The sequence below is a fragment of the Niabella sp. ZPM-14 genome (genome assembly GCF_055693045.2).
On the sequence record NZ_CM181148.1, the window covers coordinates 1,090,536 to 1,148,206 of the forward strand.

At 47.5% G+C, this 57,671-nt stretch carries 42 protein-coding genes (2 of these 42 cut by a window edge); 19 read left to right on the plus strand and 23 right to left on the minus strand.

Annotated elements, in window-relative coordinates; all coding sequences use genetic code 11:
• A protein-coding gene (gene uvrA / locus ACU37H_RS04675; protein WP_472703200.1) for an excinuclease ABC subunit UvrA crosses the window boundary here: on the minus strand, positions 1 to 1,338 show its start. The gene continues 1,518 nt to the left of window position 1, outside the view; the window shows 1,338 of its 2,856 coding nt (coding positions 1-1,338); the start codon lies at positions 1,336 to 1,338; the stop codon falls past the left edge of the window.
• A gap of 379 nt (positions 1,339 to 1,717) precedes the next feature.
• Between uvrA and ACU37H_RS04680 the strand changes: the two genes are divergently transcribed.
• The 9 genes from ACU37H_RS04680 (at position 1,718) to ACU37H_RS04720 (ending at position 18,859) form a co-directional block, all read left to right on the plus strand.
• The gene (locus tag ACU37H_RS04680; RefSeq protein ID WP_472703201.1) at positions 1,718 to 2,287 is read left to right on the plus strand and encodes an RNA polymerase sigma factor; all 570 of its coding nucleotides are present in this window, start codon (positions 1,718 to 1,720) and stop codon (positions 2,285 to 2,287) included.
• Between the two features lie 429 nt (positions 2,288 to 2,716).
• Positions 2,717 to 5,902 (plus strand): SusC/RagA family TonB-linked outer membrane protein, encoded by a 3,186-nt coding sequence (locus tag ACU37H_RS04685; RefSeq protein ID WP_472703202.1) that lies wholly within the window; start codon positions 2,717 to 2,719, stop codon positions 5,900 to 5,902.
• Between the two features lie 77 nt (positions 5,903 to 5,979).
• Positions 5,980 to 7,857 carry a RagB/SusD family nutrient uptake outer membrane protein gene (locus tag ACU37H_RS04690; protein WP_472703203.1) on the plus strand — a complete coding sequence of 626 codons (1,878 nt, stop codon included), beginning with the start codon at positions 5,980 to 5,982 and terminating at the stop codon, positions 7,855 to 7,857.
• Positions 7,858 to 8,389: 532 nt separating this feature from the next.
• A complete protein-coding gene (locus tag ACU37H_RS04695; protein WP_472703204.1) occupies positions 8,390 to 11,578 on the plus strand; it encodes a SusC/RagA family TonB-linked outer membrane protein in 3,189 nt (1,062 codons plus the stop codon).
• Between the two features lie 10 nt (positions 11,579 to 11,588).
• Complete coding sequence (locus tag ACU37H_RS04700; RefSeq protein WP_472703205.1) at positions 11,589 to 13,478, plus strand: RagB/SusD family nutrient uptake outer membrane protein; 1,890 nt, start codon at positions 11,589 to 11,591, stop codon at positions 13,476 to 13,478.
• A gap of 224 nt (positions 13,479 to 13,702) precedes the next feature.
• Complete coding sequence (locus ACU37H_RS04705) at positions 13,703 to 15,133, plus strand: Gfo/Idh/MocA family protein (RefSeq protein WP_472703206.1); 1,431 nt, start codon at positions 13,703 to 13,705, stop codon at positions 15,131 to 15,133.
• Positions 15,134 to 15,210: 77 nt separating this feature from the next.
• Positions 15,211 to 16,617, plus strand: a complete 1,407-nt coding sequence (locus tag ACU37H_RS04710) for a putative oxidoreductase C-terminal domain-containing protein (RefSeq protein ID WP_472703207.1) — start codon at positions 15,211 to 15,213, stop codon at positions 16,615 to 16,617.
• Positions 16,618 to 16,619: 2 nt separating this feature from the next.
• A complete protein-coding gene (locus ACU37H_RS04715) occupies positions 16,620 to 17,975 on the plus strand; it encodes a DUF6807 domain-containing protein (RefSeq protein WP_472703208.1) in 1,356 nt (451 codons plus the stop codon).
• Positions 17,976 to 18,022: 47 nt separating this feature from the next.
• Positions 18,023 to 18,859 (plus strand): ThuA domain-containing protein, encoded by an 837-nt coding sequence (locus tag ACU37H_RS04720; RefSeq protein ID WP_472703209.1) that lies wholly within the window; start codon positions 18,023 to 18,025, stop codon positions 18,857 to 18,859.
• A 267-nt stretch (positions 18,860 to 19,126) separates the two neighbouring features.
• On the opposite strand, the gene ACU37H_RS04725 is transcribed toward ACU37H_RS04720, so the two are convergent.
• Complete coding sequence (locus tag ACU37H_RS04725) at positions 19,127 to 21,394, minus strand: aconitate hydratase (RefSeq protein ID WP_472703210.1); 2,268 nt, start codon at positions 21,392 to 21,394, stop codon at positions 19,127 to 19,129.
• 373 nt (positions 21,395 to 21,767) lie between these two features.
• Here ACU37H_RS04725 and ACU37H_RS04730 point away from each other — a divergent pair, with 373 nt between their 5' ends.
• From ACU37H_RS04730 to ACU37H_RS04750, 5 genes are all read left to right on the plus strand, one after another.
• Entirely contained in the window at positions 21,768 to 21,989 is a 222-nt protein-coding gene (locus ACU37H_RS04730) for a PspC family transcriptional regulator (RefSeq protein WP_472703211.1), read from the plus strand.
• Between the two features lie 297 nt (positions 21,990 to 22,286).
• Positions 22,287 to 23,852 carry a hypothetical protein gene (locus ACU37H_RS04735; RefSeq protein WP_472703212.1) on the plus strand — a complete coding sequence of 522 codons (1,566 nt, stop codon included), beginning with the start codon at positions 22,287 to 22,289 and terminating at the stop codon, positions 23,850 to 23,852.
• A gap of 267 nt (positions 23,853 to 24,119) precedes the next feature.
• Complete coding sequence (locus ACU37H_RS04740; RefSeq protein ID WP_472703213.1) at positions 24,120 to 24,662, plus strand: RNA polymerase sigma factor; 543 nt, start codon at positions 24,120 to 24,122, stop codon at positions 24,660 to 24,662.
• On the plus strand, positions 24,659 to 25,360 hold the full coding sequence (locus ACU37H_RS04745) for an anti-sigma factor (RefSeq protein ID WP_472703214.1): 702 nt from the start codon (positions 24,659 to 24,661) through the stop codon (positions 25,358 to 25,360). Before ACU37H_RS04740 ends, ACU37H_RS04745 begins: the two co-directional genes overlap by 4 nt.
• Entirely contained in the window at positions 25,335 to 26,234 is a 900-nt protein-coding gene (locus tag ACU37H_RS04750) for a DUF4097 family beta strand repeat-containing protein (RefSeq protein WP_472703215.1), read from the plus strand. The genes ACU37H_RS04745 and ACU37H_RS04750 overlap by 26 nt, the downstream gene beginning before the upstream one ends.
• Before the next feature lie 359 nt (positions 26,235 to 26,593).
• Here the strand turns inward: ACU37H_RS04750 and ACU37H_RS04755 are convergent, their stop codons facing one another.
• From ACU37H_RS04755 to ACU37H_RS04780, 6 genes are all read right to left on the minus strand, one after another.
• Positions 26,594 to 27,196: a phosphoribosylanthranilate isomerase gene (locus ACU37H_RS04755; RefSeq protein ID WP_472703216.1), complete on the minus strand. Its 603-nt coding sequence runs from the start codon at positions 27,194 to 27,196 to the stop codon at positions 26,594 to 26,596.
• A 26-nt stretch (positions 27,197 to 27,222) separates the two neighbouring features.
• On the minus strand, positions 27,223 to 28,011 hold the full coding sequence (gene trpC, locus ACU37H_RS04760; protein WP_472703217.1) for an indole-3-glycerol phosphate synthase TrpC: 789 nt from the start codon (positions 28,009 to 28,011) through the stop codon (positions 27,223 to 27,225).
• Between the two features lie 31 nt (positions 28,012 to 28,042).
• Positions 28,043 to 29,035 carry an anthranilate phosphoribosyltransferase gene (gene trpD, locus ACU37H_RS04765; RefSeq protein ID WP_472703218.1) on the minus strand — a complete coding sequence of 331 codons (993 nt, stop codon included), beginning with the start codon at positions 29,033 to 29,035 and terminating at the stop codon, positions 28,043 to 28,045.
• A 74-nt stretch (positions 29,036 to 29,109) separates the two neighbouring features.
• A complete protein-coding gene (locus ACU37H_RS04770) occupies positions 29,110 to 29,679 on the minus strand; it encodes an anthranilate synthase component II (RefSeq protein ID WP_472703219.1) in 570 nt (189 codons plus the stop codon).
• A 66-nt stretch (positions 29,680 to 29,745) separates the two neighbouring features.
• The gene (locus tag ACU37H_RS04775) at positions 29,746 to 31,164 is read right to left on the minus strand and encodes an anthranilate synthase component I family protein (protein ID WP_472703220.1); all 1,419 of its coding nucleotides are present in this window, start codon (positions 31,162 to 31,164) and stop codon (positions 29,746 to 29,748) included.
• A gap of 288 nt (positions 31,165 to 31,452) precedes the next feature.
• Positions 31,453 to 32,187, minus strand: a complete 735-nt coding sequence (locus tag ACU37H_RS04780; protein WP_472703221.1) for a murein L,D-transpeptidase catalytic domain family protein — start codon at positions 32,185 to 32,187, stop codon at positions 31,453 to 31,455.
• Between the two features lie 232 nt (positions 32,188 to 32,419).
• On the opposite strand from ACU37H_RS04780, the gene purE reads away from it, so the two are divergent.
• Entirely contained in the window at positions 32,420 to 32,932 is a 513-nt protein-coding gene (gene purE / locus ACU37H_RS04785; RefSeq protein ID WP_472703222.1) for a 5-(carboxyamino)imidazole ribonucleotide mutase, read from the plus strand.
• On the opposite strand, the gene bshC is transcribed toward purE, so the two are convergent.
• The 9 genes from bshC to ACU37H_RS04830 all read right to left on the minus strand — a co-directional run bounded on the left by bshC (position 32,929) and on the right by ACU37H_RS04830 (position 42,900).
• The gene (gene bshC, locus ACU37H_RS04790; protein WP_472703223.1) at positions 32,929 to 34,533 is read right to left on the minus strand and encodes a bacillithiol biosynthesis cysteine-adding enzyme BshC; all 1,605 of its coding nucleotides are present in this window, start codon (positions 34,531 to 34,533) and stop codon (positions 32,929 to 32,931) included. The two genes, purE and bshC, sit on opposite strands and share 4 nt — an antisense overlap.
• A 146-nt stretch (positions 34,534 to 34,679) precedes the next feature.
• Positions 34,680 to 34,937, minus strand: coding sequence for a GlsB/YeaQ/YmgE family stress response membrane protein (locus ACU37H_RS04795; RefSeq protein ID WP_472703224.1), 258 nt, complete (start codon positions 34,935 to 34,937; stop codon positions 34,680 to 34,682).
• 119 nt (positions 34,938 to 35,056) lie between these two features.
• Positions 35,057 to 36,052, minus strand: a complete 996-nt coding sequence (locus tag ACU37H_RS04800; protein WP_472703225.1) for a chorismate synthase — start codon at positions 36,050 to 36,052, stop codon at positions 35,057 to 35,059.
• A gap of 76 nt (positions 36,053 to 36,128) precedes the next feature.
• Positions 36,129 to 37,454: a 3-phosphoshikimate 1-carboxyvinyltransferase gene (gene aroA, locus ACU37H_RS04805; protein WP_472703226.1), complete on the minus strand. Its 1,326-nt coding sequence runs from the start codon at positions 37,452 to 37,454 to the stop codon at positions 36,129 to 36,131.
• A 67-nt stretch (positions 37,455 to 37,521) separates the two neighbouring features.
• Positions 37,522 to 38,535, minus strand: coding sequence for a 3-dehydroquinate synthase (gene aroB, locus ACU37H_RS04810; protein WP_472703227.1), 1,014 nt, complete (start codon positions 38,533 to 38,535; stop codon positions 37,522 to 37,524).
• 197 nt (positions 38,536 to 38,732) lie between these two features.
• A complete protein-coding gene (locus tag ACU37H_RS04815; protein ID WP_472703228.1) occupies positions 38,733 to 39,821 on the minus strand; it encodes a chorismate mutase in 1,089 nt (362 codons plus the stop codon).
• A gap of 86 nt (positions 39,822 to 39,907) precedes the next feature.
• Positions 39,908 to 40,801, minus strand: a complete 894-nt coding sequence (locus ACU37H_RS04820; RefSeq protein WP_472703229.1) for a prephenate dehydrogenase — start codon at positions 40,799 to 40,801, stop codon at positions 39,908 to 39,910.
• Positions 40,802 to 40,825: 24 nt separating this feature from the next.
• Positions 40,826 to 41,986, minus strand: a complete 1,161-nt coding sequence (locus tag ACU37H_RS04825; RefSeq protein WP_472703230.1) for a pyridoxal phosphate-dependent aminotransferase — start codon at positions 41,984 to 41,986, stop codon at positions 40,826 to 40,828.
• On the minus strand, positions 41,977 to 42,900 hold the full coding sequence (locus ACU37H_RS04830; RefSeq protein WP_472703231.1) for a prephenate dehydratase: 924 nt from the start codon (positions 42,898 to 42,900) through the stop codon (positions 41,977 to 41,979). Before ACU37H_RS04830 ends, ACU37H_RS04825 begins: the two co-directional genes overlap by 10 nt.
• Before the next feature lie 623 nt (positions 42,901 to 43,523).
• On the opposite strand from ACU37H_RS04830, the gene ACU37H_RS04835 reads away from it, so the two are divergent.
• Positions 43,524 to 44,186 carry a DUF92 domain-containing protein gene (locus tag ACU37H_RS04835; RefSeq protein WP_472703232.1) on the plus strand — a complete coding sequence of 221 codons (663 nt, stop codon included), beginning with the start codon at positions 43,524 to 43,526 and terminating at the stop codon, positions 44,184 to 44,186.
• A 61-nt stretch (positions 44,187 to 44,247) separates the two neighbouring features.
• Positions 44,248 to 44,784, plus strand: a complete 537-nt coding sequence (cysC, locus tag ACU37H_RS04840) for an adenylyl-sulfate kinase (protein ID WP_472703233.1) — start codon at positions 44,248 to 44,250, stop codon at positions 44,782 to 44,784.
• Here cysC and cysQ read toward each other — a convergent pair.
• The 5 genes from cysQ to ACU37H_RS04865 all read right to left on the minus strand — a co-directional run bounded on the left by cysQ (position 44,781) and on the right by ACU37H_RS04865 (position 52,904).
• Positions 44,781 to 45,545, minus strand: a complete 765-nt coding sequence (cysQ, locus tag ACU37H_RS04845; RefSeq protein WP_472703234.1) for a 3'(2'),5'-bisphosphate nucleotidase CysQ — start codon at positions 45,543 to 45,545, stop codon at positions 44,781 to 44,783. The two genes, cysC and cysQ, sit on opposite strands and share 4 nt — an antisense overlap.
• On the minus strand, positions 45,542 to 46,552 hold the full coding sequence (locus ACU37H_RS04850) for a sulfotransferase family protein (RefSeq protein WP_472703235.1): 1,011 nt from the start codon (positions 46,550 to 46,552) through the stop codon (positions 45,542 to 45,544). The genes cysQ and ACU37H_RS04850 overlap by 4 nt, the downstream gene beginning before the upstream one ends.
• An 87-nt stretch (positions 46,553 to 46,639) precedes the next feature.
• On the minus strand, positions 46,640 to 48,121 hold the full coding sequence (locus ACU37H_RS04855; RefSeq protein WP_472703236.1) for an aryl-sulfate sulfotransferase: 1,482 nt from the start codon (positions 48,119 to 48,121) through the stop codon (positions 46,640 to 46,642).
• Positions 48,122 to 48,257: 136 nt separating this feature from the next.
• Positions 48,258 to 49,784 carry a RagB/SusD family nutrient uptake outer membrane protein gene (locus ACU37H_RS04860; RefSeq protein WP_472703237.1) on the minus strand — a complete coding sequence of 509 codons (1,527 nt, stop codon included), beginning with the start codon at positions 49,782 to 49,784 and terminating at the stop codon, positions 48,258 to 48,260.
• A gap of 33 nt (positions 49,785 to 49,817) precedes the next feature.
• Positions 49,818 to 52,904 carry a SusC/RagA family TonB-linked outer membrane protein gene (locus ACU37H_RS04865; RefSeq protein WP_472703238.1) on the minus strand — a complete coding sequence of 1,029 codons (3,087 nt, stop codon included), beginning with the start codon at positions 52,902 to 52,904 and terminating at the stop codon, positions 49,818 to 49,820.
• 231 nt (positions 52,905 to 53,135) lie between these two features.
• On the opposite strand from ACU37H_RS04865, the gene ACU37H_RS04870 reads away from it, so the two are divergent.
• Together ACU37H_RS04870 and ACU37H_RS04875 are read left to right on the plus strand one after the other, a co-directional pair.
• The gene (locus ACU37H_RS04870; RefSeq protein ID WP_472703239.1) at positions 53,136 to 53,846 is read left to right on the plus strand and encodes a DUF4294 domain-containing protein; all 711 of its coding nucleotides are present in this window, start codon (positions 53,136 to 53,138) and stop codon (positions 53,844 to 53,846) included.
• 101 nt (positions 53,847 to 53,947) lie between these two features.
• The gene (locus ACU37H_RS04875; protein ID WP_472703240.1) at positions 53,948 to 57,478 is read left to right on the plus strand and encodes a DUF2723 domain-containing protein; all 3,531 of its coding nucleotides are present in this window, start codon (positions 53,948 to 53,950) and stop codon (positions 57,476 to 57,478) included.
• 108 nt (positions 57,479 to 57,586) lie between these two features.
• Here ACU37H_RS04875 and ACU37H_RS04880 read toward each other — a convergent pair whose 3' ends face one another.
• Positions 57,587 to 57,671: the end of a single-stranded DNA-binding protein gene (locus tag ACU37H_RS04880; RefSeq protein WP_472703241.1), read on the minus strand. Its footprint extends 260 nt past the window's final position; 85 of the gene's 345 nt are visible here — the last part of the coding sequence; the start codon falls outside the window, past its right edge; the stop codon is at positions 57,587 to 57,589.

Here is a 57,671-nt window from a genome sequence, read left to right on the forward strand (position 1 = left end):
GCGCGCGGGCATTTCGCAAAGCTCGCCAATATGCTTTCCGCCCACTTGTACGTATAAAGCTTCCTTACGAAGCCGGTAGCCATTGCAATCGGGGCAGGTGGTACGCCCGCGATAGCGGCTCAGCAATACACGGTACTGTACCTTATATAAATTTTGTTCGACCTCTTTGAAGAAGTCGTTGATACCTCCATTGGTTTGCCAGAGGTAATTATACTGCTCTTTGGTCAGGTCGGCAACTGCTTTATGAACCGGGAAGCCGGTACCCGAAGCGGCTTTTATGAAACGGTCTTTCCACTTTCCCAGCTTTTCACCTTTCCAGGGAGCGACCGCCCCTTCATATACGCTTAATCTTTTATCGGGTATGACCAGGTCGGCGTCAATACCCAACACGAGACTGAAGCCTTCGCAGGTAGGACAGGCCCCCAGCGGATTATTAAAAGAGAAAAGATTGGGCTGCGGCTCTTCAAACACGATCCCGTCGAGCTCAAAGCGATTGTTAAAATTCAACAAGCGTTTTTTTCCTTTGGCCGGTATCACCTCGATATACACTTCCCCCTCTCCCTCATAAAAGGCCGTTCCGATAGAATCGCCTAAACGATGGATATCATCTTCGTCAAATCCGATGGAGGGGTCTTTCACCACAATCCGGTCGATCAGGATATAGACGTGTTCTTTTTTCCCTTTTCCTGCGGGCAGTTCCTTCTTCAATGCGGCATCATCCAACTCCAGCAGATCTTCGATCCTTTTTACCGCCATCCCTTCATCGGAGCCCGTCACATCTACTGCCAGGCGGCTAAACCCTTTCTGCATCAGGATGTTTAGCTCCTCTTTTACGTCGCGGTTGCGATGCTGTTTGAACTGAACCAATATGAATACCTTGTCCCCTTCTTTCAATTGCGTGATCGCCTCTACCACATCGGCCACATCATCTTTCTTCACTTCTTTTCCGGAAACCGGCGAGATCGTGGTGCCGGCGCGGGCAAACAACAAACGCAGGTAATCATAGATCTCTGTCATCGTACCCACGGTACTGCGCGGCGTGCGGGTGATGACCTTTTGCTCGATGGCAATGGCCGGGCAAAGTCCTTTGATATAATCTACTTCAGGTTTGTTCATCCTGTTCAGGAACTGCCGTGCATAAGCACTCAGGCTTTCAGCGTACCTTCTTTGCCCTTCGGCATAAAGCGTATCAATGGTCAGCGACGACTTTCCCGATCCGGAAACACCGGTCACCACAATGAATTGATTGCGCGGAAAGCCCACGCTCACATTCTTCAGATTGTGTACCCGCGCGCCTTTCACCAATATTTCTTCCTTCGACTTTTTTTGTACGGCCATTATATTTTTTGATTATAAGGTAGCAAAGAGTGTAATAAGTCTTTGTCGCCCGAAAATACATAAAGAAGCGCGCAAATCTTATTTCAAATACACCAACAAGTAAAACGGCTGCAGGTTCGATTTTCGGGGTCGAAAATGTCGTGAAAAAGCAGCCCTTCAACGAATATTTGGCTGCCGTCTCCTATATTTGCGGGCAGTTGGACCCAGATAGCAAATTGTATATTGATTTACAGTGTGTTAAAACGCATTAATTGTAATTTTAACAAAATTTTTAACAGTTTTGGGCAATTTTTTGGGTCATTTGCAAGTGCCGGTACTAAACCCCGTGGTGTGTTGCATGAGATAAGGTACTTGCCGGCCAACTAATTTTCTAAAAGTAATGACAACGGATATAAAAAAGAGCGACAACGAGCTTATACACTTGTTTGCAAGTGGTAACGAATCGGCACTCGATTCATTACTTGAAAGATATAAGGACAAGCTTTTTAATACTATACTTTTTATTGTAAAAGATAAATATCATGCGGAAGATATTTCGCAGGACGTATTTATCAAGATTATTGAAACTTTAAAAAGCGGTAAGTATAAAGAAGAGGGGAAATTTTTGCCCTGGGCGATGCGTATTGCCCACAATCTTTGTGTAGATTATTTCCGCAAACTGAAACGCTTCCCGTTTGCTAAGAGCAGTGCGGATAATGAAGTGTTGGATACCATAAATTGCACCGAGCAAAACGCTGAAGATAAAATCATCAATGTTCAAAGTGTGGGGAAGGCGAAAGATCTGTTGGAGAAATTACCTGAAGAACAAAGAGAGGTGATCATCCTGAGACATTTTGCTAACCTTTCGTTTAAAGAAATCGCAGACATGACGGGTTGCAGTATCAACACCGCTCTTGGAAGAATGAGATATGGTCTGATGAACCTGAGAAAGTTAATGACGGGTAAATAATTTTAACAGGATTTAACCGCTGATCTTTAAAACATTCTTCCGACTGATCCGTTATATAACTAAGCACAACAATTGATTGATAAAGATACTGTCATCTTGTGTTTCCGATAGGACAAAAGAAGTTCGCTAAAGTCTTTATCGAATTATTCTTGCCGAAGCCAACCGGTTTACACAAGATGACGACAAATTGAGCCGCTCTTTCAAAGAGCGGCTTTCTCATGTCCCTAACGATCGCTTTTAGCAGCCGCGAACCTGCCTTTTAAACCTGCCAGAACAATTTCAAACGTTGTAAATTTTTAGCGTCGTTGGTGATTATATAAATCGACTATCTTAGTAAGAAGAATAACGATTTGCTCTTAAACCACATGGTACTTCTATAGGACGATCCGTACGTTCGCCCCAAACCAGTAAACGATTAAAGCCCAATATATGAGAAAGCTTCAACCTGCATTTTCAAAGACAGGCCTGTGCCTGCTGTTATTACTTTTTTTCACAGGGTTACATCCCTCCTCTTTGTTTGCCCAAAATACCCGCACCGTCACCGGCGTTGTCCGCGATGACAAGCAGCAACCCATCAGCGGCGTGAGTGTGGTCGTCAAAGACTCGCGGCTGGGAACGGCGACGGACGACCAGGGCCGCTATACCCTGCAAGCCGTGGCACAGGGAGCCACTATCGTATTCAGCTATACCGGATATCCGAACCAGGAATTCACGGTAGGCGAGCAACAATCGATCGATGTAACCATGACCGCCACATCTACAGACATGAACGAGATCGTGGTGATTGGTTACGGTACTGCCAGACGAAAAGATCTGACCGGCGCCGTAGCATCTGTTCAGGCGACGAAGCTGGAAAAGGAAGCGCCCCGATCGATCCAGGACCTGTTGCGCGGTAATGCCGCCGGTCTGATTATCGGACAAGGAAGCTCTGCAAAAGCTGATGCCAACTTATTAGTAAGAGGTGTCGGCACGCTTAAAGCGGGCAGCGGGCCATTGAACGTAGTAGATGGAGTGATATTTTATGGTGCGCTATCGGATATCAACCCCAATGATATTCAATCTATCGACATCTTGAAAGACGCGAGTGCGACGGCCGTTTACGGAGCCATGGCAGCCAATGGCGTGGTGTTGATTACCACTAAAAAAGGAGTAAGCGGCAAACCGAGGATCACTTTCAACGGTAATATTGGCTTCGCTGAGATCGCAGGTATGCCCCGCGTGATGAACGGCGAAGAGTTTCTTGCATGGCGCTATGACTACGAGGTGGGACGAAGAACACAGGCTTATCTTGATCAATACCCGGAAATGTTTGTTGATCCCCGCAAGCTGAGCAATGTCAGCCAGCTCGATTGGTATAACTATGACCAGGGCACTCCCGTTCCTTCTGTCACAGACGAGCAGCTGATCAGAACCTGGTTGACGAGGCTGGAATTGAAAGCGCCTGAGATCGATAACTATTTTGCCAATAACTTGACGAATTGGCAAGACCTCGTGTTCCAGCGCGGGTTTCAACAGGATTACACCGCAGCTGTTTCTAACAGAACCGATAATTCCAACTATTATTTTTCACTGAACTACGTAGATCGCGAAGGCATTATCGCAGGCGACCGGTTTAATAACTTCCGGACGCGGCTGAATCTTGAATCCAGGGTCACCTCTTTTCTGAAGGTGGGCGCTAACACCAACTTCGCCGTGAGAGACGAAGGCTTCCTGAGAGCCGACTGGGGACAATCCGCCATTATTTCTCCTTATGGCTCGAACAACCTGGATGACCCGAATAGCTTGTACAGGAGGTTTCCTACGGGAGATGTAACGCCTGTAAACCCGTTCCACGACAACTTGTACAGGGACCGCAAGGATGTTTACAGTACGCTCAACTCCAGCATCTATGGTATCGTGACCCTGCCGTTTGGCTTCGAGTTTCAAACAAACTTTACGCCTTCTTTTACCTGGCGCGAATACTATAACCACGAATCTTCTAAAAACCCGCAATGGGCGGCTAATGGCGGAAGCAGTGAACGCACATTTGAAAAAACCTACAACTGGCTCCTGGATAATGTGCTGAGATGGAAAAAACGGTTTGATGACCACAATTTCGAAGTAACGCTGTTGCAAAACGCGGAGAAAGGTCAGTTCTGGAGAACCAAAGCAACCGCATCTCAATATACGCCAAGCGATATCTTAGGCTGGCACCGGTTGCAGGCGGGCTCGGTGCCGCTGAACGAGAGCAATGATACGTATCGCACCGGTGACGCCTTAATGGGCCGTCTGTTCTATTCTTACAAAGAAAAATATATGATCACCGGCTCGATCAGGCGGGATGGTTATTCGGCTTTCGGCGCTCAAAATCCGAGAGCTACTTTTCCGGCACTGGCTTTTGCCTGGGACTTTTCAGAAGAAGCTTTCATGAAAAAGACCTCCGACTGGCTGGACTATGGTAAACTGAGATTGTCCTGGGGTAAAAACGGGAACAGGGACATCGGCCAGTATGAAGCCCTATCTGACATGACTTCCGGCCTGCACCCTTATATTGATCAGAATGGGAATGTATATGTGTCGTCTCAATTGTATGTAAATCGCATGGCGAACCTGGGACTTCGCTGGGAAAGCAAATCATCTTATAATATCGGTCTTGACTTCTCCATCTTTAACAGCAGGTTGAGTGGTGCTATTGATGCCTATACAGCTACTACCATCGATCTGTTGGTCGATCGCGCGCTTCCCGAGATCATCGGCTTCAACAGTGTAGCAGCAAATTTGGGCCAGCTCAATAACAAGGGATTCGAAGTGTCTTTAAACGCCGGCATTATTAAAAAAGAGCAGTTTAACTGGAACTCCGGGTTCATCTTCATGCTGAACAGGAGAAAAATCGTGAGTCTTTATGGAGACATGATTGACATCAAAGATGCTAACGGAAATGTGATTGGTCAGAAAGAGGCGGATGACATTAAAAACAGATGGTTCATCGGCCGCGATCCCGATCAATACTGGGCCTACGAGCGCGTGGGTGTGTGGCAGGTTGGTGAAGAAGCAGCAGCAGCTAAATACGGCAATCAACCAGGGGATTTTAAATATAAAGATCAGAATGCAGACAGCGTGATGACTGACGCGGATCGTGTTTTCCTGGGTTACAAAAGCCCGAGATTCCGCTGGACCTGGAGAAACGACTTCGACTATAAAGATTTCTCGCTATCCTTCTTTATCTATTCTAACTGGGGGCAGCAAGAGCAATTCAACCGCGCGGCCAACAACAACAGTTTTCCCGATCGGGCCAGCGATTACGTTCAACCCAGATGGACCCCGCAAAATCCGATCAATGATTATGGCAGGATCGGGTCTAAAAATATCGGCACTAATTACGTCGAAAGATCTTTTATCAGGTTAGATAATATCTCTCTGTCTTATTCAGTTCCTCAAAGCATCCTGAAAAAAATAAATGCACAATCGCTGCGGATCTCTGCTTCAGTAAGGAACGTGGCTTTCTGGGCACCACACTGGACGTATGGCGATCCAGAATCAGGAGGCTATCGGACTACAGACGGTGACGGCAATGAGCTGACACCCGGACAGCCCACTCCCCGTACTTATAATTTAAGCCTCAATCTAACCCTCTAATTATTCTCCCATACGAGATGAGTTGTTGAGATCGCTTGGCTCAGGCGCTTATCGCTCAGATCGATAAAAACACAGACATGAAACGATATACTTTATATAGCAGATCATCGGTTGTTGCCCTCGCTGCATTGTCCTTAGTGGCCTGTAAGAAAGACTGGTTAACACCGAAACCGCTCTCCTTCTATGAACCCGGCATCGCCTTGTCAGACGCGAATGGCATGTATTCTACGCTTACGGCCTGTGAGAGAAATATGAGACATGAATATTTTGGTGACGCTGCGCCTATTCTTACAGAGATCATTCAATCGGAAGTAGCCGTTGAAGGTACTACGGATAAAGCAGGTCCGCAGATGGACATGGATATTTCCTTGCTGCCCGACGCGCAACTGAACAGCACCGACTTTACAAAGGTCGGCTGGTACTGGTATGAAGGCTACAAGGGCATCAAATATGCCAACTCCGTGATCTCCAGGATCGACGCCGCCACCTTCAAGGATGAGAATGAAAAGAATGCTGTGCTCGGTGCAGCTTACTTTCAACGTGCCTACCGTTACTTTAAATTAACACACCAGTTTGGTGACATACCCTATCTCGACAGAGAGATCGACGAGCCCAAATACGACTTCTATTCTTATGATCGCTGGAGCATATTGGAACGCATGAAAAGCGATCTTGAATTTGCCTATCAATGGGTACCGGAAAAAGTGGACCGGGGCCGCACTTCGAAAGCTGCGTGTGGCGTGTTACTTATGAAAGTGTGTATGGCTTTAACCGATTTCGACCGGGCTATTGAAGTGGGTAAAGAGATCGTTGCCGCACATCCCCTCATGAAAACAAGGTTTACTGCAAACAGGAACAAACCCAACACCAACCTGATGTTTGACCTTCACAGTGTGGAGGCCAAACTGGATATATCTAATACCGAAGGCCTGATGTATGTAGTCTCTTATCCTGAGGTAGACGGATCTGACCGCATCCAGACCATGCGCAATGCCGTTCCTTTCTGGAACAGCGGGAACATTAAGACCCCTGACGGCAAAGCCGGCACCAGTGTGCCTTTGGCAGCCGGCGAAACCGACCCGGCCATGGATCTGAATAAAAGTTATGGCCGGGGGATCGGCAGGTTAAGACCCACCTGGTACTTTACCAACGAGATCTGGCGCGCAGACAAGGAAGCAACAGACATGCGCGGCATTTTAAATAAGGATAGCTGGCGCAGGATGGAAGATCTAAGGTATAATCACCCCGACCTGAAAAAGAACAACAATCCCTGGTATGGCAAGAACCTGGTGAAGCCTGCAGCAATGAGTGTGGAAGACACCATCCGTCTCTGGTTCTCCTGGCCACACTACAAAGTATTTGTACCCGACCCCCTGCAGGCGCAATGGGCGGGAGGTGAAACGCCCTGGTACATCTATCGCTCGGCAGAGGTATTCCTGATGATGGCAGAGTGCTACTATTGGAAAAATGATCTGGCTATGGCTGCTGTCAATCTCAACGAAGTGCGCACCCGCGCAGGCGCCACGCCCTTAGGTGCGGGAGATGTCAATATCGGCGAGATACTTGACGAAAGGGCCCGCGAATTATACTATGAAGAGAACCGGCATATCGAACTGGTGAGAATAGCTTATACGTATGCCAAAACAAAAAAGCCGTGTGAAATATTCGGAGGCCGCGTTTATAGCCTGGAAAATATCAGCGGCCCTGGTGGCATCAACTCCAACATAAAGCAGACGGGCGTCAACTTCTGGTATGACCGCGTGGTAAGCAGAAGCAACTTTTACAATAAGGGTGTGAAACACAAATGGGCAGAATATAAGGTGAGCGTGCATCATATTCTGTGGCCTGTGCCTGCCAATGCTATTAATACAAACATCAAAGGTGTCATCAACCAGAACATCGGGTATCCCGGTGCAGAAAAGAATATACCACCGCTTATGGTCGGCAGCGAATAAAAACACAGTTCAAAAAGTACACGGCTGTTTCATCTATTTGAAACAGCCGTTTTTATTTAAGTCATTACACTATTAACAGTTTGCAGGGCCTTGGAATTACTTCAAACGTTGTAACTCGTCAAAGGTCAAAACATATTGCAAAAAGCTGTACCTTACCATCACTGTTTTACCAAAGCTATAAGATTAACTGTAGCGATAACTTAGTAACAAACTTGCTTGATTATGATAAAACGATTCTATAAGACATTTCCTGAATAGTTCAATTACCCGGGTCACCGATTAGCTTTCATTTCAGCTATCTGCCTTAAACAATGTGACGGCACCTGGTATCCGGTTCGGTTAACCATACGCCTCTCTTTTCCTCCATTACAGCAGCCCGCGCCAGGCGGATATATATTGACCTGACATTTTTGCCCCTGAACCACTTGAATGTATACGCAGTCAGCGATGATGCTTTACACGCTCTCACTGCTGATTGTATTTTCTTAACCTTCAATTGGCAACCAAGGGCCGGTTGAAACAAAGCAGTTGTATGAAAAAATCAACCCTTGTTTCTTTGGGAGCAGCGCGTTGGCTGTTCGCCATTCTTTTCACCGCATTACTACCGCTGGGTTTGTATGCGCAAACGCAGACCATAACGGGTGTCGTCAAAAATGACAAAGGCCAGCCGCTCAGCGGTGTAAGTGTCGTTGTCAGAGGCACCTCAACAGGAACTGCTACCGGCGACGACGGTAGCTACACTTTACAAGACGTGGCCCCGGACGCGATCCTTTTGTTTAGCTACACCGGCTACCCGGATGAAGAGCATAACGTTCAAAACCGAACCGTCATCAATGTAACGATGACCTTAACCGCCACAGACCTGAACGAAGTGGTCGTTATTGGTTATGGCACCGCCAAGAGAAAAGACGTCACCGGCGCAGTAGCTTCCGTTCAGGCTACAAAGCTGGAGAAGGAAGCACCTCAATCTGTGCAGGATCTTTTGCGCGGTAATGCTGCGGGCCTTATTATTGGCCGTAGTAATCCCGCAAACACGGCAAGAGGTGACGCAGATATACTCGTAAGAGGATCGGGAACGCTGAAAGCGGGAAGCGATCCGCTCATTGTCATTGACGGCGTTATCTTTTACGGAACGCTTGCCGATATCAATCCGAACGACATTCAATCCATTGATATCCTTAAAGATGCCAGCTCAACCGCGGTGTATGGAGCCAAGGCCGCTAACGGCGTGGTGCTGATCACTACAAAAAAAGGCGCCAGAGGCAAACCGCGCATCACCTTCAATGCAAACATTGGAGTGGTAGAAATAGCGGGCATGCCGCGCGTTATGACCGGTGAAGAATTTTTAGCGTGGCGGCAGGATTATGAAATTGGCAGAAATAATGACGCGTACCTTTCAAAATATCCTGAAATATTTACCGATCCCAGAAAGCTAACAACAGTGAATCAACTGGACTGGTTTAACTACGATCAGAAAACGCCGGTGACTTCCGTAACTGATCAGGAGTTGATCAAAGCATGGCTGACCCGGCTGGAATTAAAAACACCGGAAATAGAAAACTATCTCGCCAATAAAGTTACGAACTGGCAGGACCTGGTCTTCCAAAAGGGGTTTCAGCAGGATTACACCGCGAGCGTGTCTAACCGGAATGATCATTCGAACTATTACTTTTCGCTCAACTACGTTGACCGGGAAGGTATTATTAAAGGCAACCGTTTTACAAATTTCCGCACCAGGCTCAACCTCGAGTCCAAAATCGCATCTTTCCTGAAGGTAGGCGCCAACACAAATTTTGCCGTAAGGAATGAAGGTTTTCTCCAGGCCGACTGGACGCAATCGGCGGTAATATCTCCCTACGGATCAAACAATCTCGATGATCCTAATAGTCTTTTTCGCCGGCTTCCAACCGGAGACATCACTCCGGTAAACCCTTTCCACGATAATCTTTATCGCGATCGTAAGGATGTGTACAACACATTAAATTCTAATATCTACGGCGTCATCACCCTCCCGCTTGGTATTGAGTTACAATCCACTTTTACGCCTTCCTTCATCTGGCGCGAATACTACAACCATGAATCAGCGGATAATCCCGAATGGAAAGCCCGCGGAGGCACGAGCACAAGACGGTTTGAAAAAACCTACAACTGGCAGATAGATAATATCCTGAGGTGGAAGAAGCGCTTCGACCACCACAATTTCGAGATCACCCTGCTTCAGAATGCCGAAAAAGGACAATACTGGAAGACTGAGGCTGGTGCGTCAAATTATAGCCCAAGTGATATTCTCGGCTATCATAATATTGAAGCCGGAACCGTGCAACGGGTTAACAGTGACGATACCTACCGGACAGGCGACGCGTTAATGGGGCGTTTGTTCTACTCGTACAAAGACAGATATATGATCACCGGGTCTATTCGTCGGGACGGTTATTCAGCCTTTGGTACACAAAATCCTAGAGCCACTTTTCCGGCACTTGCTTTTGCCTGGGATTTTTCCGACGAATCCTTCATGAAAGGCGCTGCCAGTTGGCTGGACAACGCCAAGTTGCGGCTGTCCTGGGGTAAAAATGGTAACCGGGATATCGGCCAATACGAGGCATTGGCTCAAATGAAATCCGGACTGCATTCCTATATCAACCGAAACGGCACGGTTTATCTTTCTTCACAATTGTTTGTGGACAAGATGGCCAACCTTGGCCTGAAATGGGAAAGCAAATCATCTTACAATGTGGGGTTAGACTTTTCGCTCTTTAAAGGCAAATTGAGCGGCAGCATCAACGCTTACACAGCAACGACGATTGACCTTTTGGTGGATCGCGCCCTACCGCCTGTAATTGCATTTGAAAGCGTATCCGCCAATTTAGGCCAAATGAATAACAAAGGTTTTGAGGTGTCGCTGAACGGGAAAGTGTTGCAACGAGAACGATTTGATTGGACTTCAGGCTTCATCTTCATGCTTAACCGAAGAGAAATTGTAAGCCTGTACGGCGACAAGATCGACATTACGGATGCCAATGGAAATATAACAGGTCAAAAGGAAGCGGACGATATTAAGAACAGGTGGTTTATAGGCCAGGATCCCGACAGGTTCTGGGACTACGAGCGCGTTGGTGTATGGCAAACACATGAGGCCGGGGAGGCGGCAAAATATGGTAATCAACCCGGGGACTTTAAGTATAAAGATCAGAACGGAGATGGTGCCATGACCGACAAAGACAGGATATTTTTAGGTTATAAAAGCCCGCGCTTCCGGTGGAGTTGGCGAAACGACTTTAACTATAACCGGCTCACACTGTCCGTTTTTGTATACTCAAATTGGGGCCAGCGGGAACAGTTCAACCGCGCGGCAAATAATAACAGTTTTCCCGACAGGGCAACCGATTATATCCAACCCCGGTGGACACCTGATAATCCCATCAACGACTATGCCCGTATCGGCTCGCGGAATATAGGCACCAACTATGTTGAAAGGTCATTCATACGGCTCGACAATATTGCCCTTTCCTATGCTTTGCCACAAGCGCTCCTTGAAAAGGTAAGCATAGAGAACGCAACAATTGCCACATCAGTCAGGAATGTTGCCTTCTGGGCGCCTCATTGGAAATTTGGTGATCCCGAATCAGGAGGCTACCGCACCAGGGATGGTAATGGAAACGAATACAATCCGGGTCAGCCAACACCGCGCACTTACAATATAAGTCTCAACGTAACTCTTTAATTTCTTTGCCATGAATGATAAAATAATATACCCAAGAATACTGATCTGTTTTTTAATACCACTCTCTTTATGGAGTTGTAAAAAAGAGTGGTTAAAACCGCAGCCACTTTCCTTTTATGAACCTGATGCGGTGTTGATAGATGCTCCTGCCATGTATTCAGCCCTGGCAGCAGCTGAGCGGAATATGCGGCACGAGTATTTCGGTGATGGCGCACCCCTGCTCACCGAGATCATACAGTCCGAAGTAGCCGTGGAAGGCACTACCGACAAAGCAGGCCCACAAATGAACATGGACATCGCCTTATTGCCCGACGCTAATCTGAACAGTCCCAACACAACCAAAGTCGGATGGTATTGGGAAGAGGGATACAAAGGCATTAAATATGCTAACACGGTAATATCGGGGATTAACAAGGTTACATTTGAGAACGAGGCTGAAAAAAATGCGGTGTTGGGCGCTGCTTATTTTCAAAGAGCTTACCGGTATTTTAAGCTCACGCACCAATTCGGGAACGTCCCGTTTTTAGACGAACTATACAATCAACCTAAGCTTGACTTTTACTCCCATGATCGTTGGAGCATCCTGGAAAAAATCAAGGAAGACCTGGAGTTTGCCTACCGGTGGGTACCTGAAAAAGTGGACCGCGGCCGCACCTCAAAAGCGGCTTGTGGTGTGTTGCTGATGAAAGTGTGCATGGCCCTGACAGATTTTGATCGTGCTATACAGGTAGGAAAAGAAATCGTGGCCGCTCATCCATTGATGAAAAACCGCTTTACCAGCAACAGCAGCAAGCCTAACACCAATCTTATGTTTGACTTGCATAGTGTTGAAGCGAAGCTGGACATGTCCAATACAGAAGGCCTGATGTACATTGTCGCTTATCCTAACAGCGAGCCCACTGACAATAGTCCCAACAATCGTATCTTCCTGATGCGCAACGCCGTTCCCTTCTGGAACAGCAGCAATGTCAAGACGCCCGACGGCAATCAGGGCACCAATATTAACCTGGCTGCCAACGAAACTGATTTATCCCTCGATTTAAACAAAACTTACGGAAGAGGGATTGGGAGGCTGCGTTCCACCTGGTATTTCACCAACGAGATATGGCGTGCCGACAAAGAAGCCAATGATCTTCGGGGCATTTTAAATACAGATAGCTGGCGCCGAATGGAGGACCTCAGGTACAACCATCCGGCTTTGAAAGAAAAAAATAACCCCTGGTACGGAAAAAATCTGATAAGGCCCGCTTCCATGAGTGTAGAAGATACCATTCGCACCTGGTACTCCTGGCCTCATTATAAAGTATTTGTTCCTGATCCGCTAAACACGCGATGGGACGGAGGTGAAACGCCGTGGTATATCTATCGCTCTGCAGAAGTTTATCTGATGCTGGCTGAATGTTACTATTGGAAGAATGATCCGGCCCAGGCCGCCCTGAATTTAAACGAAGTGCGTACGCGAGCCGGAGCCACACCGCTGACAGCCGGTGAAATCAATATCGGCGAGATACTGGATGAGAGAGCCCGTGAATTATATTACGAGGAAAACAGGCATATAGAGTTAGTCAGGATCGCCTATACATACGCTAAAACAAAAAAGCCTTGTGAAATATTCGGAGGTCGTGTGTATAGCCTGGACAACATCAGCGGACCGGACGGTGCTAACGCCAATGTAAAACAGATGGGTATAAACTTTTGGTACGATCGCGTATTCAGTAAGAACAGCTTTTACAGAAACAACGTTACTCATAAGTGGGCTACCTATAAAATAAGCGTGCACCATATTTTGTGGCCGGTTCCCGCAAGTTCTATCAACGCTAACGTCCAGGGAGTCATCAACCAGAACGTCGGTTATCCCGGTGCGGAAAGAAACGTACCGCCCAAAAAAGTGGGTGAATAATAGCCTTGGCTTTTCATATCCAATTACAATAAGGCTCGTGGAGAGGGCCTTATTGTTTAAAATCTATTTCAAACGTTGTAATTTAAAGTTCTGAACAGGCTTGCCTCAAAACGTTTATCTTAGTAGCATACGAAACCGCAATGATTGTGATCATTGCTTGCCCCCAACCATTATCGACGAATCAGGAACAATCATGATTTCTTAAGTGAAAAAACTTTTAAAAAATGTCATCACAGTCAACCAGAAGCAGGAGAAAATTTATCAAAAACTCTTTTAAGCTCACCGCCGGAGGCATACTGTTGCAGGGAGCTCCGACCATTGTACCATCCACCGTTTTCGGAAAAAATGCACCGAGCAATAAGATCAACATCGGACAGATCGGCTTTGGTCGTATTGCTATGACACATGACCTGCCCGAGACCATGAAGAACGAAGTGGCGCGCGTGATCGCTGTGGCTGACGTTGATAAAAACCGCCTGAAACAAGGCAAAACCTTTATCGATAGCTACTACGAAAAGAAAACAGGAAAAGCGAATTATATCGATGCAAAAATGTACGACGATTATAAGGACCTGATCGCCAGCAAAGATATAGACGCCGTTATTATCAGTACGCCCGACCATTGGCATGCACAACCGGCTATGGAAGCAGCGCTTGCAGGCAAACACATTTACCTGCAAAAACCTACTTCGCTCACCATCGAAGAAGGAAGAACCATGAGCGATATCGTGAGAAAAATGGGTGTCACGTTTCAGCTGGGCAGTCAGCAAAGATCCAGAGGTGGCGGCGTTCAGTTCAGAAAAGCCTGTGAATTGGTACGCAACGGGCGTATTGGAAAATTAAGAGAAGTGCACGTAGGGCTGCCGGCTGATCCATCAGGCGGTGTTACAACAGAAATGCCCATTCCGGAAGGCCTCAATTATGACATGTGGCTTGGCTCTACCCCTTATATTTATTATACCCAGGACCGCGTGCATGATCAGAAAGAGATCAATGGTCCGAGACCAGGATGGTTGCGCCTTGAGCAATTTGGTGCAGGCATGATCACCGGTTGGGGGGTGCATCATATCGATATCGCGCACTGGGGCATGAATACAGAACTTACCGGTCCAATAGAAGTGACCGGCTCAGCGGAATTTCCCACTACCGGCTTATGGAACGTCCATGGAGATTATAAAGTGGAAGCCAAATATGCGAACGGTGTGACCATGTTTGTCAATAGCGACAATCCTAATGGTGTTAAGTTTGTGGGCGAAGACGGATGGATCTTTGTAACGCGGGGCGCAGTATCCGTAACCGGATCTGATCCCGGAAGCAGCGACAAGCCTGCGAAAGCCTTTAACGCGAGCGATCCAGCGATCCTGACTTCCGTCATCAAACCGAACGAAGTGCATTTGTACGACAGCCCGGAACAGCACCAGAACTGGCTTGAATGTATTCAGAATAAAAAGGAAACAATCAGCCCGGCCGAAGTGGCACACCGGTCATGCAGCGCCTGCCTCGTTTCCTTTGCGGCGATGAAGATGGGTACCAAACTGTATTGGGACCCGAAGAAGGAAGTGTTCAAAGACAATATCGAAGCCAACAAGCTGCTGAGCCGTCCGCAACGCTTTCCCTACGGAACCAATTATGTATTAAACAATTTAAAAAAATAAAAACCATCGCATTGATGCAACTGGCTTTTCGTCCGGATCTTCCAGCATGAGCAACCAGGAGCACTAAAAAAATCTACATGAAATTTATTTACCCTGCCTTATTGATGTCATTAGCATTAGGATGCCAAAGCAATCCTGATACCGATAAAAAAGATGCCGCTGTAACGATCATCACACTCGACCCGGGACACTTCCATGCCGCACTGGTTCAAAAGACCTCGCTGCCCGGCGTAGATAGCAACGTTTACGTATATGCGCCTGAAGGCGAAGACCTGCAATTGCATTTAAAACGCATTGACGGTTTTAATACGAGGGCCGAAGATCCTACGCATTGGAACGAGCACGTATACACAGGGCCGGACTTTTTTCAAAAGATGATCGAAGAACAAAAATCCGGTTCAAACGGATCATCCGCGAAAAACAATGTAGTAGTGATGGCCGGCAACAATCAGAAAAAGACCGAATATATCTTTAAGACGGTGGATGCCGGAATGAACGTACTGGCCGACAAACCCATGGTGATCAATAAAGATGGATTTGAGTTATTGAAAAATGCTTTTGCAAAAGCCAAAGAAAAAAACGTATTGTTATACGATATCATGACCGAGCGTTTTGAGATCAATACGATATTGCAGAAAGAGTTTTCTCAGCTATCATCTGTGTTTGGCGAGCTTGAAAAAGGCACCCCGGACAATCCGGCCGTTACAAAAGAAAGCGTTCACTACTTCTACAAATTCGTTTCAGGCAATGTGTTGCAGCGCCCTTCGTGGTTTATGGACGTGAGCCAGCAAGGCGAGGGAATCGTGGATGTTACCACCCACCTGGTGGACCTGGTGCAATGGGAATGCTTCCCTGGTCAGGCATTAGATTATACGAAAGATGTAACATTGTTGTCGGCAAGACGTTGGTTCACACCCATGAATCTAAGCCAGTTCACCGCTATCACCAAACAGAGAGCGTTTCCGGATTACCTGAAAAAGGACGTTAGCAACGATACCACATTAAATGTATATAGCAATGGAGAGATCAATTATAAGCTACGCGGCGTACATGCAAAAGTTTCTGTAACCTGGGGATATAAAGCACCCGAAGGTACCGGTGATACGCACTACTCCATCATGCGCGGCACACGGGCAAACCTTGTTATCAGGCAGGGAAAAGAAGAGAACTATAAACCGGTATTGTATATCGAACCCGTAAAGAAAGACGACGCCGCTTTTGAAAAAGATCTGACAACAGCGCTGGCATCTATCCAATCGAAATATCCCGGAGTTGAAATCAAAAAATCGGCCAATGGCTGGCAGGCAGTTATTCCTGAAAAATATAACACCGGGCATGAAGCGCATTTTGGCCAGGTGACGGAAGCTTACCTTTTCTATCTTAAAGAAGGCAAATTACCGGATTGGGAAGTGCCGAACATGATCACGAAATATTATATCACCACTTCTGCTTTGGAACTTGCCAAAAAATCAGGCAATCAATAAACATGAAGAAGCATCTTTTTACCCGTTATGTCGGCGCTGTCGTTCCTGATTGCAGTGCTCCGGCTTTGAAGCAGCGCGCGGCATCTGCTGCACTTAATGGTCTCCAAAAGCGCTTACCGCGCATGCTCGGAGTTTCCTTTTTTTCCTTACTTGCGGTAGTGGGGTTGCAGGGGCAGCCCATTGCTACACTTGAAGCGACAACGACCGGTAAAGAGCGATTTAATATTCCGATGAAGATCAACCTGGATGCAATCACCAACATAGCGGACAGCAGTTTGCAATTGCTCGAAGTTCAAAACGGCAAAAGAACCAACATCGCATTCCAGGTAGCGGGCGCCGGAGATAACCGGAGCCTGCATTGGCTGATCACGCCGTCGGCAAAAACGAAAAGGGTTTTCGAGCTGGTGGCAGCTCCCTCCCGGGCTGCATTGCCGGGTATACAGATCGATGAAAGCAAGGGCGCTTACACGATCACCGATAACTCAAAAAAATTACTGCAATACCATTCTGAAACCGTGTATCCGCCTCAGGGTGTTGACACGGCTTATAAAAGAAGCGGCTTCATTCATCCGCTAAACACGCCAGCGGGTCATGCACTAACGCGGATCAACGCTAAGGATCATTACCATCATTGGGGCATGTGGAATCCGTGGACGCATGTGTTGTTTGAAAAGGATACGGTCGACTTCTGGAACCTGCGCGACCGAAAAGGAACCGTACGCTTTGAGGGTTTCGCCGCTATCGAAAAAGGGCCTGTTTATGCGGGTTTCAGCGCCTTGCACGAGCATATCGCCTTTAAAAAAAACGGTGCTGAGCGACCGGCCATCAATGAGATACAAACGATCAGGATCTATAAGCAACAACCTTCAGATGCCTATTATATCCTGGATATCACATCTCAACTGAGCTGTGCGGGTTCCAGTCCGGTGCGCCTGCTGGAGTATCGCTACGGCGGATTGGGCATCAGGGCCACCGAAGCCTGGGATAAAGACAACAGCATGACGCTCACCTCTGAAGGTAAGAACCGGAAAGAGGCAGATGGCAGCACAGCCCGTTGGTGCCTCACCCAGGGAAGCCTGGGCAACGATTATGGTGGCCTGGTCATGATGAGTTATCCATCCAACTACAACCACCCCGAGCCTTTGCGCGTATGGCCGGAAAACATGAATGGCCGTGGGGATGTATTCCTTAATTTCTCACCCACGAAAAATAAAGACTGGCTGCTGGAACCAGGCAAAACCTACCTGCTGAAATACAGGTTCCTGGTTTTTGACAATCAAATATCCAAAACTGAAGCAGAAGAAGTATGGCAATCGTTTGCCCATCCCCCAAAGCTCACCATTAAAAAAGGACAGTAAAACAGGCGGACCTTCTTCAAATATTAACAACAATAAAACTAAAACAGATGAAAAAGATAATAGCCATATGGGCCATGGTAACTTTGATAATCACCGTTCCGGAGGCATCGGTATTTGCACAGACGAACTGGAAGAATATACGTGTCCTGGTGTATAAGAAAAATGGAGTGGGCTTTATTCATGACAACGTTCCGTTTGCGGCACAGGCCATTATAGATCTCGGGAAAAAACACGGCTTTAAAGTAGACACGTCATCCCATCCATCAGTAATGACCGAAGACAATCTGAAACAATACCGGATGCTCATTTTTACCAGCACCAATAACGATGTATTTGATACAGATGCGCAACGCCTGGCCTTTAGAAGATATATCGAAGCGGGCGGAGGCTTTGTCGGTATTCATTCTGTGACCGGAACAGAGCGCCACTGGGAATGGTTTAAAATGTTGCTGGGCGGCACTTTCCTATGGCACGCCAAGAGCCAGGAGTTTACCATCAAAGTGATCGATCGCCAACATCCGTCGATGAAGTACACACCGGCTGTCTGGACACGATACGATGAATGTTACTTTGCCAAAGAAATCTATCCGGGTCCGCGTACGGTAATGGTCAACGACTTTTCTACGCTGGACACAAGCCAGACGAGCATGATCAATAAAAGTGTCGGTTTTCTTCATAAATACGTCCCCAGCGCCTGGTATCATGATTTCGATGGTGGCACCACCTGGTGCACGACCCTGGGTCATTCCAAAGAAAGCTATTCAGATCCTACCTACCTGAAGCTGATCATGGGCGGAATCGAATATGTGGCCAACACAGCTGTCAAAAAACTTGACTTCTCGAAAGCCTATGCTCAGTCACCGAATGATCCTGTAAGGTTTTAGAGGCGGTTTACCAGGGATGCCTCGATTTGGAGTATTGACGGAGCATCTTTAGTTTACTGATTAGACCACCCCAACCTCATTCTCGTCCGAACGGCGCAGCCGGGTCGGCCCGATAGCACGAGTCTTTCTGAAAAGATGGCGGCTCTGACAGCCCCATCATTCGTCTTTATGTATATCCTTGCGAAGCGGGTACGGCAGATTGTCAGTATCCAAAAAAATAGCCAACCCTTACGGATTGGCTATTTGTATTTATCTGATGCGTAATGCTTAGTTACCTGCAAATTCTCTGCGGATGATGTTCAAAGCCGCACCGGCTTTAAACCACTCGATCTGTTGCGCATTGTAAGTGTGGTTCACCTCAATGTTTTCGCTGGTTCCATCGGCGTGATGCAAGACCAGGGTCAAAGGTTTGCCCGGAGCGAATTCCGTCAAACCTAAAATATCGATGATATCATCTTCCTGAATTTTATCGTAATCGTCTTTGTTAGCAAATGTAAGTGCCAACATACCCTGCTTTTTCAGGTTGGTTTCGTGGATCCGGGCAAAAGATTTCACCAGTACGGCACGAACACCCAAATGACGAGGCTCCATCGCAGCATGCTCGCGGCTGCTACCTTCTCCATAGTTCTCATCACCCACCACGATGCTTCCGATTCCTGCTGCCTTATATTCTCTTTGCGTGGCCGGAACAGGTCCATAAGCTCCGGTCAGCTGATTCTTGATATTGTCCGTCTTATCATTAAAATAATTGACAGCGCCGATCAGCATGTTGTTAGAGATATTGTCCAGGTGACCACGGAATTTCAACCAGGGACCTGCCATAGAAATGTGGTCGGTAGTACATTTCCCTTTCGCTTTGATCAACAGCTTCAATCCTTTCAGATCAGTCCCTTCCCATGGAGTAAAAGGATCTAATAATTGCAGACGCTTGCTTTCAGGCGACACGATCACTTCAACACCGCTACCGTCAGCCGCCGGTGCCTGGTAGCCCGGATCGTCTACCGCAAAACCTCTTGAAGGCAGTTCATCTCCAGTTGGAGGATCCAATTTTACAGTCTCCCCTTTTTCATTGATCAGGGTATCCGTAAGGGGATTGAAAGTAAGGTCTCCCGCAATAGCCAATGCAGTCACCAGTTCAGGAGAAGCTACAAAGGCGTAAGTATTCGGGTTTCCGTCCGCCCTTTTCGCGAAGTTGCGGTTGAAGGAGTGAACGATCGTATTTTTTTCTTTTTTCTCTGCTCCCACGCGGTTCCACATCCCGATACAGGGACCGCAGGCATTCGCAAATACGGTAGCTCCGATTTTGTCGAAAGTGTCCAGGAAGCCATCGCGCTCGATGGTGTAGCGCACCTGCTCTGACCCCGGCGTAATGGTAAATTCGGCTTTGGTTTTCAAACCTTTTTCGCTTACTTGTTTTGCCAGAGACACAGCGCGGCTGATATCTTCGTAAGAGGAGTTGGTACAGCTACCGATCAATCCCACTTCCACTTTGGTGGGCCACTCATTGGCAGCCGCTGCTTCTTTCATCTTAGAAATAGGAGTAGCCAAATCCGGCGTAAATGGTCCGTTCAAATGTGGTTCCAGCTCATCCAGGTTGATCTCTATCAGCTGATCAAAGTATTGTTGCGGATCAGCATATACTTCAGGGTCTGCAGTCAAATGCTCAGCGATATCGTCTGCCAACGCAGCAATATCTTCACGGCCGGTCGCTTTCAGGTAGCGGCTCATGCTTTCGTCGTATCCAAAAGTTGAAGTGGTAGCTCCGATTTCAGCCCCCATGTTACAAATGGTTCCTTTACCGGTACAGCTCATGGATTTAGCACCTTCGCCGAAATATTCTACAATACAGCCTGTTCCGCCTTTCACGGTAAGGATGCCGGCCACTTTCAGAATCACATCTTTGGGTGCGGTCCAGCCATTTAATTTACCGGTTAGTTTCACGCCGATCAGTTTCGGCATTTTGAGTTCCCACGGTAAACCCGCCATTACATCGCAGGCATCAGCTCCGCCTACACCTATCGCTACCATGCCTAAACCACCGGCATTCACGGTGTGGCTATCAGTACCGATCATCATGCCGCCGGGAAACGCATAGTTTTCCAATACTACCTGGTGAATAATACCCGCACCTGGCTTCCAGAACCCGATGCCATATTTATTGGATACAGAAGCCAGAAAATCATATACTTCCTTGCTTTCTGTGTTGGCTTGCTTCAAATCAGCTTCAGCACCGGTTTCGGCCATGATCAGGTGATCACAGTGAACGGTAGAAGGTACTGCCACCTTATCGCGGCCCGCCTGCATGAACTGCAATAACGCCATTTGCGCTGTTGCATCCTGCATCGCCACGCGATCCGGTGCAAAATCTACATAATCTACACCGCGCTCGTACGCCCGTGTGGCCGGGTTGGTCAGATGCGCATATAATATTTTTTCGGTAAAAGTCAAAGGACGGCCAAGCAACTGGCGCGCATCGTTCACTTTTTGTTCAAATTCCTTGTAAGTTTTCTTAATCAGATCGAGATCGAATGCCATTTTATAATAATTTATCTAAATTAAATACCTCCATAAGCAATGGCGCGAATTTACAAAAAACAGCGCTATTAACTCAATATATTTTAATGTAATGCGCGGGATTCATCGTCAAACGACGGCCAATTGCCCGGTTCCGGGCCGATCACGAACTTGCGCCGGATCGATATGAAATGAGCGCCTGTATCGGTGTTCAGGAAATAACCGGTAAAATTCATGCCACGAATCCGGTGATGAATCCACTTTCGCAACCCCGGATGGCGTCAAATGCTATTATTGGCACAAAACTTTATGTGTTTATCCAGGGACGGTCGCAATAATTTTTGAATTTCCTAATTTCTTATAAATTTGTCTTATTAAACCATTTTTAGAACGTATGAACCGCCTTAAAAGTTTTGTGGAGTGGAATGCTTTTGGTGTCTGCTCTTCTATTGGTGATAAACTCGATATTTCTACCTGTCGCATCCGGCAATATTTCATTTATTCGTCGGTACTGACCATGGGTTCTCCCATCATTATTTATATGGTGCTCGCTTTCTGGAAAAACATGAAAAATTATATTTCATCTTCCAAGCGAAATCCCTGGTATTATTTGTAAGTGTTTTTTAAAACATCGCCCGCTTCCTGGCTCCAGTATTTTTGCGCCAGATTTCAAACCTGCGGGCGTTGGCTCAACGTTTTCTTTAAGCCACCGATGCATCTCTTTATTTTTCCAGAAATTTTCGGATGGCGCGCCGTCATTCAACATTTTTACCAACCTAGTTTTTCCCATCGCTTTTTAAAATCCATTCGGCGACGCTTTAAGGGCATTCATCGAATGTTGCACAGACCGGGCTGACCGCCACTCTAGTTTTGCAGGACACAATCCGAATATCTGTCTCTGTAAAACTTCTTTATGCCAAATAAACTTTATGCTGCGGCCTGCCTGATGATCGCAATGGTGGCTGTCGCCGCCGTAAAAGCACAAACTCCGTTCCCTTATAATACATACATCGTACTGGCTAAACCCGGTAGCAATACTGCTGAACGCCGGTACACCTTGTACACCACCAGTACACCGGAAAACGCCACCTCTTTTGTCGCCGGCCCGGTCATCGACCTGCCCGTCAATGTTAACGGAGTGGGACTCAATCGCATCGACCGGTTGTTGTATGGCACCGCGTTTAATAATCCCAGCACGCCTAATTCCGTCTCGGACGACGTGAGCCTGTATCGGCTTGATGCAGCGGGCAACTATACCAATGTGGGCATTTTGCCGGTTACCAGACAGGGAGCGCCCGTTCCGGGTAGCAATGACGTGGCGGAGTTCGTAAACTTTTCCGCCGGCACCCTATCTGCCGACGGCTCGTACGTCTACATGACGATCGCCCTGAAGCAAAGCGGGATGAACAAGGTTGCCGCTTCGCAAACCACCGGTGCGCCCCTCAATCTGAATGCAGACGATATCAGGACTTTTGTTGTCCGGCTCAGTAACGTGGCGACACTTCCACCTACACCCAACGTGCGGATCCCGCAAAGTGCGATCACCTATTATGAACTGACGACCACAGACTCCAGGATCATCACCGGTATGAATGGCTTCCTTGAGGATGTAAATGAAAATTATCCCGATGTAAGCTATAGCAACGGCGGTATACAGGATATTGATATCGACCCGGTAACCGGAAAGCTGTATGCTTACCTGAACTACCAGGACCCGTCGCCTACGCCGGGTCAATCAGTAGATGTAGTGGGATTCCCGATCATGGCCTCCCTTCCTGAAAATGGTGTTGCCACGCTCTCGTCCGTAGGCTCTATCACCAACCAAACGCCTGACCAGGAAGTGGCGGGCATTAGCTTCACCCCTTCCGGCGCATTGTTCGCCTTGTTCACTTCCGGTCAATATGGACAGATCAATCTGACCAGCGGTCATGTGGACAATCTCGCTATGAGTAATATCGCGACCGTAGTCTATAATAATCAAAATCATTTACGGGGAGATTTTGCATCAGCGATACCCGGTCCAACGAGTTTACCCGTGGTCTTTGGACCGATTGAAGCACAGCTTCGCGAAGGAAAACTGCAGCTCACCTGGTCGACCTATTCGGAAAAAGCTAACGATCATTTCGAGATCGAAATCTCCAACGATGGCAGAAATTTTAAAAAGATCGGAACGATCAACAGCAAGGCTGCGGACGGCAACAGCGAAACCACCCTGCATTATGCTTTCTTAGGTAATATGACCGGCCCGGCAGCGATGTCGGCGCTGGGCCTGGGCTTGCTGTTGTTCGGTTTTAGAAGACGGCAGCGGTTGATTGCGGGAGCCATCATGGGGATCGGATTGATCGCGGGCATGAGCGCCTGTTCAAAATCAGATAGCAGCGTTGATATCCAACCCGACAAGGTTTTTGTCAGGATCGTTCAGATTGACAAAGACGGGAATTCCCATGCATCCGATATTGTCAAAGCTGTCTCCAGGTAAAATTTATTCAACTCAGCTCCGGTATCAGCGCAGTGAAAATGTTTCCTGCGCTGATCTTTTATTTAGCCCCAAAAGCCGACCGAAGGCCTGGAAATGATGCCGCTCATCACAGTTCCGGCCTGATTCTTCATAGCCCGCAAAGGCCCTTAGAAGCACAAAAAGCTCACTTTCAAACATTTAAATTTTATCTGTCAGGATTTGTTTTGAAAGTGTAACATTCTGCTGATTTTTGCTATTACTATATATAAGCAAACAAATATATAAAGCTTGGAGTTGGAGATAGCACTGGACGAACAGGTGGAATTATGCCGGGAGGGCGATAGGAAGGCCTATTACGAGGTATACCATCGCTATGCAAAGGGTATGATCAACAGCAGCATGCGGGTGTTGAACAACCTGGCAGATGCGGAGGATGTCGTGCAGGAGTCTTTTATGGACGCCTTCAACAGTCTGGACAAGTTCACTTATAAAAGCTCTTTTGAGGGCTGGCTGCGGCGGATAGTGATCAACAAGTCGATCAGCCTGCTCCGGAAAAAGAAGATCCAGTGGGTGGACCCGGAAATCGGGAACCTGGAATCTGTCGATGCCAGCTTCATTGACGAAGAAGACTTCGTGGCAGACCTTAACAAAATTAAAAAGGCTATAGCGCAACTCCCGGAAAACTATCGCGTCATCTTCAACCTTTTTGTAGTTGACGAACTGAAGCAGGAAGAAATTGCCGCGATGTTACGTATCTCTCATAATAATGTCAGAACTATTTATCACCGCGCGCGGAAAAAAGTGATAGACATTGTAAACTCGATGACATGAGCAAAAAATTAGAAGATTTTATCAGGAAGAACAAAGAAGCAATGGATGATTATACGCCATCCGACGCACTTTGGCAGCGCATTGAGAAAAAATTGGATCAAAAGAACTCAAAGCGCCAGGGGAAAGTATTTGCCATGAAGGCCTGGATGAAAATTGCAGCAGCTGTTGTATTGCTGTTCGGGGTTGCCTCTATTTTTCACCTCCTGAATCGAACTGAAAACAATGCACCTGAGGTGGCGTCGCAAAGCTACGACAGCCTTCCGGCAGCAGACAGCAGTCCGTTTGTGGAAGAAAATAGTGCAGACGAGCAGCTGGCGATCCAAACGGATACGCCGGCTACCCGCCTCGCTCCGGCCGAAGCCGACCGCCCGAAAGCAGGAATGGCCGCTGCTGATATCAGCGAAGAAGAATTATATCATTATACCCGCCTGATCGAGATCAAGCAGGGACAAATGAAAGAGCTGAAAAAAACAGAGCCTGAATTGTATAAAGCTTTCTCTAAGGATATGGAAATGTTAGAGACTTCTTACGACGCATTGAAAGCCCAGTTTAAGAACGGCGTCAATAGCGAGAAGCTCCTCGAAGCCATGATTGGCAATTTGAAAATGCAGTCAGACTTATTGAATAAGCAACTGACTATTTTAAAAGAAGTTCATAACAAAAAGAAGAAAAATGAAAAAAGCTATAAAAATTTGTAGTGTGCTGTTGTGCCTTCTTACGGTAGCAACACTCACTATTCACGCAGACAACGGAGAGAAAAGAAAGACCTACAGCAAAACCTACGCGCTGCGTAGCAATCAAAAGGTGAAGATCTCCAATAAATTCGGCCAAGTAGAGGTGAAGAACTGGAACAGGAACGAAGTGAAGGTGGACGTGACGGTCATCGCTTCATCGAGAGACGACAGGGCCACACAAGCGATACTGGACAATATCCAAATCGAAAGCAGCGATGGCAACCCGATTGTTTTCAATACCAGGCTTTCCAACTCGAACAACAAATCGAGAAACAGCAAGATGGAGGTGAATTATGTGGTGCATATGCCTTCTAAGAATCCCATCGATATCAGGAATGAATTCGGCAACACCACCCTGCCCGATTGGGAAGGCGCCGTGAATGTGTCCCAATCCTTTGGATCATTGACTACCGGAAAACTGAGCAATGCCAAAGAGCTGGATGTGGAATTCGGGTCCCTTACTTCGACAGCTGTGAATGATGCGCGCATTAAGATTTCCTATTCGAAGTTGAAGATAGACCGGTTATCCGGCGATATCACCAGCAAGATAGATTTCTGCAAGGGGTCTACGCTGGGACTGCTACAGACCCTGAGCAACCTCGATATGAAGATCTCTTATTCCGACGTAGCCATTGATGTGCCCTCTAACCTGGATGCCAGCTTCAAGATCCAGACCAGCTTTGGCAATCTTAAAAACAACAGCAGTGTAGACATCGTGAACGAAACAAAGGAAAAGAAATACGGCCCTACGTTTGATAAAACCTATTCCGGCCGAACCGGCTCTGGCAAAGCATCTGTGACCATCAGCAGCAGCTTTGGAGATGTGATTTTGAAATAAGTAGTGCCGTGACATTGGTAGAGATCGCCGGGTTACGCTGCTTTTCACTGGCCATGATTGCGCTGCAAGCTACTGCCTGGTGCGTCGTTTCGACCGGGCGTAACAAAGTGGAGCAAGCGGAGAAATCTCGCCGTTACTTGAAAGAGATGGTTCGGCTCCCCCTCCGAATGGATTCATCCGGCGGGCACTTCGTTTCCCGTCCCTTCTGGCCGGGCAGGCGCTCACCATGACGATATACCAATGGCCGTCGTTCCGAGCGCAGTGAAACGGAGCCGAGGAATCTCGTTCGATGACCCGAGAAGGTTCCCTGTTCTTGCCAGAATGATCTTTCGGGCTGGGACGGGGAGAAATCTCGTTGTTCAAGGCCTGATCTCATTTACAAATTTTCTCACGAGGTCCATGTCTTTGATACCCGGCTCTGTCTCGAACTTACTGTTGAGATCTAACGCAAATACATCTTCAGATTTGACAAAAGAACGCACCTGCTGCACATCATCCGGACCGATGCCACCGCTCAAAAAATAAGGCTTATTAATAGCCGCATTTTCCAGCACAGACCAATCAAATTTTTTGCCGGTGCCGCCATATTCCCTGGCCCTGGTGTCAAACAAAAAATTAGATACAGCCTCCTGGTAGGGCGCCAGCAACCCGGTGAGGGCTTCATCTCCCTGAAGACGGAACACTTTGATGACCGTCACTTTGTCCTGCAGCATTTTGCACAACTCCGGTGTTTCATCGCCGTGCAGCTGCACCGCCTGCAGGCCGTACCGGTCCACCATTTCCGTAATGACCTCCGCTGACTCGTTGACAAATACACCTGTTTTCTGTATGCTGGTTATGGCTTTGAGATCTTCGGGTTGAATGCGATCGCCTACAAAACGTGGCGAACGGTCATAAAAAATAAACCCGGCATAATCGACACCCATGTCCACCAGGTCCTTCACCTGCTGAACAGAAGTCATGCCGCATACTTTTAGTTGAAGCCGTGTCATTGAGCTGCTTTCAGTTGTTGAACGAAGGTTTCAAAAGCGGCAGGTGTGTTTTCCTGTTTCATAAAATACTCACCGATCAGGAACCCTTTAAAGCCGTTCTGTTTGAATAGTAATATATCATCGATCTTATCAATTCCGCTTTCCGCCACTTTTATTTTTTCTTTCGGTAAGCGTTCCGCCATGCGCAGACTGCGTTCAATATCTACAGCAAAAGTTTTAAGATCACGGTTATTGATGCCTACAATAGGTGTGGCATCGCAGATATGATCCAGCTCCTCTTCTGCATGCAGCTCAAGTATCGTCTGCAGCCCCAGAGACTGTGCAAAGGTCGCCAGGTGCTTCACTTCAGCAGGGGTCAGGCAGGCGGCAATCAGCAAAATGACATCCGCGCCAATGGACTTCGCCTCTACGATCTGGTATTCGTCCACTATAAAATCTTTTCTCAAAATGGGAATCTCATTGCTTCGTGCTTGTTTCAGGTCGTCGTCGCTGCCGCCAAAAAAAGACTCGTCGGTCAATACCGACAGGCATGCCGCACCATATCGCTTGTAAGCGGTGGTAATCTCCATCACGTCCGCATGTTCCTTAATAAAACCTTTCGACGGAGATTTTCTCTTAAATTCAGCAATGATCCCGGTGGATCCCTCCTGCGTTAGTGCAGTGGAAAGTGCATATACAGGGCGCATGAAAGCTGCACGCGTTTCAAGTTCTTTCACAGGCGTGGCTGCTTTACGGGCGGCCACTTCTGTCTTTTTATGAGCGATGATAGTATCTAATATATTCATACGAAATTCAGGGCTTTAACAATCCTGCAAATTATTGTAATGAGATCAACTTTTGTAAACATTGATGTGCTTGACCACTTTTAAGACTGTCGGTAGCCGCTTCGAAGGCATGGTCATAGCTCTTGAAAGCCCCGGTTACATGGAGCGCAACAGCAGCATTGGCCAACACAACCGCTTCCTGTGCAGCCGTTCCCTTCCCTTCTATAATGGTCTTGAAAATATCAGCAGCTTCTGCAACGGTGTTACCGCCGGTTATCGCTTCCGGCTGCACTTCCATTCCTGCTAATTGCGTCGCTGATAATATTTTTTCACCGGTACGGGTGAACAGTTTGCTGTCTCCGGTCAGGGAGATCTCATCATAACCATCCAGGCCGTGCACGATCGCGAATTCACGCGATTGCTGCTGCAACAGATAATTATAAAGCCTTGCCATCTCCAGGTTATACACACCGATGATACTGAAGGATGGTGCAGCCGGGTTCACGAGCGGCCCCAGCATATTGAAGAAAGTACGCATGCCCAGGTTTTTCCGGATCGGTCCCACGTTCTTTAAAGCGGGGTGGAAAAGCGGTGCATGTAAGAAGCAGATATTGGCCGCTTCCAGCTCCTGCTGCAGACGGGCGTTGTCATTTTTAAACTGGTACCCCATCGATTCGATCACATTGGATGACCCACTGATCGCTGATGCGCCGTAGTTGCCATGTTTAGCGACTTTATATCCCGCACCAGCCACGATAAAGCAGGAAAGCGTTGAAATATTAAATGTATTTTTTCCATCGCCGCCGGTGCCCACAATATCAATGGTCTGCATCCCGCCAAAGTCAATAGGCACACAAAGCTCCAGCAGCGCATCCTGGAAGCCTTGTAGTTCCTGAAGGGTAATGCTTCTCATCAGGAACACCGTCATGAATGCAGTCACCTCATGCTCGTTATAAACGCCCTTGCCGATGTTGACCAGCACTTCCCGGGCTGTCGATCTGTCTAATGTCTTATGTTCAAACAGTAAGCTCAGTATCTTTTTCATCCTTGTTCTAATTTTTTTAATTTCCGGCGTAATCACATCAATGGTTGTTCACTGATGGTGTATCATTGTTCAGATCAGGCCGCTAACCAGTTTCTTAACATCTGTTCGCCCGTGGGTGTTAACACGCTTTCCGGGTGAAATTGCACGCCGCGCACATCGAAGGTCTTGTGTTGCAAAGCCATCACCATGTTGTTTTCGTCGACCGCAGTAATTTCAAGATCTTCCGGAAAACCCTCTTTGTCTACAACCCATGAATGATACCGTCCCACTTCGATCTGTTGGGGCAACCCTTTGAACAATTTATCGTCTGCTTTGACCAGCTGACAATTGGTTGCGACACCATGATAAACCGCAGACAAGTTGGAGAGCTTGCCTCCAAATACCTGCCCGATCGCTTGTTGCCCTAAACACACGCCCAGTATGGATTTGGAAGGCGCATACTCTTTGATCAAAGGCAACAGCAGGCCTGCTTCTTCCGGTATCCCCGGACCCGGCGAAAGGATGATCTTATCATATTGCTGCACCTGTTCGAGGGGAATACGGTCGTTGCGGTACACATCTACTTTCTGGTGCAAGATCTTCTCTACAAGATGTACCAGGTTATAGGTGAAAGAATCGTAATTATCAAAAACGAGCAGTTTCATATTTTTTTTATTTGTCCATGCTTGGTGGTTACTTACTGATCAATGCGAATCGGCAACCCACTATTTTTACTGAATGTGCTGCGCTACTTCAAGAGCTTTTTTCAGCGCACCTAATTTATTATTGACTTCCTGCAGTTCACTTTCGGGCACACTGGCTGCAACTACACCTGCGCCTGCCTGGTAATACAATGTATTATTACGGCTCAGGAACGTGCGGATCATAATGGCCTGGTTGCAGCTGCCGTTAAATCCTATAAACCCTACCGCTCCGCCATAATAGCTGCGCGCCGTAGGTTCATACTTGCTGATCAGCTCCATCGCTTTGATCTTGGGGGCACCGCTAAGGGTGCCGGCAGGAAAGGTTTTACCGAGCAGATCAAACGGGTTCGTGTCTTTGTTTACATCCCCTACCACTTCGCTTACCAGGTGAATCACATGAGAGTAAAAATGCGTTTCCCTGAAATGGGCCACTTTTACATGCTCACAACCACGGCTGAGATCGTTGCGCGCCAGGTCAACGAGCATCACGTGCTCGGCGTTTTCCTTCGGATCATTTTCTAAACGCAATGTTTCTGCCGCATCAAGCTTGTCATCTCCGGTCCGCTTCACAGTGCCTGCGATAGGATGCACGACGGCTTTCCCGTTGTTGATAATGAGCTGCGACTCCGGCGAAGAACCCAGTATTTTGTAATCACCATAATCGAAGAAAAACAAATAAGGAGATGGATTGATGTTGCGCAAAGCGCGGTAAACATTGAATTCGTCACCGTTAAAGGACTGCTGAAACCTGCGGCTCAATACGATCTGAAATACATCGCCGCGATAGCAATGGGCAATACCCTTCTGGACCATGTTCCGGTAGTCATCATCAGTCATGTTAGAGCTTTCTGCCCCCTGGATGCTGAACGGGTATACCGGCACATCTCTTCCCCGGATCAGGGAAGTCAAAGCCGCTTTATCACTTTCCAGTCCTTCGATTTCATTCTCACAAATGAACAGTTCGTCTTTGAAATGATTGATGGCAATAACGTATTGGTACAAACGGTAGCGCATCAGCGGGATCGCATCCTCGTCCACCGTAAAACTAGCGCCGGGTATGGTTTCGAAAAACCGGATGGCATCATAAGAAGTATATCCGTAAAGTCCTTGCGCATAAGCTGCGACCTTGTCTGAAGTAGCTTCTATCTCAAACTGCTGCATGAATCCGTTAAGGATATCAGCAATGGCAACCGTTTGATCAAAAGGAATGACTTCCGCCGTTTTACCGGGTAATTTCTGCTCGATCTTTTCACCGGATGATATTTCAATTCCCCCGATGGCATTGACGCCGATAAAAGACCAGCTGTTTTCAGTGACGTGGTTGTCGGTGCTTTCTAAAAGAACGGTGTCGCGGAACCGGTCACGAAGCCTGAGATAAATCCCCACCGGCGTGAACACGTCTGCCAGCATGGAAGCTACTGTCGTTTTAATTTTGATCTTTTGCATATTGTTATCGAAGCAATTAAGGTTTGACCAATAAAAAACCCCGGCTTAACCGGGGTTCTTTTGTATCATTCATCTTTCTTGGATGTATGGCGTTACAATACCCCTGTAGAGTTTGTATGCCACCACCAAAAAAGAGTTATTTCCTTGTTCATGGACGCAAATATAAAAGTAAATTTATTGCAGACCAATTTTTAGTTGTATAACATTTTCTTTTTATTGATTTTCCGCTCGAAAGAAGTCCTGTTATGATTATGGTCACGCGGTTCGCTTCGGTGACTAATGCTTTCACTAGCTCATCGCAAAACGGCCGGACGGCTTGTAGCTTTTGTTATAGATGAACAAGCAGCTGCCATTCTTGATCGTTGAGATGATCGGCTTGGTAAGCGACACGGGTATCGCGGGACAACCGTGGCTGCGCCCGATATAACCTTGCGCATCAATGAAAGACTGGCTCACATAAGGCGCGCCGTGAATCACGATCGCACGTCGCATCGCGTTGTCATTCCACTTATCTTCCAATCCCTTTAACTTTAAAGAGTATCCTTTGCTGCCTGTATAAGTTACATCCGTCATGTAAAAACCCAGGCTGCTTTTGTAGGAAGAATTGGTATTACTAAACGATTCTGCCCTTTCTCTGCCTGTGTTCTTTCCGTGCGCCACCCAGGTATTGAATAACATTTTATAATTCTTCACGTCCAGAATATATAATCTTTTCTGGGAACTAGGTTGATCAAAGTCAATGATCGTAAGGATCGAATCGTTTTCCAGTACTCCTTCCTGCTCCAGCTTAGTGAATCCCTGTACGGCATATTCAAAAGCATCATGAGAAAGTCCTTTGTGATCCAATCCAAGACTATCGTATACTACCTCGATGGCTTCTAATGGGCTCGCTGGTGCTTTGGCAGGCGCCACGGCAACTGAGCGGGTCTCATTTTTGGCCTCAATTTTGTTTATTGTCCATGATATAAAGGCTACCGGTATCACAAAAAGACTTAGTAGCCGCAAATTGTTTTTTAATCGCATGCTTAAATAAGTTATATTAAATAAAAATAATATTATTCCGACCAGGATGTATAGGTTTTTAATAGGCAAGTAGATATAACGCCTGTTAAAAGCCTTTTATTGTATGACCAATGCTGCTATAAGAAAATTTTAACAGTTAACCTCTCTTTCCGCACGTTTTCATTGATTTTTCAACTGTTGACCGGCCAATATTATTTGCCGGCGATCCTATTTTGTGTTTCCTTTGCAGTCTATGGCAGTAACAGTAGGAATTATTATGGGCAGCGACAGCGATCTGAATGTGATGCAGGCTGCAGCGGATATTCTAAAGGAGTTAGGCGTTGATTATGAGCTAACAGTGGTCTCCGCTCACCGAACGCCCGTACGCATGATGGAGTATGCTCAAAAAGCTAAATCGAGAGGATTAAAAGTGATCATTGCCGGAGCCGGGGGAGCAGCCCACCTGCCGGGCATGGTGGCCTCCCTGACGCCGTTACCTGTGATCGGCGTACCGGTTAAATCGAGCAATTCCATTGATGGCTGGGACAGCGTGCTGTCGATCCTGCAAATGCCTAACGGCGTGCCGGTAGCGACCGTTGCCTTAAACGCCGCTAAGAACGCGGGCATTCTTGCCGCACAAATAATTGGAACACACGATGAAATGGTGGGAAAAAATATTGAAAATTATAAAGCAGGCCTTCAGGAAGAAGTGCTGCGAAAAGTAACGACCCTGAAAGAAAAAGGATACGACAATCATTTCGATTAATTCACTTCGAGGATCGTGAATTGCTGGTCCAGGACGCCGGAATGCTCATATAATAAATCGATCAGATCTGGCCCGTAAGTCGCATAATAGACCAGCACGTTATCCATCCGCTCCTGGAGATTATTGAAAGGGAACAGTTGCTGTTTCAGCGCATCGATCTGCCGCATGGCATCCGTATGGTTTCTTTTTTCAGCCCTCAGGAATTTCTTTCCTAAGGTCACCAGTTTCTTTTCTTCCTGTTTTTGCAGCGCATACACATGACCTTTAAGCGTGGTGTCAATCTGTGCCGCCTGACGCGACAATTGGTCAAATACTTCCTGCACGGTGGCCAGGGCCTCCATGGTCGATACATTGTTTTCGGAATGCTGGGTGACCCATTTGCTTTTGAGATGCAAACTATTCTTAAACAGATCGCCAGCCGTCAAGCCCAGCTTAGCCGCCTTTTCCATCTGTCGCTGGTTGATCAGCAAAAAGGAATTCCTTAATACCAACATCGGATACGGCACTTCATAGTGGTCAAAGATGTCTTTCAGCTCCAGCCAGTAAGCCAGCTCTCCCCCACCCCCGATAAACGCAATGTTGGGCAGGATCATCTCCTGAAAAAGGCCCCGAAGGATCACATTGGGGCTGAACCTTTCGGGACAGGCATCCACTTCTTGCATCAGTGCCGGTTCGTCGAAGCTGATATCGGTATCCAGCACCTTCCAGCGGTCGCCGCTCTTTTCGATCCTTAACCGCTGTCCATCCTCTTTCAGATAAAACAGGTTGATGTCCCGACCGGAAGCCTGGGCTTTGTAACCGTTCTCGGTAAGCTGCCCGGCCGCTTGCGCCACGATGGCGGCGGAACGTTGATGCAACAACTCATCTTTAAACAATTCTTTGCCTGCTGATTTCAACCACCGCTGATCAGGGACTACGACCAACAAGCCAAAGCGTCCGAATAAATGATTGACAAAATGCAGCGTAGCATCTTGTATCAGCGTATCCTTAGTGTAAAAGGTTTTAACGGCAGCCATAATGGATGCGCCATGCGGCAATACACCGATTTCTTTTTCTATCCTGTTAACCAGTTCCAACAACCGGTCATCAACCTTCATGCGGCCCACGGCGCCTGTCTGCGTGGTCTGCCATTCGAGTTTTTCCTGGTTCAGATAGATATGGCCCAATTCATCCAGGTCGGCATCCTCGCTACCCATATAATAAACCGGAACAAAATGGTGTTGGGGAAATTGCTGCCTGCAATATTCGGCCAGCCGGATCGCATGCAGAATTTTATAAATAAAGTAAAGCGGCCCTGTGAAGATATTGGGCTGATGGGCAGTTGTAATGGTGAACGTGTTACTTTCCTTGAGCAGTGCCAGGTGCTGGGCCACTTCATCTGTGATGGTTACCCCGTTGTACTGTTCCAGCAAGGCCTGATGCAGCAGTTCGCGATCTACTGTCTTTTTGCCCCTTTCATCGATCACTTGCTGAAGTGCTTCTGGCTGCGGCGCATGTTTATAAAAGGCCCGCAGCGCCTCGCTTCCATCAAGATAATCCAACACGAGCTTGGAAAAGAAATGAGTTTGTGCATACGGGATGCCGGTTGCTTTTGCATTCATATTCGCGAAGTGGCTTATGAAAATGAAAATACTATAACATTTTTGTTTTGAAATAGTTTTTTGAAGGAAGGGTATCGCAAAAATAAAAGAGCTTGCCTCCAGGTGTGGTTTCACCCCGAGACAAGCTCTTTATAAAAAAAGGTTTGTTAACTGCGTCTTCGTGTGGCCATCGCATAGATCCAAAGCAGCAGGACGGCACCCACCACGGCAAATAAGAAGCCTTTGATGCTCCAGTTGTCCGTCACCGGCGTTCCCAACAACGTACTGATCCAACCGCCTAACAAGGCTCCCACAATACCGATAATAATAGTGATGATCCAGCCACCGGGATCTTTGCCAGGGTGTAAAGCTTTAGCGATAGCACCAGCGATTAAACCGAAAATGATCCATGATAGTATGCTCATAGTTTTTTACTTTTTAGGGTTTGGTAATATTAGTTACCAAATTAATATTAAAAAACATGCCAAAGAACTATGAACCGGTGTTTTAATGCTGATTGAGAGGCGTATCTGATAAAAAATGTTTAGCTGATGACACGGGGAATCTGCTGCTCCTGCATCATCAGGTCGGCCAGCACGATGGCAGTCGCCGCCTCCACGATAACGGGTGCCCGCAAGGCTACGCATAGATCGTGGCGGCCTTTTACGGAAAAATCTTCCATGTTGCCTGTATCCCAGTTCAGACTGTGTTGTTCCTTGGGTGTAGAAGCCGTGGGTTTTACTGCTATGCGGAATACCAGTTCGTTACCATTGGTAATACCGCCTACAATGCCGCCTGCGTGGTTGGTTTTGGTTTTCCCATCCATATTTTCGATCGCGTCGTTGTGCTGGCTTCCAAACATTTCAGCGGCCGCGAAGCCACTTCCGAATTCCACACCTTTAACAGCCGGTATAGAGAACATGGCATGGGCGATCAGCGATTCTACCGAATCGAAATGAGGCTCACCCAATCCGAGGGGCAAACCATTGACACGGCATTCAATGACACCTCCGACAGAATCTTTGGCGTCGATACCTTTTTGCAATCCTTTTTCGAGGTCGGTTTCGCCGGCGATCCTGATCACTTTTGCTTCAACAGAAATATTTTTCAACAATTTTTTAGCGATGACGCCCGCACCCACCAGGCCCGTGGTCAGTCTTGCGCTGAAATGGCCGCCGCCTCTGAAGTCTTCAAACCCACCAAATTTTTTATGCGCTACAAAATCGGCATGCCCGGGGCGCGGAAAGCTGCGCTGCTTTTCATAATCACCGCTGCGCGTATTCTTATTCTCAAAGAATATCATGATGGGAAAACCGGTCGTCTTGCCGTTGAAAATCCCACTTCTGAAAATAGGAATATCGTCTTCTTTCCGGGGTGTAGCGCCCTTTTGTGTTCCGCCTTTGCGGCGTTCCATATCGGGCAGAAAGTCTTCCACCGGAACATTCAGTCCGGCCGGACACCCGTCGATCACAATACCCACGCCATCGCCGTGGGATTCACCAAAAATTTGCACTTTGAAAAGTCGGCCAAAAGAGTTCATAGAAATATTTTATTGTATCAGCTTGTGAATTTATCGAAAAACTGGTCAGACCGGGACGGTCAGACCAGGTGCAGGCTTACATCACAATCTGCAATCCCCCGCTCACCTGCGCACCCAGGGATTTAATATGATCGTAAAAATCAGGATAGGACTTATTTACCGCCTGCGCTTCCTCAATGGTGGTGTCGCCTTCAGCCGCCAATGCGGCTACCGCACAAGCCATCGCAATGCGATGATCATGCCGGGAATGCACCGCCGCTCCTTTCAACCCTTGTCCGCCATGTACCTGCATGATATCTCCGTCCAGGTCGATCCTCAATCCCATTTTGCCAAACTCTTCCTGCAAGGTGACACCGCGATCACTTTCTTTATGCGCCAGCCTGCTAACCCCTTTTATCTTGGTGGTTCCTTTGCAATAGGCCGCCAGTGCCACTAAAGGAGGAAACAGGTCGGGACAGTCGGTAGCATCAAATTCAAAGGCCTGCATATCCGTTTTATGAAGTTTGATTCCTTTAGCTTCCATGGCAATGCCTGCGTTGGCACTCATCAATGCTTCTGTAATTTTTTTGTCTGCCTGGGTACTGGACATGCTCAGACCGCGAACAGTTATGTTGCCGGCAATAGCGCCAGCCACCAAAAGAAAGGCCCCTCCGCTCCAATCGCCTTCGACGGTGTAACGTGTATCGGTCTTTTCGCGCACTGCTTCCTGTTTATGAAAAACGAATTCCTCGTAATTTTTATTTTCGGGAACATTTAAACCAAACTGGTTCATAACGTCCAGCGTCAGGTCAATATAGGGTTTGCTTTTTAAGTTGTTTACTTTAATCGAAACCGTATCGCTTTCAAACGGAGCCACCGCATAAGCCAGCAGCAAGCCTGTTAAAAACTGGGAGCTCAGCGATCCGTCGATCGTGATATTGGCCGGCCTCAAAGGTCCCTGTATCACAAGGGGAAGCTTACCGTCGTTGGACTGGATCGTAACGCCAACCTGCGGTAATATTTCATCAAAAAAATCCATGGGCCTTGTAACCAGGCTTCCCTCGCCATTGATGGTGATCTTATTGCTGGTCAACGCCGCCAAAGGCGTAAACATGCGAATGCTTAATCCGCTTTCTCCACAATTGATGGCACCGCCCTGGTCTCCGTTCATATGAGACACGGACGAGGCCACAGAAAAGCCGGTACTATCTACTACCATATCTTCGCGTCCTTTTTCGATAACAGCGCCCAGAGCCTCAATAATACCCATTGCGGCTTTGTCATCATTACTATGTCCGGGATTATAAATAACGGATCTTTTAGCTGCCACCAGGGCCGCCGCGCAAGCGCGCTGCATGGAACTTTTGGAAGCTGCCGCGAGTATATTGCCTTCCAGTGTGGATGGTGAAACGGTTATTTTCATTACTGATTGAGGATTTTATATCTAAAAGAACCTGACACACTTAACAAACTGTGAGGTCCTTTTATACTTATAATTTATTAATGATCTTTTCTAGTTGCTTTAACGGAATGGGATGCACCACAGCTTTGCCTATTTTTTCGAGCAAGACAAAGTTCATCTCTTTTTGCACTCTTTTTTTGTCCATCGCCAACACCTCGAAAACTTTCTTTGCGTCAAACTCAATAGCAGTGGGCAATTGATACTTTTCAATCAGCGACTGCACCCGCTCTGAACTATCAAAGCCTTTTAACTGGCGCGATATGTCACAGGCGTATACCATGCCGATGGCAACGGCCTCGCCATGCATCAGGTTATATTGTGTCTCGATCGCATGCCCGATGGTATGTCCGAAATTGAGCAATCGCCTGTCTCCTTTTTCAAATTCATCTTTCTGCACCACTTTGGTTTTGATCAAAGCATTTCTCTTTACCAGGTCTGCGAGTAAGGCGGGAACCTTCTGGTAATCAGCTAAGGAATGCTGTTCCAGCTGCCTGAACAGCGGGGCATCTTTGATGGAAGCATGTTTGATGATCTCTGCAAAGCCGTTCTGCCATTCTTTTTGAGGCAAAGACTTCAGCAAAGAAAGATCATGCAGTAAAAAAGACGGCTGACGGATGATCCCAACCATGTTTTTGTATACGCCTACATCAATGCCGTTTTTTCCACCAATGGAAGCATCTACCAATCCAAGAATGGTAGTGGGCACAAACCCAAACCGGATACCGCGCATGTACACAGAAGCCACATACCCCGTAAGGTCTGTTACTACGCCCCCGCCAACGCCTACCAGTACAGATTTACGGTCTGCTTTGTTCTGGATCAGCTTTAAGATAATATCATCAACAGTGGATTGCCTTTTGTGCTCTTCCCCCGCAGGGATCACAATCGTGTTGAGACCTTTGAACTTTCCAGAATGAGCATCAAAAACGTTTTGATCGGTAAGCACGATCATGCTGCGTTTGTCAACGATCTTGCCCAACTGTTGAAGCGAGCTGTCAAAATAGAAATCGGTGGAAGCGTTAGAGAATTTTATGGTCTGCATCAGGATGATGAGATTTATTGGCGTTGATAACGTTATAATGAGATCTCACAGATTTTTAAAAACCTGTGAGATCTGTTTTTCCTGCATAACTACAAGGGAGGCGATCAACCAGACATGTAGGATCCGAGGATTACCCCAAAGGTTCCAACACATCGCCTCATCACAAAACCCTTCCCTCATCGCCGCGCCAGGATCTATTAAGCGTCCATCACTTTTTTCTGATGGTTGATGCTTTCGAGGTGAACAGCATCTAAGTATTTGTTCAGGAAGTCGCGGCTCAGGCCCAGCTTCTCACCACGGGCAGCTGTTTTCTCGATAATTTCCTGCCAGCGACCCGGCTGTAAAATCGTGATATTGTTGTCTTTTTTATATTGTCCGATCTGATCGGCAATTTTCATACGCTGACAAAGGATTTGCAGCATTTCGTCATCCAGGTGGTTGATCTGCTGGCGAAGTTTCTCCAGCGCCTGGTGATAATCCTGGTTGTCTACGTCTTCTTTTCTCCAGATGATCTCGTCCATCATTTCTTTCAGACGGGCGGGCGTTACCTGTTGTTTGGCATCGCTCCACGCATTGTCCGGATCGATATGGCTTTCGATCATTAACCCGTCGTAATCAAGGTCAATCGCTTTTTGGGCCACTTCCATCAGGGTATCGCGCTTGCCGCAAATGTGGGATGGATCGTTGAATATCGGTAATTCAGGATATTTTAGTTTCATCTCAATGGCCAGGTGCCACATGGGTGCATTGCGGTATTGGGTATTCCCGTAAGAAGAGAAACCGCGGTGTATCAGACCTAAATTCTTGATACCTGCGCGGGCAATCCTTTCTACGCCGCCGCTCCACAATTCCAGATCGGGGTTGATCGGGTTCTTTACCAGAACGGGTACATCTACACCTCTTAGAGCGTCGGCTACTTCCTGCACGCTGAAAGGGTTTACTGTGGTGCGCGCACCGATCCAAAGTACATCAACATCAAAAGTCAGAGCATCCTGCACCTGCTTAGCCGTTGCTACTTCAATAGCGGTAGGCAGGCCGGTAATTTGTTTGGCTTTTTGTAACCAGGGCAACCCTTTTGCGCCGATTCCTTCAAACATGCCCGGTTTGGTACGGGGCTTCCAGATGCCAGCGCGTAGCATGTCTACTTTACCGGTTGCTGCCAGTTGTTGCGCTGTTTCCAATACCTGTTCTTCAGTCTCTGCGCTGCATGGACCGCTGACAATGATTGGCCTTTTAGCCCATAATTCTTTGATTTTTTCTTTTGATGAAACCTGCTGAGTGCTCATGAGATATAATTATTGATGTTGTTGAATAACTGGTCTCACCCCAAACCTTCGCTGAAGGGAAGGTGCAAGACCCGCAAATTTAATTTTTATTTTATGATTCTGTTGATTTTATTGGCATCTGTTATCAGCGATTGTAAGTTTTCCTTATCGCTGTTGGCGATGTAATCTTTAAACCGGTTGAGCTGATCGATATGCTCTGTCAATACATCAAGTATATTGTCCTTGTTTTGCAGAAAGATCGGTACCCACATGGCCGGGTTACTTTTTGCGAGGCGCACCGTACTTTCAAAACCCGCTGATGCGATCTGGAAAATGGCGCTTTCTACCTTTTCTTTTTCCAATACCGTATTGGCGAGCGCAAAAGACGTGATATGCGAAATATGACTGACGTAGGCGACGTGCAGATCATGTGCTTTGGCATCCATATCAACGATCCGCATCCCGATCTTCCGGTACATTTTTTCTACCCACGCCACGGCGTCGGCATCACTGTCTTTGCGATTGCAAAGGATCACCGCCTTCCCCTCGAAGGCCCCACGCACAGCGGCTTTGGGGCCACTATATTCCGTACCCCACATGGGATGCGTGGCTACATAGCGTCCACGCCGGGGATGATGTTGCACTGCGGCAATAACGTCAGACTTGGTGGAACCCATATCGACCACGATCTGGCTGTCATTGATCAGGTCTAAAACCTGTGGTAACAAAGAAACCTGCACATTGACCGGCACCGTCATGACAATCACTTCGGCCTGTGCTACCGCTTGTTCCAGCGGCAATATTTCGTCCACCAGCTCATATTCCAGCGCCTGCTCCGCATGTTGGTTGCTGGCTTCCACACCGATCAGTCTGGAAGACAACTTCTTTTCGTGCAGCTGCAAGGCCATCGAACCGCCGATCAGGCCCACGCCTACAATGGCGATCTTCCTGCGCGCATTTCCCGGCCGCTCTGTATTCCGATTTTCTTTGATCAAGCTCATAACGATGATTGAACTGTTACGCAATTATTTTCCGAAGCTTTTCTGTATCCTGGCGATCGCATCGGTGAATCGCTCTACCGCACCGCAAAGGCTGATCCTGATATATTGTTCGCCCGCACTTCCAAAGATCCCGCCCGGCGTAATAAATACGTTCGCTTCGTATAACACTTTGTCGGCGATCTCATAGCAGTCTTTATATTGAGCCGGGATCCTGGCCCACACAAACATACCTACCTGGTTTTTTGCATAGCTGCATCCCAACAGGTCGAGAAGCTCGAATACCTTCTCGCGACGCCCGGCATAGACGCGGTTCACTTCATCGTGCCACTCTTTGCCCAGCGAAAGTGCCCTGGCAGCTGCAAGCTGCAGTGGTAAAAACATGCCACTGTCCATATTGCTTTTGAATCGCAACACTTCATTGATCCTGTCTGCTGCGCCACAAAGCACGCCCACACGCCATCCGGCCATATTGTGCGATTTGCTTAACGAGTTCAACTCGATCACTACCTCTCTGGCCCCCTCAACACTTAGCAAACTCGCAGGGTTATCGTTCAGGATGAAACTATAAGGGTTATCATGAACGATCAGTATATGATGCTTTTTTGCAAAAGCGATCAGCTCGCTAAACACTTCCTGATCGGCCTGCTGACCGGTAGGCATTTGCGGATAGTTGACAAACATCAGCTTAACACGGCTCAGGTCCTGCTGCCCGATCGCTTCAAAATCAGGCTGGTAGTGATTTTCCTCTTTTAATTCATAATTGATACAAACACCACCGGCGATGGTCACGTTGCTGCGGTAGGTGGGATAGCCCGGATTGGGCACCAGTACTGCATCTCCTTCATTCAGGTAGGTCATGCAGATATGCATGATCCCTTCTTTGCTCCCGATCAGCGGTAACACTTCTGTATCCGGGTTGAGCTGCACGCCATACCACTGCTGATACCAGTCGGCAAAGGCCTTCCGCAGGACAGGACTACCTTTGTAATTCTGGTATCCATGCACGTTAGGCTTTTGCGCCTCTTCAAATAATACTTTGACCACATCCGGATGGGGCGGCAGATCGGGACTTCCGATTCCGAGATTGATAATATTTTTTCCCTGCTTGTTGAGGTCATCGATCTCACGCAGCTTCTGAGAAAAATAATACTCTCCTACTCCCTGCAATCTTTTTGCTACTTCCATATGCCTTTATTATAAATACCGTAAATTTTGATCGCTTCTGTCAATGGCCGCAGTTTTTCTATCACCCGTTCGAACGTCTTGATGTTGTCGAACTCCAGATCCGCATGAAACTGATACTTGAACTCTGATCCGGGGATCGGGAAGCTTTGAAGTTTGGAAAGATTGACTTTGTGAATGGCCAACACGCCCAGCACTCTTGCCAGCGCCCCTTCTTTGTGAATTGTTTGAAAATTGATGGACGCCTTGTTTCCTGTCTGAACCTCCGGAATATCTTCAGGCCTTTTTAAAACGAGGAACCTGGTATAGTTTTTTTTCAGGGTCTGAATTTTGGGCGCCAGAACATCAAGGTCATAAATCTCTGCAGCCAGGCTGCTCGCGATGGCCGCTATGTGCTTGCTTTTGTACTGCGAGATATGTTTCGCGCTCAGCGCCGTGTCATCCGTTTCTACCAACTTCCATTTGTACTGATCCAGGAATTCATAACACTGCTGCAGCGCCATGGTATGCGAATGCACTTCCCTGATGTCTTCGAGGGTAACACCCCGGTTGACAAGCAGGTTCTGATGGATCTGCATGTAGACCTCGCCCACGATCTTGAGGTTGCTGCTTTGTATCAGGTTATAATTGGGAAGAATGCTGCCGGCGATAGAATTTTCTATGGCCATAATACATCCGTCCGTGCGGCTGCTGTCTTTGGCAGCGATCATTACGTCCTTAAACGTAGTGCAGCATTCGACGGTCACTTTCTTATCGAAAAAATGGTTAGCAGCCTGCTGGTGAAAACATCCTTCAAAACCCTGGATCGCCATATGATGAACGGCACCTCCGGACTTCCCCCAGGATGAGGCGTTGCCTGTTTCGGCGTGGGCGGCTTTACTGCCTCCCGATGTACTTCCTACCAGCTTTTGCTCCATATGTTTTCTTTTCCGATGCGCTGCTTGGACAGGCGCGTTATAAAAAAAATCCCGGCTTTCTTTGCCGGGATTTTTTTTATGTTGAGTATTTTAATTCGTTTTGTTTCATTTCAACTAAAGCATTCCCGGCTTCATTTTAAAAAAGAAGCTAAAATAGAAACCGGTAAAAAATCGTGTTGTTGCCACTGTATACTTTTAATTGCGGAGCAAATTTAACGGATTAATTGTAATAAACAAATATTTTTTAAGGGTGCACGCGGACAGATCCAAAATGGTAACATTCCGAGACGGACCGGTTATGCAATGAGAACCTCAGTTTCGTTTTTATTCAATAACGCGCGATTCGGTAGGGTTAAATGGTCCCGTCGTCATTGAGCGCCGCAGGCACGATCCATTCATATTAAGAAGCCTATCGAGCTTTAATCCGGTTCCAGGCTTTTAGGAAGTTATTCCACAACAAGCAGGACGCCCTTTCGTCAGATGCAGTTGCCCCGTGACAGGGTAACACCGGAAAAGCTTTTAAAAATACTGCATCGGCTTAGCTTAAATGACGGCCGCAACCTATCTTGCACACTGCTATGTATCATTTCAACTGGATAATCGTTTTCGTTATTGCCACAGGCATGATACTTAGCATTGCGCTAAAAAAACTGACTGTCACCGGAGCATTGGTTGGAGGCATTTTGGCTACCTGCATTTACGTGGGTGCCGGATTCTCCGGGATAGCCGCTATGGCAGCCTTCTTTATAGCAGGTGTGATCGCTACGGGCTGGCGATGGGAGGTCAAGGTTCGCGACAATCTTCACGAAGCGCAGAAGGGGCGGCGCAACGCAGCCCAGGTGTTTGCTAACGCGGGTATGGCGGCCGTTGCAGGCGTCACGACTTACGCCTTTCCGGATAATGACTTTGCAGCACCGGTTTTGATTGCCTCCTGTTTTGCGTCCGCAACAGCAGATACCGTTTCGTCTGAACTGGGAAATGTATACGGCAAGCGCTTTTATAATGTGCGAACCTTTCAAAGAGGTATCCACGGCGCAAACGGTGTGGTGAGCGCAGAAGGAACCTCGCTCGGACTTGCCGGGAGCAGCGTCATCGCCATTATTTACGCGCTTTTCTTTGGATGGACCACCGATTGCTGGATCATTATAATAGCCGGCACAATAGGCAATTTAATGGATTCGCTCATCGGCGCCACGCTGGAAGAAAATGGCTATCTGAGTAATAATGCGGTAAACTTTTTGAATACATTTGTTGCTGCTCTGGTGGCCCTGTTATTTACCATCTGAAATAAATCTTTATAAATACAGGTTGCCGCTTTGTTTATCAAATGAATTTTTGAGATCACTCATGACAAAGCAAGATCAAAAGACGAAGGCTGTATTATGGCTGCTGGGACTTTCCGGTGCGGGCAAGACCACGATTGCCCGGCATTTACAGCAGCTGTTGATCGAAAAGGGCCATTCGTGCCTGATCCTCGATGGCGACGAACTGCGGTCGGGCATCAATAAAGATCTTGGTTTCAGCGTTGCTGATCGTGCGGAGAACATCAGGCGAACCGCAGAGTTGGCGCGTATCGTAAGCGATAATGGAATCATTTGTGTCTGTTCATTGATCACTCCGCTAGAGGAATACAGGAATATGACCGCTGCAATTCTCGGCCAGCGTTACCATGAGATCTTCATTGACTGTCCCTTGCAGATCTGCGAGGAAAGGGATGCAAAGGGACTTTACGAAAAAGCGAGAACGGGGATATTAAAAGGCTTCACGGGCGTAAGCGCTTCTTTTGAACCACCTGCCACACCAACATTTACCGTGCTGAGCCATATAGATGATCCGGAAAACTGTGCCCTGAAAATTTATACGGCGTTGGCTGACCGGCTTTAGACGTTACTCAGTATACCGGACGTGCAAAGAAACCCGGGGTTCAGTAAACCCTGCTTCCCATAAAGAAATGGTGTACCATCCAGGTTTCGGACACTACCACCGGCACTCATCACTACTGCCTGACCGGCTGCTGTGTCCCACTCCATCGTCGGCCCGTGACGATAATAGATATCTGCCGCTCCTTCGGCTACCAGGCAAAGCTTCAATGAACTTCCGATGGAAATTACTTTTGCCACACCCAGCGTCGACAACAACTGTTCCTCGTGCTCATGTCGATGAGACCTGCTGCCGACAGCGATCCAATCAGCTGTACGCTCACTTACGCCGATTGGTGCTGCCGGCGTTTCATGCATTTTTTTAAAGCTTCCATAAGCCTTCGCTCCAAAATAAAACGTAGATAATGCCGGTGCATACACAACCCCGAGAATGGGCATGTTATCTTCCACCAAAGCTACATTGACAGTGAACTCACCATTTTTTTTGATGAACTCCTTGGTACCATCCAGCGGATCCACACACCAGAAGGTTGGAGCTTCCGCCGGATTGATCTGGTTCTTTTCTTCTTCAGACACAACAGGAATATGCGGGGCTATTTGTTGCAGACCGGCCACCAAAATATCGTGGGCGGCACTATCAGCAGCGGTCAGCGGTGAATAATCATCCTTGTAAGCAACCTCGATTGCTTCGCTATTGTAAATCTCCATAATGGCATCGCCGGCTTGCTTGACCAACGGCAGTAAATATTCCAGATATGGTATCATGTATATTGTTGTTTGATACGATTCAAAATAGACAGTTGCGGCTTTCTTTTCCCGATATCATGTTCATCGGCCTGCTGATAGAAGGCTTTCTTTAATGCTTCATTTTCCTTATCGTAAGCGCGGATCGCTTCGTCGCTAACCAGCGCCTGATGCTGGCGGCTGGTGTATAAGGGATATCCCAGCTGCAGCAGGACATCGCCAGCGATCAGCTCAAAAATTTCCAGATCATCGCCGGCGAATACTTTTTGAAAAGTGCCGGTGTTTTGCTTCATGATCGGCTTTTGCAGGTTATTCCACATCGCACCGGCTTCGGCAGTGACTGCGGCTTCCCGCGATTCATGAAAATGTAACATATCCGGCACGTAACGGATATTGAGAAAGGCACAGAGCTGCCTGATCGTTTCTTCCGGTCGGCTGATCAGTTGCTCATAGCTGAGGGCATAGAATCTTTCAGCCGGGATCTTCTTTGCCAGCTGAAGGCAAGCCTCCTGATCTTGCGTCCACTGTTGCGCGATCGGATAAATATGCTTCTCCCCTACAATAGCTTTTTTAAAGGAAGCGGCCACATCCCGCCCGTCCCTATAGAGATACAAATATTTCAAATTCTCATTACCCGCTTCCAGCGCGTCGGCATAGTGGACGTTGGCCATGCTTTTGCAACACCAGTAACGCGCGCCTGCGGCTTCGGCTACACGCTCATAAATGATCCTGTTTAACTCGATCAGATCGTGCTTGCGCAAACGGTCGGTAATATCCTGCTTATCTAACACTACACCACTCCAGGGCACAGGGTTGGCATTGATATAATCCACTACATCGCTGACCAGCCGGGTATAGTGTTCCTTCACGTCGAGGTTGCCATATAAATGCAATAGAGGCATAAAAGTGACCAGCACATGCGCCGGATGGGGAGATGCTACTTCCGTTGATTGGTCGAGCATCACCCTCAACAAGTTGGAACCTGATCTTTGGGTTCCGATCATCTGGATGCCGGATATAAGGCTCATGTAATTTTGAGTTGAGATCGTTTGAAAAAAGGCAGAACACTTGTACGCTCCCGCTTTTGCCCGGATGATTGATGCTCAGCAGGACGGCTACTTCTTAACAAAGAAGGCATCCCAGGTGCCGGGCGGTATGTATTCTGCACGGTAAGGCACAAAATAAGCATTCAATTCCCAAAGGATCTTTCCGCCGAGGTCGGTCACAAGAACGCTGCCGGTCTTGGCACTGCATTGTAACAGCCGGTCATTGGGCAGCAGGTAGGCACTTCCCATCCGGGACGTGTATTTTTCTTTGGGCAACATTGCCTGGATGGAAGGTGTGGCTGTCCAGTTGACCGTGTCGAGCTTAAACGACAAAGCGCCGGAACGATGCTTCCACAAGGAGTTGTCGAATATCATCAGTTCGCCGCGCGGATTGATCTGTACTGTATGTTGAAAGGAGAAATAATGGGCACTGTCCATTTTGAAGCTGCCATTCTTTCCCAGCTTCCACATGATGTTTCCCGTTGTTGCGTTGACCTTCCATACCTGGTCTTCGATAGCGACGGATACAAGATAATTGCCGTCGGTATCGAAATTCAACGAGTTGGCATGAAAGCGATCGTAGGCAAACTCTTTGATGAACGGATCTTTCAGTACATCCCAATGATCCCAGATATTCCATTCCCACACTTTTTGTCCCTTGTTATTGATCACGAGAATTCCTTCCCCGCCCAGGGTATCAATCCCGGAGCCGCCGATCTTTGACATATCAAAAGGGAGCTGGTTTCGTACGAGCGTTGCAATATTGCCGTTCTCGTCCATCCGCACATCATGGTGTATCACTTTATACTTCCCATTGAGCACGGTATCCATATTGATACGCCACAGCATTTTTCCGGAGAGGTCGATTTCGGCAATGGCAGTGCCGCCGGCAAAGCCGATAGCTCCCCGCCTGATCGATTCCTTCATCTTGTTCAAGCTATCCGCTTCTTCCTTGGGAGTATCGTCGATGATATCAGCAACGGGTGGACGCAACATCGCTAAAATAGTTCCCCTGGGCGTAAGTGTGGCGGCTCTTACGCCAATGTCATCGACCTGCCAATACCATCTTATTTTCCCTTCGCCATCAACCATGGTGATATACCCCGGCAACCGGGCGTTGCAAAGCATTACCAGGCCACCTGCCAATTCTTTTGCATTTTTATGATCTTCCTGCTTCACCCAGTTGCGTACCAACCAGGGAGATTGCTGGCGAGTCTGAAAACCCATGTCTTTAGAGGTCACTTTGATCAGCCGGTCTATAACGACCCTGAAATGATAGCGTGTTCCGGCTTCGAGCAATAATAACTTTACTGAATGTTGTTTCGCTGATCCGGAGCGGACGGTTCGGTATACTTCAGAAGAGCCGTCTTCCCAGTATTCTACCACAACCGGGGCAGCCTTATTTAACACCACTTCTACCACTTCTGCGTTGGCCGAATTATTCAAAGACGTCAGTTGGACACTTTCTATTTCGAATGCCTTATAGCTGTAAAGTACAGAGCCTGCTCCCGCGGCTATTAAGCAAAGTATAAGAATCCACCTTTTCTTCATGCGTTACGTTTTATTGCTGATCAATAAAGGTATTAATTATAAGATAGTTCAGACTATTATCAATTGACAATGTCCTATCATGAAAAAACCACCGGGGGTAAATTCCTCCGGCGGTTTTGCATGTTGTTTTATTGAATTAAGGCATCCTGTTCTTGTTCTCAGCCGCCATGGCGCTGTTGAGCTGCGCATCTAACAGCGGGTAAGGGAAATAGCGCATGTTGGGTTTGGCCCTGGCCGGCAAACCACGTTGCTGCAGGTATGCATTCGTAGTTGACTCATACTTTCCGAAACGGATTAAATCGGGGCGACGCTTATATTCAAACACCAGCTCAAACCCGCGCTCATCGAGGATCTTCTGAGCCATTTCTTCTTTGGAGCCCGGCACGGGAAACCCGGTGCTGCCATATATTGGCGCTCCTGCACGTGCCCTGATCTCGTTGATATAAGGCAGCGCGGCGGCGGGACCGCTTAACTCGTTTTCGATCTCGGCTTTGTAAAGAATAATATCTTCAATTCTGAATATGGATATGGTACGTCCGTCATAATAAGAATTGGACACCATTTCGTAAGAATATTTTTTCGTTGCAACATTCTTCAGGAACTTAACGGTATCAGCGGGTGGCGTGGTCTGACCCGGAGCGGGGATCATGTAAAAGAAACCGTTCTTGGTAGAACCATCACGGGCTGCGGCACCTTCATAGTTGTAGTAGAAGAATTGCTTTCGGGGATCCTGGTCGCTGTATTTTCTCCAAAACTCGAGGGACACACCGTAATACTGCCATCTGTCGGGCACTTCCTTGCTGTCAAGCGGACCAAAATGGTTGGCGATTTCGCCCCCGTTTAACGCAGGTTCGTGAAGGATGCAGAATATAAAACCTTTGTCGAACTTATTGCTTTCTGACCAAACATTCTTGAAGTCAGGATTTAAACGATACACCCCTTTTGCTCTCAATGCCAGTATCTGATCTACATAGGTTCTGGCGTTCTGATAATCATGCGCACGAAGGTATACATTGGCCAGAAGGGCTGCTGCCGCGCCTTTGGTAGCTCTGGAGAGTCCGTCTGAAGCCGCCCAGGTTTCGGGCAGATTTTCAACGCCGAATTTACAATCCTCAATGATCACCTTATCAATATCAGCTACCGGTGTCAGCGGCATGCCTGCGGTCTGACCGGGAGGAATCACTTCCGTGAGCAAAGGCACAGGCCCCCAGGCGTCCGTAAGATCTCTGTAAGCTAATGCACGCAGAAAACGGGCTTGCGCGATAACACCTCGTTTTTTGGCATCATCCATCGGCACCGCATCGATTTTTGACAGCAGAATATTGGCGTTGCTAATCACTTCGTACATGTATTGCCAGTTATACCGGAAATAGCGGTTGTTGTCGTCGTACGTCAAGTCGCTGAGTTTGGTAGGGTCTCCGGCAGCGGTTGAGTAACCCATATCCGTGGTATAATCGGTGGTCATTACCAGGTATCCATTGTAATACATCCAGCCGTCACCGGGATAAGGACCCAGATCTGCATACACCCCCGTTAATGCAGCATCAATGTCACTTTCCGTTTGATACGCGTTTTTGCTGGTCAGGTCACTATATAATTTGGGCTCCAGCTTGGTACAGCTAAGCGCCACAGCGGGTAACAGTGCCAGTAGTATATATTTCATTCGTATATTTTTCATCCGTAATTTTTTTAAAACTTAGAAATTCAGATTGATCCCGATTGAAGCTGTTCGCAGGGCCGGATAAGAGTTAAAGTCCAGACCACTACCTCCGCTGGCAGTCTGACCACCTTTCGGAGTGCCTGCTGCATTGGATTGCAGCGGATTCGATTCGTAAGCTTTGGTGTCCACTTCAGGATCCCAGCCGGAGTATTTTGTGATGGTAAACAAATTCTCCAATGTTAGATAGAGTCGTGCTGAATTGATGACCCTGGACCTGGAATGCAGTGTGTAACCTAATGTTACGTTTTTCATCCTCAGGAAACTGGCCCGCTCTATGAAATGAGAATTGATATAACCACCATGCTTCATGTAATAAAAGCCATTGCGCGGAATATCCGTGTTGGTGTTGGTCGGCGTCCAGCGGTTTAAAGCGTCTGTCGTCCGGTTCCATTCCAGGTTCATTCTCGACATGTTCAAAAGATCATTTCCCACCGAACCGTGGAAGAACACGTTTAGATCAAAGTCGCCATAGTTGAACGTATTGGTAACACCATAAATAAATTTCGGCATTGCCGAACCGATAATCGTACGGTCGCTGCTATTGATAATACCGTCTCCGTTAATGTCAACGAATTTAGGATCGCCCGCTTTGGAATTAGGTTGTGGCGCATATGTTTCATTTTGCTGTAACACGCCGTCATACACATATCCAAACAAAGACCCTAAAGATTCGCCTTCACGAATCACAGCGAATTGTTCTTCTGACACGTTCCCCACGGGCTTGGAAGAAGACAGGAAAATATCCTTGCCTCCGATGTCCAGCACTTTATTGCGGTTGATCGCTACGTTCACGCGGCTATCCCATGAAAATTTTGCACCGTTGATATTGTGAGAAGTTACGTCTACTTCAAAACCACGGTTTTCAAGCGATCCCACATTGGCTTGCTGGGTGGTGAATCCGGAATAAAGCGGCAGATTTCTCGCCAACAGCAGATCGGTAGTTTTCTTGTAATAGGCATCGAGTGAAACCGAAATACGGTTCTTCAGGAAGCCCATATCCAGACCCACGTTGTATTGCGCGGTAGTTTCCCATTTAAGATCAACATTCTCCGGAGCCGTAGGGCTTGGATGGGTTCCCGCGGAGTTGGTAGAGCCGTCGTAAGTGACACGCGTAGGAACGATGAGGTCATAAGACGGATAAGAGCCAGGGATCTGATCGTTCCCGGTTTTACCGTAACCCAGTCTTAATTTTAAGGAGGAAAACGTGTTCAGGTTCTGTATAAAATCTTCTTTATCCATTCTCCATGCGAAAGCTCCTGAAGGAAAATATCCCCAGCGGTGGTTGGCACCAAACTTCGATGAGCCATCACGTCTCATAGTGAAAGTAACCAGATATTTATCAAGATAAGAATAATTCAACCTGCCAAACATAGAGATCAACAGATATTCAGATTTAGCCGAGCGCACACCCGTAATGGTGGAAGCTGCACCCAGGTTATTAAATCCGAACGCATCGGTTGAAAACCCTTTCACACTGATGCCGCGGCTTTCAGTAGTAGTTTTTTCATAAGCGTACCCGGCCAGTGCGCCAAAGCTATGTGCAGTGCCAAACTCCTTGTTATAGTTCAGGGCCGCATCAAATAACTGGCGGTTGGACTTAACATCGGCCGTGGTAGCCACTCCGTTGTCGATACCGCCCTGGTAAGTGCTTCGGGGCAGATAAGTTCCGGTGAATGAGTGATTGATCTCTGTACCGGCGTTCATGCGCCCGGTCAATTCTTTTATCGGTTTTACTTCCAGGTAGGCAACCCCATTTAAGCGGTCCTGCGTTAATTCGTTCTGACGACCCAACAGGTTGGCCAACGGGTTGTCACCTCTTCCTCCGGGCGGGCGGCCAAAACTGCCATCAGCATTATACACCGGCACCGTGGGATCGTAGGTCAATATGCCCAACAATACATTGCTCTGCAAAATATTGCCTCCATAGTCCTGGATGTTCGACTTGCTTCTTTGCCCGTAAACAGACAATCCGGTTTTGATATAATCGTTTATTTTCTGATCCACGTTGACGCGGCCCGAAATCCGGTTAAAGTTGGTATTCTTGAGCACCCCTTGCTGTCCGAAGTAGCCGAGGCTTCCTAATACTTTGGTGTATTCGTTACCGCTTTGGTATTGCACATTGTGGTTGTTTACCGCGCCTCTGCGGGTGGTCTCCTCGATCCAATCGGTGTTGACACCAGACCTCAGTTGAGATTCTGTATAAACGCCATACTGCTGGTTTTCCTGCCCTTCTATTTCGCGATACAAGTCATTTGCCAGCAGCATGTACTGTTGTCCGTTCAACATCTTGCCTTCATAATGATCGGTAATCTGCTGAACGCCATAATAGCCGTTATAGGAAATGGACGGCTTGCCGGTCTTTCCACGCTTTGTGGTGATGATCACAACACCGTTGGCACCGCGCGCTCCGTAAATCGCAGCGGCAGACGCATCCTTCAAAATGTCCATCGATTCGATGTCGGCCGGGTTGATATCAATACCGTTAGTCGTCGGCATTCCATCGATCACATAAAGTGGCTCGTTAGAACTGTTGATCGAGTTAGGTCCACGAACTTTCACAGAAATACTTCCACCAGGGGCTTTAGAATTTTGAGTCACCAGGACACCTGCAGCCCTCCCCTGTAAGGCTTGGGCAGCGTTAGCCACCGTACCACCCTGAGTCAGGTCGGACGCTTTGATTGTAGTAATGGCACCGGTAAGATCACTTCTCTTCTGCGTTCCGTATCCGACCACAACGACATCCGATAATTGGTTACCCAGTGATGAAGACATGGCAATGGTAACAGAGTCCTCGCTGCCGGTAAGCGCAACGGTCTTGCTTTCATAGCCAACGAAAGAGGCTATGAGCGATACATCGCCTGATGGCAGCTGGATCGTAAAATAACCATTAGCGTCGGCAACGGTGGTGGTGGTGCTTCCTTTGATGGTGATGGTCGCTCCCGGAAGTGGACTTCCGCTGGTCGCGTCTGAAACTTTTCCGTTGAGCGGACGCGTTTGCGCCTGAGCGCCAATTGTTAAAAAAGTGCAAAAAAGCACCATGAGATACGGCGAAAGTCTTGTCATTTAAGATAATTTATTGTGAACATTGGGGTCAGAAAGAAAATCGACCAGCAAATTTTAATAATTTACATAATAGATAATGATGCAACCGTTTGCGCAAAATTCCGGATATTGAAAAAGACATGAAACCATATATAACATATTTATTACCTGTTATGTAACGCTTGGATCAACTCGTTTCAAGCCGTAAAAAACATCGCTAACAAATGCCGTTTGCTTTTAATTTTGTATACCTTGACTAAGTACTCCAGATACCAGCTTTTGATCCCGTTGTTGCTTGCAGCAACCGTTTATTGCAGCGGTCAGACCGCAGACACCACACGGGTCCCTCCTATGCCCAGTATGCAGGAGATCAGCAAAGACTGGGGACCGAATGACCATCTGAAAGTTGGCGCCATCTGGTATGGCACAGATTACAATTCCTTTAAAGTATTACCCTACACAGAAGAAGAGCATGTTTGGATCTCCAAGCTGCCACCGGCCAAGCTGGAACAGGTGAAACGCGAATACAACCGCCTGCGGAACGCTGTGTACGTTTGTTATCCCTACGCCAGGCTGGCGGGCCACACGATCAACCAGATCAACGAACAGGTAGCCAAGGCAAAAAGCAAGAAAGAAAAAAAAGCCATCATTAAAGCGAAAGAAAAAGAACTGAAAAAACAGTTTGCGGATCCGCTGACCAACCTGTCTGTCTACCAGGGCAAGGTGCTGATGAAGCTGATCAACCGGCAGACCGGTAACAATTGCTATGACATTTTGAAAGAGTATAAAGGCGGACTCAACGCGCGCCTGTACCAAACTGTAGCCTTTTTTTACGGGGGCAGCCTGAAGCAGGATTACAACCTGAAGGAAAGTTTCGACCGGGATATTGAAAATTTTGTACAGGAGATCGATGCCACCTGGTACAACAACCCCTACAGGAACCCGACAGTGATCAAAAAATGATGGCCCTGAACAATTTCACAAATTTCCAACAAGGCCTTTAAATTATAGGGTGGTGGGAGCATTATCCCTATTTTTGCGAGCGTTATAAATTAAATTTTCACATGAATTTCAAAAAAGTAAACAACATTACCGGCTGGGTAGTTTTTGCGATAGCCGCACTTACCTACACGCTAACTAAAGAAGCCAGGGGCTCCTTGTGGGACTGTGGAGAATTTGTCGCCTGTGCTTTCAAATTAGGAATGCCTCACCCTCCGGGTGCACCGTTATTTACTTTATTAGGTAGATTCTTTATTATACTGTTTGGGGATAATCCCATGACCGCTGCTACTGCCGTAAACTTCATGAGCTCGCTGGCCAGTGCTGCAACGATTCTTTTCCTGTTTTGGACCATCACGCATTTTGCGCGTAAGATGTTTGTAAAAGCGGGTGAAGTCCTCACCAATCCTCAACTGATCACCGTTATGGGTGCCGGCGCCGTAGGCGCTTTAGCTTACACCTTTACAGATTCTTTCTGGTATAGCGCTGTTGAAGGTGAAGTATACGCCCTGTCCTCTTTCTTTACCGCATTGGTGTTCTGGATCATCTTAAAATGGGAACATGCGGATGAGCGTGCAGGTACTGATGAAGTAGCACGCGTTCACGGTGACCGCTGGATCATTTTCCTGTTCTTCATGATGGGACTGTCTATCGGTGTCCATCTGCTGAACCTGCTGACGATCCCCGCCATTGTAATGATCTATTATTACCGACGCTATAAACCAACGACAAAAGGCGCGATCTGGGCATTTGTCATTGGCTGTATCATCACCGGGATCGTACAGGTCGCGGTTATTCAATACAGCATGAAAGCGGCCGGTCTTTTTGATGTATTCTTCGTTAACAACCTCGGAATGCCGTTCTTCTCCGGCTTCGCGGCCTATTTTATTTTCGTCGCCGGACTGATCGCCTGGGCACTGATGTTCAAGGCCAATGTATCCAAAACAAAAATAATTGTATGGACGGCGCTCTTCTTTACGCTGGCATTTTTACCATTTGCGTTTTCCGGAACAGCAGCCATATTCAAAATTTTATTGCTGCTCATCGTGGGCGGCGTATTGGGTTACTTTATTAAGCCGACAGCATTGAAAGTGCTGAAGTTAACCCTTTGGTGTTTTGCCTTCATGATGGTAGGCTATTTCATGTATTTCACTTCCATGATCCGCAGTAATGCCAACCCGGGCATTGACATGAACAATGTCGACAACCCGATCAACCTGGTGTATTATCTCGGACGTGAACAGTATGGAAGCGCGCCATTGATTTACGGACCTCATTTTGCGGCCGAATACAGAGACGAAGATGGCGATGGTATGATCGACATGAAGACCGGTGAAATGAGATATGTAAAAGGAAAAGATCGTTATATAGCTACCGGAAGGGATCGTGAGCCTCTTTATCAGAGCAGCGATATGCAGCTGTTTCCCCGTATCTGGGATCGCAGTAACGATCAGAACCACGCACAATTTTATGCCGACTGGCTGAACCTGGAACAGAACCGGGATCCGAATACCGGTCAGACCACTTACGGCGCTCCTTCTTATGCTGATAATATTAACTGGTTCTTTACCTACCAGACCGACTTTCTTTTCATGCGTTACTTCATGTGGAACTTTGCAGGAAGACAAAATGACCTCCAGGGAAGAGGGAACAAACGCGATGGTAACTGGATCTCGGGAATCGGCCTGATCGATACACCGAGACTCGGCGATCAGAGCAAGATGCCTGAAAGCCTTCGCGAGAATAAGGCACACAATACGCTGTTCATGCTGCCCATTATTTTGGGTGTGCTCGGACTAGTGTTTCAGCTGTTCCGCAACCGCAACGATTTTATTGTAACATTGATCCTCTTCTTCTTCATGGGAGAAGCGCTGGTGATCTATCTGAACGCGCCCGGCCCGATGCCGAGAGAGCGCGACTATGTATTTGTCGGCGCCTGCTATGTGTTTGCAATCTGGATCGGCTTGTCTGTACTGGCTTTTGTAAAACTCGCGCTTGAAAAGAACGATAAAGAGCTTTTCAAAAAAGTGCTGATCTATGGCGCTACTTTCACATTCTTAGTTACCATCATCAGCAGCCTTACCGGTTCGGGTAGTGGCGCGTTGATGAGCAGCATTGTTGCCGCCGCCTTATTTGTGGCAGTTGTGGCTTTGATCACGTTTATCATCAAAGCCGTTTCAGGCAACGGCACCAACTTCCGGATGGCGGGCATCACCGCTACCCTGGTCTGCCTGCTGGTCCCCGCCTTGATGGCACAGCAGGAATGGGATGACCACGACCGTAGCCAAAAAACGCTGGCACCCGACCTGGCCAAGGACTACCTGGAAAGTTGCGCGCCGAATGCCATCCTGTTCACCTTTGGCGACAACGACACTTATCCGCTCTGGTATGCGCAGGAGGTGGAAGGCGTACGTCCCGATATCCGGATCATCAACACGAGCCTGTTGGGAATCGACTGGTACATTAACCAGTTAAGATATAAGATCAACCAGGCTCCCGGTGTTGATGTGATCTGGACGCCTGAACAAATCGAAGGGCACAACCGTGAATACATCCGTTTGGGTCAACCACAGCAGGGGCAAAATCTGGATCCGAACGCGTTCTATCCGTTATACGATATCATGAAGGATTACCTGGGTCAAAAAGTTACAGATGAAGATGGTAATGATGTAGGCCCTAACACAATGCCTTTCCGGAAGTTTTTTGTTCCAGTTGACAAGCAGCTGGTGACTAAGAATGGCACGGTGAATCGCGGAGACAGTGTATTAGCACAAATGGCGTTCGAAGTACCGCAGGGTGCGCTCCAGCGCAGCGACCTGATGATGCTGAATATCATCGCTACTAATAAATGGCAACGCCCGATCTATTTCACTGCGCCTTATGGCCAGCTGGGCTTTGGACAGCACCTGAGAAAAGACGGGTTGACCTACCGTCTGGTTCCTGTAATCACTGCCAGCCCTGAACAGAATTGGGTAACTGACCAGGCTATGAGGGCGATGAGAGCCGGCGGATCTTCAGTGAGAGCCAATAACCAGGCAGCCATCTTTGACAATCTGAAAAAGTTTGAATTCGGTGGTGCTGCTAAGAAAGGTGTATACTTTGACGAAACCAACCGGCAGTACCTCCTGAACATCCGCGGCATCTTTGCAGAAGCGGCAGGTAACCTGGCCGATGCAGGCAAGACGGATGAAGCTGTTAAATTGCTGAACATGGAAGCACAGGGCATCGATCCTGAGAACCTCCCCTATGGAATGGCCAGCTACTTCAGTCAGCACAATCAAACCGGTATCCTGCTGTCAGAAGCTTATTACAAAGCAGGCCAGCTGGATAAAGCAAGAAAAGTAGCTGAAGGCGTGCGCAAGGATATCAACAGCCAGAAAGCTTATTATAATTCGCTCAAAGCAGAAAAACCCGATTACTTTGCATCGATGGAAAATGAAGCCATTGTCAATGAAATCATGGGTGAAGTGTTGAACGCGGTCGAGCAACAATACGATCCGCTCAAAAAAGCATCCAAAAATCCCTCCCAGGAATTGACACCCGAGCAGTTATTAAAAGCGGCCGATAGTGCAGGCGCCGCAGCTCCGGGACAATAAAACATATCTCGTTATCATATCAAGGTGGTCGGCTAATGCCGACCACCTTTTTTTGTAGAAGCCTGCGCGGCCTGATCAGGAAAATGTTCACACTGTTCTCCTGAAAGATCAACCGGCATTCTTTTGTCCCAACATCAACAGCTCTGATGCCTGTACTTCTGTAATATATTTTTTTTCACCTGACTTGTCCGTA

Bases quoted from the DNA above. Each gene is read 5' to 3' on its own strand.
- ACU37H_RS04680 (WP_472703201.1), top strand. From the start codon at position 1,718: ATGACAACGGATATAAAAAAGAGCGACAACGAGCTTATACACTTGTTT.
- ACU37H_RS04685 (WP_472703202.1), top strand. From the start codon at position 2,717: ATGAGAAAGCTTCAACCTGCATTTTCAAAGACAGGCCTGTGCCTGCTG.
- ACU37H_RS04690 (WP_472703203.1), top strand. From the start codon at position 5,980: ATGAAACGATATACTTTATATAGCAGATCATCGGTTGTTGCCCTCGCT.
- ACU37H_RS04695 (WP_472703204.1), top strand. From the start codon at position 8,390: ATGAAAAAATCAACCCTTGTTTCTTTGGGAGCAGCGCGTTGGCTGTTC.
- ACU37H_RS04700 (WP_472703205.1), top strand. From the start codon at position 11,589: ATGAATGATAAAATAATATACCCAAGAATACTGATCTGTTTTTTAATA.
- ACU37H_RS04705 (WP_472703206.1), top strand. From the start codon at position 13,703: ATGTCATCACAGTCAACCAGAAGCAGGAGAAAATTTATCAAAAACTCT.
- ACU37H_RS04710 (WP_472703207.1), top strand. From the start codon at position 15,211: ATGAAATTTATTTACCCTGCCTTATTGATGTCATTAGCATTAGGATGC.
- ACU37H_RS04715 (WP_472703208.1), top strand. From the start codon at position 16,620: ATGAAGAAGCATCTTTTTACCCGTTATGTCGGCGCTGTCGTTCCTGAT.
- ACU37H_RS04720 (WP_472703209.1), top strand. From the start codon at position 18,023: ATGAAAAAGATAATAGCCATATGGGCCATGGTAACTTTGATAATCACC.
- ACU37H_RS04725 (WP_472703210.1), bottom strand. From the start codon at position 21,394: ATGGCATTCGATCTCGATCTGATTAAGAAAACTTACAAGGAATTTGAA.
- ACU37H_RS04730 (WP_472703211.1), top strand. From the start codon at position 21,768: ATGAACCGCCTTAAAAGTTTTGTGGAGTGGAATGCTTTTGGTGTCTGC.
- ACU37H_RS04735 (WP_472703212.1), top strand. From the start codon at position 22,287: ATGCCAAATAAACTTTATGCTGCGGCCTGCCTGATGATCGCAATGGTG.
- ACU37H_RS04745 (WP_472703214.1), top strand. From the start codon at position 24,659: ATGAGCAAAAAATTAGAAGATTTTATCAGGAAGAACAAAGAAGCAATG.
- ACU37H_RS04750 (WP_472703215.1), top strand. From the start codon at position 25,335: ATGAAAAAAGCTATAAAAATTTGTAGTGTGCTGTTGTGCCTTCTTACG.
- ACU37H_RS04755 (WP_472703216.1), bottom strand. From the start codon at position 27,196: ATGACTTCTGTTCAGCAGGTGAAGGACCTGGTGGACATGGGTGTCGAT.
- trpC (WP_472703217.1), bottom strand. From the start codon at position 28,011: ATGAATATATTAGATACTATCATCGCTCATAAAAAGACAGAAGTGGCC.
- trpD (WP_472703218.1), bottom strand. From the start codon at position 29,035: ATGAAAAAGATACTGAGCTTACTGTTTGAACATAAGACATTAGACAGA.
- ACU37H_RS04770 (WP_472703219.1), bottom strand. From the start codon at position 29,679: ATGAAACTGCTCGTTTTTGATAATTACGATTCTTTCACCTATAACCTG.
- ACU37H_RS04775 (WP_472703220.1), bottom strand. From the start codon at position 31,164: ATGCAAAAGATCAAAATTAAAACGACAGTAGCTTCCATGCTGGCAGAC.
- ACU37H_RS04780 (WP_472703221.1), bottom strand. From the start codon at position 32,187: ATGCGATTAAAAAACAATTTGCGGCTACTAAGTCTTTTTGTGATACCG.
- purE (WP_472703222.1), top strand. From the start codon at position 32,420: ATGGCAGTAACAGTAGGAATTATTATGGGCAGCGACAGCGATCTGAAT.
- bshC (WP_472703223.1), bottom strand. From the start codon at position 34,533: ATGAATGCAAAAGCAACCGGCATCCCGTATGCACAAACTCATTTCTTT.
- ACU37H_RS04795 (WP_472703224.1), bottom strand. From the start codon at position 34,937: ATGAGCATACTATCATGGATCATTTTCGGTTTAATCGCTGGTGCTATC.
- ACU37H_RS04800 (WP_472703225.1), bottom strand. From the start codon at position 36,052: ATGAACTCTTTTGGCCGACTTTTCAAAGTGCAAATTTTTGGTGAATCC.
- aroA (WP_472703226.1), bottom strand. From the start codon at position 37,454: ATGAAAATAACCGTTTCACCATCCACACTGGAAGGCAATATACTCGCG.
- aroB (WP_472703227.1), bottom strand. From the start codon at position 38,535: ATGCAGACCATAAAATTCTCTAACGCTTCCACCGATTTCTATTTTGAC.
- ACU37H_RS04815 (WP_472703228.1), bottom strand. From the start codon at position 39,821: ATGAGCACTCAGCAGGTTTCATCAAAAGAAAAAATCAAAGAATTATGG.
- ACU37H_RS04820 (WP_472703229.1), bottom strand. From the start codon at position 40,801: ATGAGCTTGATCAAAGAAAATCGGAATACAGAGCGGCCGGGAAATGCG.
- ACU37H_RS04825 (WP_472703230.1), bottom strand. From the start codon at position 41,986: ATGGAAGTAGCAAAAAGATTGCAGGGAGTAGGAGAGTATTATTTTTCT.
- ACU37H_RS04830 (WP_472703231.1), bottom strand. From the start codon at position 42,900: ATGGAGCAAAAGCTGGTAGGAAGTACATCGGGAGGCAGTAAAGCCGCC.
- ACU37H_RS04835 (WP_472703232.1), top strand. From the start codon at position 43,524: ATGATACTTAGCATTGCGCTAAAAAAACTGACTGTCACCGGAGCATTG.
- cysC (WP_472703233.1), top strand. From the start codon at position 44,248: ATGACAAAGCAAGATCAAAAGACGAAGGCTGTATTATGGCTGCTGGGA.
- cysQ (WP_472703234.1), bottom strand. From the start codon at position 45,545: ATGATACCATATCTGGAATATTTACTGCCGTTGGTCAAGCAAGCCGGC.
- ACU37H_RS04850 (WP_472703235.1), bottom strand. From the start codon at position 46,552: ATGAGCCTTATATCCGGCATCCAGATGATCGGAACCCAAAGATCAGGT.
- ACU37H_RS04855 (WP_472703236.1), bottom strand. From the start codon at position 48,121: ATGAAGAAAAGGTGGATTCTTATACTTTGCTTAATAGCCGCGGGAGCA.
- ACU37H_RS04860 (WP_472703237.1), bottom strand. From the start codon at position 49,784: ATGAAATATATACTACTGGCACTGTTACCCGCTGTGGCGCTTAGCTGT.
- ACU37H_RS04865 (WP_472703238.1), bottom strand. From the start codon at position 52,904: ATGACAAGACTTTCGCCGTATCTCATGGTGCTTTTTTGCACTTTTTTA.
- ACU37H_RS04875 (WP_472703240.1), top strand. From the start codon at position 53,948: ATGAATTTCAAAAAAGTAAACAACATTACCGGCTGGGTAGTTTTTGCG.